This window comes from Natrinema pallidum DSM 3751 (genome assembly GCF_000337615.1).
In the GTDB taxonomy this organism is placed as follows: domain Archaea; phylum Halobacteriota; class Halobacteria; order Halobacteriales; family Natrialbaceae; genus Natrinema; species Natrinema pallidum.
The window spans coordinates 55,234-112,904 of sequence record NZ_AOII01000071.1 but is presented as its reverse complement, the minus strand read 5'-3'; the positions used below and the strand labels follow the sequence as shown (position 1 = coordinate 112,904).

Sequence of the window (57,671 nt, the reverse complement as noted above, 5' to 3'; positions counted from 1 at the left end):
TCGGTACCGCAGTCGAGTCCGGCAGTGGTCACCGGACACGACAGTCATCCTCGTCGTCACAGCGGTTTTTACGCGGTGGCGGTGTACGACGCCCGATGTCGACGATAGCCGATCTCCGGCTTCCGGCCGCGGACACAGCCCTGGCGGCCACCTTCGAGCGCGCGCCGGAGGCCACGTTCGAACTCGAGTCCTCGGTGTCGAAGACGCGGCCGTCGCTGTGGGTGTCCGGTGTCGATCCCGAGACGGTCGCCGCGGCCTTCGAGGCCGATCCCTCGGTCGAGACGGCCGAACTCCTCGTCGAAACCGGATCGCGACTACTGTACGACGTGACGTTCGGCCAGGGGGCGGGCACGGGCCGGCTCTGGGACGATCTGCTTGCCGACGGCGGCTCCCTGCTCGAGGCGCGGGCGAGCGACGGCTGGTGGCAGGTCACCGTCCGCTACCGTGACCGTGATACGCTCTGTGATGCCTACGACCGACTGCTCGAGCGCGGCGTCAACGCCGACCTCCGGCGCGTGACCGACGTGACCGACGCGCTCGACGCCGAGGACCACCAGACGCGACTGACGCCCGAACAGCGGGAAGCGCTCGAGGCCGCGCTCGAGTACGGCTACTTCGAGATCCCCCGCGGGGTCTCGATGGAGGAATTGGCCGAAGAACTGGGGATCTCCCATCAAGCACTCTCCGAACGGTTTCGGCGGGCCTACGAGACCCTGGTCGACGCCGAACTCCAGCCGGCTGGCGAGGAGTCGCGGCTCGACTGATCGCCGGCCACCTCCCACCGAGCGCCCGCGACGGGTTGGGAGCGCGGCACAATCGTTATTTGATTGGCTTGCGTTCGGCCTGACATGGCTGACCTACTTTCCGATGCGGAGATCGAAGCTGAACTCCCTGCCGAGTGGGACCGGGAGGACGACGAGATCGTTCGCGTCTACGAGTTCGATGACTACCTTCGAGGCGTCAACTTCGCCCAGATGGTCGGCGAGATCGCCGAAGCGCAGTTTCATCACCCCGAGATCGTCATCCGATATTCCGGCGTCGAGATCCGGCTCACCTCCCACGAGGAGGGCGGCATCACCGACGCCGACATCGAAATGGCGGAACTGATCGAGTCCGAGCGCGACGCCTGAACCCCGACCCCGAAACAGCGACCGATTGCACGATGGACGCCGCCTACGTCTTCCACGTCCGGTTCCGTCTCGAGCCCGCACGGCCGTTCGTCTCCCTCGAGCCGACGTCCGCGGAGACGACGGTCACGCTCTCTCGCGAGGCACCGGAACCGGGGACGGAAGGGTGGCTGTTCTTCCGGAACACGTTGTGGCGCGGCGAGGTCGCCGACCGGAAATACGGCCGCCGACTCGCCGCGGAGTGGCTCGGCATCCCCGAACGAACCGTCGAGTCCGTCGACTTCCGCGAACTCCGGACCGACGCGGAGTACTTCGACGCACTGAAAACGGCGATCGCGGCTGAGCTAGAGACGTTCAAGGCCGACGATGTCTCGGACGCTCTCTCGAAGTATCTGGGCTCGAGCGTACGCGTGACCGACTCGTCCGAGCGGAGCCACTGAGAGGACGAGACCGGCGGCGCGGACGACTCGACCGGTCGACAGGCATTTAATCGCGACCTCCCTACGTTTGGTTCCGCATGGCTCTCGAGCGCGAGTACGATTTCTGGCTGCTCGACCTCGACGGCACGCTCGTCGACGTCGAGTGGTCGTATACCCGTGAGGTGTTCGATCAGGTCGGCGACCGACTCGGCCGCGAGTTCACCGATCAGGAAGCGGACATCCTTTGGAACGGGCTGACCGGCTCCCGGGATCGCCAACTCGAGGAGTGGGGAGTCGATCCGACGGCGTTCTGGGAGGCATTCCACGAGGAGGAAGACCCGCTGGTCCGGGCCGAGCAGACGTACCTCCACGAGGACGCCGCCTTCGTCGCCGATCTCGAGGTGCCGGTCGGGCTGGTGACCCACTGTCAGGAGTTCCTCTGTGAGCCGGTCCTCGACGCCGTGGGAATCCGCGACTGGTTCGATGCGCGACTGTGCTGTACCGAGGAGACGGGCTGGAAGCCCGACCCGGGACCGGTGCAGTCAGTCATGGCCGACCTCGGGGTCGCCCACAACGGCCATCAAGGCGTGCTCGCGGGCGACGGTGCGAACGATGTCGGTGCGGCCTGGAACGCCGGGATCGACGCCATTCACGTCGAACGCGTCGGCCACGAGCGCCGGGGGCAGTGCGTGCTCGGCGATTATCGCGTCCGCTCGTTCGACGAACTGTCCTGATCCGCCACCGACGCTCGACGGCTGGGACCCGCTTACGGTCCGATTATGTAAGGTGACTGTCAACTTCGGAGAGCGTCGAGAGCGATGGCCGGGGCCACACTCGTCCCCTCGGACCGAAAGGGCTTCAGGAAGACAGCGGGAGACGGAGACGATGAAGTACTGTCTCGACTGCGACTGGAGCGCGTCCGCCGTCGACGACCCGTCCCAGCAAAGCCGCTCGCGGGCGGCGATCCACCACCACGTCGAAACGGGCCACGCGATCGACTCGAGCGACGGGCCCGTCCGTCCGACCGTTCCCGCTGTCTCCGGTGCACTTCTCGTTCGCGACCTGGTTCCCTCGAGCGACTGAGTCGCGGTGACCGCCGCGACGCTCTATCACCGCAGAGCACTGACTGCGGGGTCCGGACTCGAGAACGAAGCGTCAGCCGGTCCCACGTACCGGTCGGCGGGATCGAATCGGACCTACTCGAGAAACTATAATTGATACTGACCGATTGTTACACTAATACGTCAGCCCGTACGATCTCTCGATGGGCCGGCAACGGGGGATCGCTCACGATTGCCGCTCCGCCCGCTTGTGGCAACTGCGCCCGCATTCATGCCTTCTTACTAATTCTTCGACAGGAACGCTTCTGCCGGGATGCTGGGCACATCGAAGCCTCAGTACCCGATGACAGTACACTGGCAGCGCTCGAGACTGCCTCGAGTGGAACCGACCTGCAACGAAAACCGAGTCGTCGGGCGATGCTCGCTCAATCGTCGTCCGTCGCACCGAGCCCCGGATCGGCGTTCGCGGTGACGACTGACGGCGGCGCGAGCGGGCCGTCGTCCCCGTCGAACTCCGGATTAAACAGTTGGAGTGCGGTATGGATCGTGCTCCAGTCGTCTTCGGCCGCCGCCTCGCGGAGGCTCTTGGTCGGCGGCGCGAGCAATTGGTTGACCAGCGCGTCGGCCATCGATTCGACGACCTCTCGTTGCCCCTCGGTGACCTCGCCCTCGAGATGGGAGAGCGCGGTCTCGACCTCCCGATCTTTGATCCGCTCGGCGGATTCGTACATCGCGGCGATCGCCTCGTCGGCGCGTGCCCGTTTGTACTGTTCCGTGAGCAGGTCGTACTCGCGGTCGATCATCGCCTCGACCTCCCGGGCCGCGTCGGCCCGCTGTTCGCGCGTCTCCGCGGTGACCGACTCGAGGTCGTCCAGATCGAACACCTGAACCGCCGGCAGTGTGCCGGCCGCCGGCGCGACGTCCCGCGGCTGGCCGAGATCGACGATCACCTGTTCGGTCTCGCCTTCCCCTGCGTCGCGATCGGACTCGGCATCGAGATGCCGCGGTCCGAGTACCGGCTCATCGCTGCCGGTCGCCGTGACGACGACTTCGGCACTGGTCACGACGGTCTCGAGCGCCTCGAGCGGTACGACCCTCGTGTCGACTTCGACTTCCAGATCGCCGACGAGGTGGTCGGCGTGGGCGACGGTTCGGTTGGCGACGACGAGTTCGTCGATCCCGCTCGCCGCAAGGTTGCGAGCCGCGAGCCGTCCCATCTCGCCGGCTCCGACGACCAGTGCGGTCGCACCGTCGAGGGGGAGTTCCGCGGCGGCCCGCCGCGTCGCGGCCGACCCCAGTGAGACGACCCCTTCGTTGATCGCCGTCTCGGTCCGTGCACGTTCACCGACGTGAATCGCTTTCGTGACGGCGGCCTCGAGCATCGAGCCGATCCCGCCGGCTGCGCGGGCGTCCTCGTAGGCGGTCCGGACCTGACCGATGATCTGGTCCTCGCCGAGAATAACCGACTCGAGGCCGGTCGCGACCCGCAACAGGTGTCGCAGGCTCTCGTCGTGGCCGGTTATCACGACGGCCTCGTCGTCGGTCGCGGCGAAGAATTCCTCGAGTGCGGCCCGGCCGACGGCGTGGTCAGCACCGACGACGTACGCCTCGACCCGATTACACGTTGAGAGGACGTACGCCTCCTCGATATCGGGAACGGTCAGCAGTTCCGTCACGGCGGTCTCCTGACTGTCAGGGCTGGCTGTGGCCAACTGGTCGACGGTCCCGCTCTCGTGGGTCACTCGCGCGGCAGTCACGACGCCGGTCGACATCACGGCCGTTCACCCCCGGTTGACAGTTCATCGCCGAGCACGTCCTCAATCACTTGCGGACAGTTGGAAGTACCCGTACGTAAAGCTGTCCAAAGGTCCGGAGAATTGACGACGTCCGTGACGATCTCCCGTCGGCGGTCCGCCGAAATGTCACGTGACTGTAGCTCCTCGCGCAATCCCGCACAGACCCGCGCCATCTCGCCGGCCCCGTCGAGCGTCTCCTCGAGTTCCTCCCGGAGATACTTGCTCACCGCGGGCGCGGTTCCGCCCGTCGCAACCGCGACGGTCACCGGCTCCTCGCGGACCGTCGCGGGCACGACGACGCTGCCGACCTCGCGTTCCCCCGACCGGTCCGCTCGGTTGACGAGGAGTCCCCGCTCGCGGGCCGCGTCGACGACGGCGTCGTTGATCGTCGCGTCGTCGGTCGCCGCGACGACCAGTGCGGGCGCGGTTCGCTCGAGCCAGCCCGGAACGTCCTCGGGGGCGGGCGCTGCCCGGATCAGTTCGGCATCGCCGAACTCTCGGTCGGCGAAGGACGGGCTGACGACGAGTACCTGCGCCTCCCGGGCGAACCGCCGGGCCTTCCGGGCACCGACCGGACCGCCGCCGAGGACGAGCACCGTCTCGTTCGTGAAATCGTGCAAAAGCGGAATCATTCTGGATGAGAGAGGGCGGACGTAACGTCCTACTGGTCTCTTGTATTCGCTTCGGCGCGTTCTGCCATCCGAATCCCGGTCTTCTTCAGTATCTGCGTCGAAAACAGGGAGGCCCAGTCGTCGTCGGACACGTCCCAATGCTCGTTCATGACCTCGCGTACCCGTTCGATGCGCCGTTGGCTCTCGGTCTCGCTGCGACCGTGGGTCATCGCGAAGAAGTTGTACGGCCAGACACCCTCGTGGCGCGGGCGTCGGTAACAGTGAGTAACAAACGGGAGCGCGGCGACTTTCGGGCCCACCTCGGGAACGACCTCGTCGGGCACGTTCCAGACCGTCATCCCGTTTTCCGTGTAGCCCAGCGCGTAGTGGTTCGGCACCACGCCGATCCGTCGGATTTTCCCCTCGCGTTCGAACCGTTTGACCGTCTCGAGGACCCAGTCGATGTCCTGTCCGATCGCATCGGCGATATCCCCGTACGGCGTCTCGGTCAGCGGGAAGCCGTCCTGTATCTCGAGGACGAGGTCCCGTTCGGCGGGCGAGAGCGTGGCTTCGTCGGTCGGCGTGACGTCGGGACCGAGCGTCGAACAGTCGAGTCCGGCGGCGGCGTCGTCGCCGTTGCCGTCGAGCGGGCCGTCGACGTAGAACTTGGCTTCGACGCGGAACTCCCGTTGTTTCGGCAGGTTGTACGTTTCCTGTCCCGTTTCGTCTTCGATGTCGGCGAGCACGGCCTCGACGCGGTCCTCGTCGGCGACGCTCACGACGAACCAGACGTTCAAGTGGGGATGGTCGCGCTCGTAGTTGTGGGCGACTTCGCGGTGGTCGTTGACCAGATCGACGACCTCGTCGAACCGGTCTTGGGGGGCGTGCATGGCGACCAGCGTCGCCGCGCCGCCGATCTCCTGGGCGTTGACGAGGGCCCCGAACCGCGAGAGAACGCCCCGCTGGTCGAGGTCGCGAATCGTTGCGAGCAGTCCCGCTGCATCGATGTCGACCCCGTGGTCGCGCATGGCGGCCGCGGCGTCCTCGAACGGCCGCTCCACGACGGGGAACCCACCCTGAAAGGCGTTGACGACCGCCCGCTCGCCGTCCGTGAGGTCGACGTCCGTTGTCATATGCGTTACTCACGGCTGGCAGTGCATAAGCGGATTGGAACGGCGACTCGAGTCGATCGACGGCGCGCCTGCGGACCGGCTGCCGGACGTGGTGTGCGTCGCACGTCGTGACAGGCACCACGGCCGTTCGACTCCGCCTGCAAGCGCGGGGTCCGTTATCGCCCGGTCCCTGGTGTCCGTCCTTACTCCCCTTCGACGCCGGTCACGTCGAAGCCGAGGGCCTCGATGTCGTCGAGGATCGCCTCGTGGTCGGCGCTCGCCTCGTAGTAAATGACGATGTCGAAACTCCCCTCGCGAAGCAGTTGCTGGCACTCCCAGACGAAGTCCTCGTCCTCGAGCGTCAGGCCTTGGTGCTGGTTCGAGGAGAAGTCCGGATCGTCGTTGCCCGAGTAGACGTAGCAGTCGCTCGGATCGTAGCCCGAGTGCTCGGCGATGATGTCGCCGACATCGATCGTCGCCTGCATCATTTTGACGTCCGCTTGCCCGTCGTAGTCGGTGTGGACGATCGCCCCGTTGAGATCGACCTCGCCGGGCTCGAGCAGTGCCTTGGTCCGCTGATAGAGGTCCTCGTCGAGCGCGTCGGAGTTGGTGGCTGTCATTGTTCGAATCGAACGGGGCCGGACTGATAGCCGTCACGATTCCGACGGAGCGACTGACCCGTCGAACGACGGGATTTCATGGAGTACCGACGCGACAGCGGGACGCCTACCGCCCAGTCATAGTGACACCCCCTCACACACAAGACACATAGTCGTCGCTGACTTTTACTCCGGTGATGAAGCGGTGGCTCCGTCGGCGCGTCGACGCGGCATACGAGCGGTTGCTTTCCAGGGAAGTCTCCGGCGCACCGACCCATGTCGCGGTGATTCAGGACGGGAACCGACGGTACGCCCGCAGTCAGGGCGACGACGCTCCCGAGGGCCACCGCGCGGGTGCCGAGACGACCGAGCGCGTCCTCGAGTGGTGTCAGGATATCGGCGTCGAAGAGCTGACGCTGTACACGTTCTCGACGGAGAACTTCGAGCGTCCCGCGGCCGAAAACGAGGCGTTGTTCGATCTCCTCTGTGAGAAACTCCGGGAGTTCGCGGAGGCCGACCGCGTCCACGAGAACGAGGTCTGTATCCGTGCGATCGGCGAGACCGAACTGCTCCCCGATCGGGTCCGAGACGCCGTCGACTACGCCGAACGACGTACACGCGAGTACGACGCGTTCGTCCTCAACATCGCACTCGCCTACGGCGGCCGGTCGCGACTGCTCAACGCGACCCGCGGGGTCGCCGAATGCGTCGCAGCGGACGAGTTATCTCCCGACGAGATCGGCGTCGAAGACATCGAACGGCGACTGTACGATCAGCCGGTCCGGGATGTCGATCTCATTATTCGGCCCGGCGGCGAAGAGCGCACGTCGAACTTCCTACCCTGGCACGCCAACGGCAACGAGGCCGCGGTCTTCTTCTGTACGCCCTACTGGCCGGAGTTCTCGAAAGCCGACTTCCTGCGTGGCATCCGAACGTACGAACACCGGGCGGAATCCTGGCGACGGACGCGCGCACGCCGCGCACTGGCACTGCTCGGAGCCGTCAGCGAACCCGAGCTCGCCGAAGCCCGCTCGATCGTCGACCGGTTCCGCGACTCGCTCCCCTCGAGCGAACAGCCCGACGCGGAGACGCTCGAGACGGGCGACTCGAACGGCCGGGCCGCCGACTGAGTGTGCCCGAAACGCGACGCCTGCTGTCGACGGCCGTCGCCCTCCGAGGACGACCGCCGTCCGGGGGACGACAGCCCGCCGTGTGACCCCGCTCGGCTTGCCGCGGTCACGACTGCGAGGCTCGGCGTTCGCGTCGGGCGATAGCCGTTCGCCGTCCGTTCTCACCCACCCAAAGACCTTTATTTATAATTATTCCAACCATAGGTACGATGTCGGTACCGAACAGCGCTCCTGTCGTCGACGTCGAGCGGTTCGTTCGTCTCACGGACGTCCCGCTCGACGACGCGTACGCGCTCCTCGCGAACCCCCGAACACGTCTCACGCTCCACGTCCTCTCGACGTGTGAATCGTCGCTCTCGCTTGCAGGCCTGACCGATGCTGTCGCCACGCGAGACGACGCCGACGAACATGCCATCCGGGCCGCATTGAGCCACGTCGTCCTTCCGAAACTCGAGGCTCACGACGTTCTCGAGTACGACCGCGATGTCGGCAGGGTCCGGTTAGATCGGCCGGTCGTCGGCGGCGACGACCCGGTGGCGGCGCTCGTCGATTCCCCCGACTCGACGGGCTCGAGCCCCTCGCCGCCGCGCGACTCGGCGGGTTAACGACCGAAGCGTCGCGACCGATTGCAGTACTCGCGGACCGCCCGCAGGAAATCCCGTTTGCGGAAGTCCCGCCAGTTGATGTCCGTGAAGTACAGTTCGGAGTAGACCGACTGCCAGATCATGAAATCCGAGAGCCGCTCCGCACCGGTCTTGATCACCAGGTCCGGCTCCGACGGGAAGACGAGGTGGTCCTCGACGTGTTCGTCGTCGATCTCGTCGGGGTCGAGATCGCCCGCGTCGACGCGCTCCGCGAGGGTCCGGACCGCACTGGTGAACTCGTGTTTCCCGCCGAGACCGATCCCGATTCGGATCGGGGCGTCGGCCCGTGCCCTGTCCTCCGGGCCCCGCACTGCGACCGGGCGCGGTGCATCGATCGTCTCGAGTTCGCGCTGTAAGGCCGGTACCGCCGCGGCGTCGAGGACGCTCACGTAGACCGTTATCTGCGAGGCGTACTCGATGGCCCATTCGAAGAAGTCGGTCAGCGTGTCGTACGCACCCCGCTCTAACAGGTCGCGTTCGGTGATCACGAGCGCGACGTGATCGGGCGGCTCGGCCTCGTGGCGACGGATGCGAAGCGCCAGATACCGTTCGTACAGTCCCACGGTCGCGACTTTCACGGCCGGTGGCATACGGGTTACGGGTCGCGCTCGCCCCGCTCAGTCTGAGATCCGTAATTCCGTTGCTGGCAGCTGAGGGCGGTGAAAACCGTCTCGAGGCGGGTTCACGAACCTTCAAGTGAACGCCACAGAAAGGGACCGATATCGTGACAGCACCCGTCCGGCGAGCCGGCGCGTTCGCAGCCCTCTGTACGCTCTCGCTCGTCGTTCCGCTCTTCGGCCCGCGGGTGGGGGCTGCCGTCGCCGGCAGCGTTCTGCTGGGGGCCTACGTCGTCACCGGCGGGCCGCTCTTCGACCTGCTCGCCTATCCGGGCGATTACGAGGACGCGCGTCTCTACGGTCTCATCACCTTCGTCCTCGCCGGCGTCGCGCTCGGACTCATGGCGACCGCGGCGTCGATGCCACGGACCGTCTTCGTCGGCACGCTCCTGCTCGTCGGCTACGGCAACCTCGGCGAGCAACTCGTCAGGCTGCGCACTGACGATGGTGTCGTCCGCGTCACCGGGTTCTGTCTGATGGGGATCGTGGCCGCCGTCGCCGGTCAGGCGGTGACCCACGCCCTTACCGACACCACAGCCCCGTCTGCGATCCCGATACTGATCTTCCTGGCCGCCAGCGGTGCCCTTCTCGCGGCTCTCCTCCGCGACGTGTTGCTGCGCTCGGACGATCCCATCGTCGTCCTCGCCGTCGGACTCCTCCTCTGGCTGCTCGCCGAACTCGGTCCGGCCGTCGCGACCGGCGAAATCGCCATCGCACTCGCCGTTACGGTCGCGTTCGGCTACGCTTCCTACGCTCTCGAGACGGCCTCCATCGCGGGGATGCTCACGGGCGTGTTGCTGGGACTGGTGACGATCGTCCTCGGTGGCTACAGCTGGTTCGCCGTCCTCATCTCCTTTTTCGCCATCGGCGGGCTGTCGACGAAGTTTCGGTACGACCGCAAACGGACCCTTGGCGTCGCCGAGGACAACAACGGTGCACGCGGCAGCGGCAACGTCCTCGGCAACGCCGCCGTCGCGCTCGTCGCGGTGCTCGGCTACGCCGCCAGCGACGCCGGGTTCCTCCCCCACGAGCCCGAACTGTTTCTCTTCGCCTTCGCCGGCTCCATCGCGACCGCAATGAGCGACACCCTCTCGAGCGAGATCGGGAGCGTCTTCGAGCGCCCGCGGCTGATCACGACCCTCGAGCCGGTCGACCCCGGCACTGACGGCGGCGTCACCTGGCAGGGGGAACTCGCCGGTATCGTCGGCGCGACCGTCGTCGCGGGCATCGCCTACGGGCTCTTTCCCGCAGTCGAACTCGTCGGCGCAGCCGTCATCGTCGCCGCCGGTGTCGTCGGGATGACCGTCGATAGTCTGCTCGGCGCGACGCTCGAGGGGACCGTGCTGGGCAATCAGGGGGTCAACTTCCTGGCGACGCTGTCGGGGGCGCTCGTCTGTGCGTTGCTGGTCCTGTCGTTCGCGGTTCTCGGCTAACGGGTCATCGTGCGGAGCGGATCGCCGCCGCGTTCGATTCGAGTCCGCGAGCATGGCAGCCGTACAATCGTCGTACTCACTGCCGCAGCTACCGGTGACTCGAAACTGGCCGATTGGACATCGTGGATCGATCCGTCGCTGGTCGCGGACGACGGTCAGTCGTCGGCGTCGGAGACGGACCGTCCCGACCGGCCGTCGTCGGCCGCCCGATCGGATTGCTCGCCGCGCGCGTCGGTGGCGCTCGTCTCGTAGTGATACTGATACTCGAGTTCCGATCCGGGCGTTCTGACCGTCGCCGTCGCCCAGACCATCATGAAAATGGTGCCGCCGAGCAGTGCGAGCGCGGCCGCCGGTGGCGGTGTCATTGCGAGTGGGTCACCGCCGTCGATATATGAACGGCACGGATGACGCCGTCAAGATTCGGGTGTCGGTCAGTCCCGCTTCGGCGGCCGCTCTGCGATATCGTCGACTGCGTGGATACGGACGCCGGTCGGGCGTTTGGTGAACTGTCCGAGCGATCGCGCAACGATCCGCTCGACGCCACGGTCGGCCGCCAGATCCAGCAGTCGCTGGCTGAGAATCCCATCGAACACGACCGTCGTCGGCACCGTCTCGAGTTCCTGAATGGCGCTGTCGGCGTCGCCCGCGTCGACGTCGGCGATCGTCTCGCCGTCGGCATCGAGGAACCGAACGCGGTCGGTTTCCGCACGGATGACCGCGGTCGCGTGGTCGTAGACTGTTTCGGGACCGTTCGTTTCGTCGGCCGCCGCCGCGGCGTCGGTTTCCCCGCCGGCCGATCCGCGCTCGCCGTCGTCGGGTCGTGCCGGGGACTGGGACTCGCCCGGCGTCGGTTCCGCGTCCGTCCGTTCGGTCTTCGCCCTCGCTGCCGGTCCCGCCTCCGACTCCGTCCTCGCCCCGGGAGCGCTCGAGTCGCCGTCGGGGCTGGTCGGCTCCGCGTCGACGCGCTGTGGCGACGTGGTCGCGGAGTCGGACGGCTGCGGCGCGGGCGACGTACTCCCGTCGGTTGCGGCGACGGCCTCCCGTGGTTCGTTCAGTTCCGAGACGGTCTCGTACGGGACCTTGTTCCGCAACGCGGCGAACAGTTCGTGGTGATCGAGGTCCTCGACGGAGTTGTCGGCGGGAGCGAAGGCGACGTAATCGATGTCGCCGACCTGAGCGAGTTCCTCGAGGATCAGATCGCCGCCGCGATCGCCGTCGAGGAAGGCCGTGACGGTCCGGTGGCGGGTGAGTTCGGCCACCGCGTCGGGAACGTTCGTCCCTTCGACGGCGATCGCGTTCTTGATGCCGTACTTGAGCATGGTGAGCACGTCGGCACGGCCCTCGACGACGATGATGGCGTCGCTGTCCGTGACGCGCGGGCCGGCCGGCAGCCCCTCGTACTCGGTGATGTCCTCGACGCGGACGTGCTGGCGGACCTCCGCGAGGATCTCTTCGGAGGACATGATCGTGTCATCGAACCCCGTCCGGAGCAGTTCCTTCGCGCGGTCGACGACCTCCTTTCGCTTTGCCGCCCGGACGTCTTCGATCTCGCGCACCTCGAGCTCGGCGCGACAGGGGCCGACCCGTGAGATCGTCTCGAGGGAGGCGGCGAGGGTGGCGGTTTCGACTTTGTCGAGGCTGGTGGCGATCGTTACCTGTCCGTGGGACTGACCCGCGGTACTCGCGATTTCGACGTCGATACGGCCGACTTTTCCGGACTGGCGGAGGTCGCGCAGATCGAGATCGTCGCCGAGCAGGCCTTCGGTCTGCCCGAAGATCGCGCCGACGACGTCGCTGCGCTCGACGACCCCGTCAGCCGTGACGTCCGCGTGAATGAGGTATTTCGAAGTGTCTTCCATTGGAGATCTGACCCCGTGAGGGGTACGCTGACGCGGAACCCGCGTCGGAGACCGGTTTATATAGGATTTCGTTCGTGAGAGGCAAATAGCTGTTGACCTCCGAAGGCGGCGGTGAGCCGCGCGCTCCATCGATCGCCGTCTCGGGGACCAGCCGATTGCCGTGTCCCTTCGAACCGGGCCTGCAAACGGCGGCAAAAGGGACGCTACACCTGCATATCAGGTCGGGTCGTACACCGACCCTCAATACGTCGGTCGGTACCAGTACCAGTAGATCGTGATCGCGAGGAGAACGACCAGTCCGCCGAGGAAAAAGAGCAACCCCGGCGGAACGGCTCCGAACACCGTCTCGATTGCCTCCGCCCCGCCGTCGGTGACGTTCTGGAGCGTCTCGTTGTCGGGATCGAGCCCCGAGTCCACCGCTCCCGAATCGTTGGCCGCGTCCACCGCTCCCGAATCATTGGCCGCATCCACCGCTCCCGAGTCATCGGCCGCGTCCATCGCCGCCGAATCGTCCGCCGACTCCGTCGTTCCCGACCCTCCATCGGCAGTGCTGTCGGTAGCGGCGTCGTTCGCCGGTTCGGCGTCCGCAGTATCGATATCGTCGCTCTCGCGCTGTTCGACCGCCCCATCGCTCGAGCCGGCGTCCCCTGCGTCGTCGGTGCTCTGAAACGTTCCGTTGTCGCGTCCGCCGTCCGATCCCGCCGGCTGTGCGCCGCCGTTCGCCGTCGGACCCGTTTCGGCCGGCGCGAGCCACCGCGTCATCGCGTACTGGACGAACAGACTGCCGCCGGCCAGCGCGCCGATCCCGCCGACTAACCGCGAGAGCGCGTCCTTCAACCGGGATGCTCGCGACTCGTCGCTCGTCACGATCAGCGGCCCATCGGTCGTCGCGTAGACGCTCATCTCGTTGCCGCGCGAGGAGTACCAGGTGTCGACGACCTCGACGAGTCCGGCATCCTCGAGTTTCTCCAGGTGATAGCGGACGTTCTGGATCGACGAGTCGATCGCGTCGGCGATGTCGCTGGGCGTGCCGGGTTCGTCGTCGAGCCGCGAGTAGATCTCCCGGGCCGTCGTCGAGGAGAGCGCGCCGAAGACCGCGTCGGCGTCCTCACCCTCGAGGTCGACGACGCGGGGCTGGCCCTCTTCGGTGGCCGTGTCGGAACGAAGGGGAAAGAGACGGGCCATGTAGGGTTCGGTTCGTATTCGATGTCAAACACATATACCCTTTTTCCTCGGTGAAAGAGCGATTTCAGTTAGCGGAAACCGCCCGATGGCGACGCCGCCTCGTATCGATGAATAAATCTCTTCGATGTCGGGCTTCGAACAGTAAGAATTACCCATATCGGGACCAAGGGTCGGACATGCGTCGCAACGAAGTGTGGGGCTGGCTCGTCGTCGGACTCGTCCTGGCAGGACTCGCGATTCCGTGGTTCCTGTGGGGGTCGGCCACCGTCGTCGCCGGGCTCCCGGTCTGGCTCTGGTGGTACGTCGGCTGGATGGGGCTTGCATCGCTCGTCTTCTGGCTGTTCGCACAGCGTGCCTGGGGTATCGGTATCGAGTCTGCGGGAAGCGACGGCGACTCGAGCGGCAGTCGCGGAGTCGGACCCGAGTCCGCTCACGAGACGGGACCCGGTGGTGATACGCCGTGAGCGCGGTCACGCTTCAGCTCTCGATCATCGTCGGCTATCTGCTAATCGCCCTCGCGGTCGGGCTGGTCGCCTACCGACTAACCGACCGCACGGCCGAGGACTTCTATCTCGCGAGTCGAACGCTCGGCACGGTGGTGCTGTTGTTTACCACCTTCGCGACGCTGCTGTCGGCGTTTACTTTCTTTGCCGGGCCGAACATCGCCTACGCGCAGGGTCCCGAGTGGATCCTCGTCATGGGGCTGATGGACGGTATCATCTTCGCCGTCCTCTGGTACGTCATCGGCTACAAGCAGTGGCTGCTCGGCCGACAGTACGGCTACGTCACCCTCGGGGAGATGCTGGGCGACCGCTTCGGCTCCTGGTGGCTCCGCGGGCTCGTGGCAGTCGTGAGCCTCCTCTGGCTCTTCCCCTACGTTATGCTCCAGCAGGTCGGAGCCGGCACCGCCCTCGAGGCCCTGACTGAGGGAGCTGTTCCGTACGCCGCCGGTGCCGGGCTGATCACCGCGTTCATGATCCTCTACGTCGTCGTCGCCGGGATGCGCGGGATCGCTTGGACCGACACGTTACAGGGCGCGTTCATGCTCGTCACGACCTGGGTCGCCGTGCTGTGGGTGCTCGCGGCCGTCGGCGGGCCCAGTGCCGCGACGGAGGCCCTCGCGTCGAACCCCGATACCGGCGGCTTCCTCTCGCTGGGCGGCGACTACTACACGGTCCAGTGGATGCTCTCCACGGCGATTACGATCGGGTTCGGCGTCGCGATGTTTCCGCAGGTCAACCAGCGCTTCTTCGCCGCGGGTTCGAAAACCGTGCTCAAGCGATCGTTCGCCCTCTGGCCGCTCCTCTGTGTCCTGCTGTTCGTCCCCTCGTTCATGCTCGGCGCGTGGGCCGCCGGCCTCGAGGTCGCGGTTCCCGAGGGTGCGAACGTCCTGCCGTTGATCCTCGCGGAGTACACGCCGACCTGGTTCGCCGCGCTCGTCATCGCCGGCGCGATGGCCGCGATGATGTCGTCGTCGGACTCGATGTTACTGTCCGGGTCGTCGTACTTCACGCGGGACCTCTTTCGACCGCTCCTCGGGGTCCTCGGGATGGTTGTCTCCGAACGCCGCGAGGATCTGATCGCCCGCGTGGGTGTCGTCCTCTTTGCCACCGCTGCGTTCGTCGTCAGCCTGTTCCAGCCCGCGACCCTGTTCGAGATCGGCAACGCGGCCTTCAGCGGGTTCGCTCAGCTCGCGGTGCCGGTCCTGCTCGCGCTCTACTGGCGGCGGATTACGCGGGCCGGCATCACTGCCGGTATCCTCGTCAGTCAGGCGTTCTACATTTTGTCCCTTTTCCTCACCATCGTTCCGGATACGTACGCCGGCTGGTCCGCGGGCCTCGTCGGGATGGGACTCGGGCTCGTCGTCACCGTCGCCGTCTCGCTGGCGACCTCGCCGGCCGCCGCCGAACGGCGTGCGATCTACTTCGACCGGTTCGGTGCCGATTGATGGCGTTCGAATCGCCACGCTGAACGGCCCCGGTCGCATACGCGCTGACGAATGCCTATCGACCTGCCGCCCGCGGTCGCCGACGACTGGCGTCGTCTCGGGAGCCGAACCGACGAACGCAGCCTCTCGCTGGCGACGGTCACCGCCGAGACGGCCGTCTTCGAACACCGGCCGACCGCCGACGCGCTCGAGCGCCTCCGCGGAGGCCGGGACGTTCCGGTGCGGTCGCTGTTCACCGTCGCGCTCGATATCAGTCCCTCCCTGTCGACGATCGGTCTGTCAGCGGCCGACGCGCTCGACGTGGCGGCTCCGAAAGCGCGCGAGCAGTTCGTCGACACGGTTGCGGACGACGGCATCGAGGTCGGTGCGGAACGCGCGACCGAATACATCGACCGGCCCGACGGGGCCGTCGGCCACCTTTCCGTCCTCGAGGCCGCGTATCCGATCGAGGCGGCGGTCGACGGCGCTGACGGCGCTGCCGTCGGTGACGGAACCGCAACGATCGATGCCGAAGCCCACGTCGCCGTCTGGCCGACCGCCGACACGTACGTGATGGCCGGCGGGCTCCTCCCGCTCGAGGGGCCTGCCGACGCGGCGCTGCTGGCGGCCGCCCTCGATGTCGATCCGGCCCGCGACCGCGAGGCGATCGTCGACCTGTTCCGGGGGCTGGAACTCGAGGACGCGACCGACGGCTGAGTCGGCCGCCGTCGAAATAGTTAATTGATCGACTATCGATCTCCAACTATGGCACACTATAATGGTCGCAGCTATTCGGAGCTGACGAAAGGGGGCTTTTTTCTCGGGCTCGCCCTCTTCGTCGTCGGTGCGGGCAGCGAACTGGTCGGACACGCGGTTTTCGGATCGCTTCCCCAGTGGGAGAACACCCTGTTGTTCGCGTTGACGCTGCTCGGCTTCGCCATCGGATTCGCGTCGCCGTTCGTGTTCGGGATCGTCATGCCGCTGCTCGAATAGCGTGGTCGAGCGTTGCCTTACGTCGCCCTGAGACGGCTCGGTGATCGTTTTGAGCGCGTTCGTCCGCTGTATTGGTCCGTCCCCGGCCTCGAGCCGATCCGGGTCGCGTTTCGATACCGGTACTGAAACTGGTGTTTTTTATAAGCACCCACCCACGTACCACGTATGCAAACCCACATCGTCCCGGTCGGCTTCGATTACGACCGGCTGATCGCGCCGCTGGTCCGCGATCAGATCGATGTCGACAGCGTCATCCTCCTCGAGGGCGCGGTCGGCAGCGAGGCCAACGTCGAGTACTCGCGGCACCTCTCGAAGAAACTCGAGACGGATTTCAAGAACCTGCTCGGAGCCGAGACCGAGCGGTTCGTTCTGGAAGACGTCTACGACTACGACGACGCCTTCGAGCAGGCCTACGAACTCATCACCGCGGAACTCGACTCGGGCAACGAGGTCTGGGTCAACGTCGCCGCGATGCCCCGGACCGTGAGCTTCGCCTTCGCCAACGCCGCCCACTCGCTGATGGTCGAACGCCAGGAGGACCGCGAGGGCATCCACACCTACTACACCGCCCCGGAGAAGTACCTGGAGACCGAACTCGCGGAGGAACTGCGCGAACAGATCGCCCTGCTCGAGGACCTCCAGCGGGACGACGACGGACTCGCGGACGACCGGATCGTGAGCCGCCTCGAGAGCGCCCGCGACCTCTTAGCCGAGTTCGACGAGCGCGGGACGACCATCGGCGCGAAGGAGATCGACGGTAAACACATCGTCGAGTTGCCTGTCGCCTCCTTCTCGAACGTCAAACCCTTCGAGGAACTCATTCTCTACAAACTCGGCGAGGACGGCGAGTTCGACTCCGTCTCGGAACTCGCCGAGTCGCTGGCCCGCGAGTTGAACGAGGAGTACACCGATAGCTTCCGGTCGAAGGTGATCTACAACGTCGATCGGCTGGGCCCCGGCGGTAAGGGCTACATCGAACGTGAGGAACACGGCAAGTCCTATCGGACCCGGCTCTCGCGGATCGGCGAGCTGTGGGTGCGCGCCCACTCGGACGATGGGACCGGCGACTAGTCGATTCGACGTGGCGGCACCGATACCGACCAGCACCGCGACGAGGACGACGAGACATCGGCCGCTTGGGACGATCGCCTCCGTGTCTCGGGCGGCACGACGAAACACCTAACACCGGTCGCCGGGCAAGCAGTACGTATGTCTCAGTGCGTCGCGGCGGCGGTTCGGCCGTTCGACGGCCCGCGAGACGCCGTTTTCGTAGGGGCTCCGTAGCCCCTCATTCCCCACCCCGTTTCGACGGATGTATTGTCGCCGACCAGTATTCACCGAGCAACGACCCCTCTATGGACGACAGTCAACTGCACAGCCGGACGACGTACCGACGACGCCCGCGACGGGCGGTGAGAGCATGAGCATGGATTCACGGGAGCAAGCGGACGACGAACCCACCCTCGAGGGGGGCTACGATCCCGAAGCGGTCGAGTCGCGCTGGCAACAGCGCTGGATCGACGCGGACGTCTACGCCTACGACGGCGACGAGAAACGGGACCCCAACACCGTCTACTCGATCGATACGCCGCCGCCGACGGTGTCGGGCAGCCTGCACATGGGCCACCTCTACGGCTCGACGCTGCAGGACTTCGCGGCCCGGTTCCAGCGGATGCACGACGGCGACGTGCTCTTTCCCTTTGGCTACGACGACAACGGGATCGCAAGCGAGCGCTTGACCGAGTCCGAACTCGACATCCGCCATCAGGACTACGAGCGCCGCGAGTTCCAGGAACGCTGCCGCGAGGTCTGTGCGGAATACGAGGCCGAGTTTACCGAAAAGATGCAGAACCTCGGGACCTCGATCGACTGGAACAACACCTACAAGACGATCGAACCCCGCGTGCAGCGGGTCTCCCAGCTGTCCTTCCTCGACCTCCACGAGAAGGGACGCGAGTATCGGAAGAAGGCACCGGCGATCTGGTGTCCCGACTGCGAGACGGCCATCTCGCAGGTCGAGATGGAGGACGACGAGCGCGGCTCGCACTTCAACGACATCGCGTTCGAACTCGTCGGCGAGGACGCACCCCGCGACGAGTTCGTCATCTCGACGACGCGACCCGAACTCATCCCGGCCTGCGTCTCCGTCTTCGTCCACCCCGACGACGAGGAGAACCAGGACCTCGTTGGCGAGACCGCTCGGATTCCGATCTTCGGCCACGAGGTGCCGATCATCGAGGACGAGCGCGTCGACATGGAGAAGGGCAGCGGCGTCGTGATGTGCTGTACCTTCGGCGATCAGAACGACATCGAGTGGTATCAGGCCCACGACCTGCCGCTGCGCGTGGCCATCGACGAGTCCGCGACGATGACCGAGCTGGCCGGCGACTACGAGGGGATGTCCACCGAGGAAGCCCGCGAGGCCATCGTCGAGGATCTCGACGACGAGGGCTCCCTGCGCGACCGCTGGGAGATCACCCACGCCGTCCAGGTCCACGAACGCTGCGACACCGCCGTCGAGTACCGCGTCTCCAAGCAGTGGTACGTCGAAATCTTGGATCACAAGGCTGAGTACCTCGAGGCCGGCCGGGAGATGGACTGGTACCCCGAGAAGATGTTTGCGCGCTACCAACACTGGATCGAGGGCCTCGAGTGGGACTGGCTGATCTCACGCCAGCGCGACTCGGGGATTCCGTTCCCGGTCTGGTACTGTGCGGACTGCGACCAGCCGATCATGGCGGAGCGGGAGTCTCTGCCGGTCGATCCACTGAGCGACGACCCTCCAGTCGATACCTGTCCCGACTGTGGCCACGACGAGTTCGAGGCCGAGGAGGACGTCTTCGACACGTGGGCGACCTCCTCGCTGACGCCGCTGATCAACGCGGGCTGGGACTGGGACGCCGACGCCGAGCAGTTCACGATGGACAGCCCCGAACTCTACCCGTTCGATCTCCGCCCGCAGGGCCACGACATCATCTCGTTCTGGCTGTTCCACACCATCGTCAAGTGCTACGAACACACCGGCGAGGTGCCCTTCGACGCGACGATGATCAACGGCCACGTGTTAGACGAGAACCGCGAAAAGATGTCCAAATCGCGGGGCAACGTCGTCGAACCCGACGAGGTGCTCGCGGACTACCCCGTCGACGCCGTCCGCTTCTGGGCCGCCAGCGCCGCCGTCGGGGACGACTTCCCGTATCAGGAGAAAGACCTCACCGCCGGCGAGAAGCTCCTGCGCAAGCTCTGGAACGCCTCGAAGCTCGTCGACACGCTCGCGCCCGCCGATCCCGACGCGCCCGCGGAGCTCGAGGCGATCGACCGCTGGCTGCTGGCGGAACTCGACGACGCCGTCGCGGACCTCACGGCCCACCTCGAGAACTACGAGTTCGCGAAGGCCCGCGACCGCCTGCGAACCTTCTTCTGGAACACCTTCTGTGACGACTACCTCGAGATCGCCAAGACGCGCGAAGACAATCCGTCGACGCAGTACGCGCTGCGGACGGCCCACCGGACCTTCCTCGAACTGTGGGCCCCGTTCCTGCCTCACGTGACCGAGGAGATCTGGCAGGCGGTGTACGTAGACGAGACTGCGGCCCTCGAGGACAGCAGCATCCACGTCCGGGACTGGCCCGCCCCACAGGGGTACGAGGCCGATCTCGAGGCCGGCGAGACCGCCATGGAGGTCATCTCCGCGCTGCGCCGCTACAAGAGCGAGAACCAGCTCCCGCTGAACGCCGACCTCGAGTCGGTGGCCGTCTACGGCCCCATCGAGGGCTTCGAGGACGCGATCCGGAACGTGATGCACGTCGAGGACCTCACCGTGCTCGCGGACCAGCCCGAGATCACGACCGCAGTCGCCGCGATCGATCTCGACTACTCGACGCTCGGCCCCGAGTACGGGTCGAAAGTCGGCGACATCGACGCCGGAATCGAGACCGGCGACTACGAGATCGACGAGGATGCGGGTGTGCTTCGCGTCGCCGGCGAGGAACTCGGCGCGGACCTCTTCGAGGTCGAGTACGAGCGCACCTACTCGGGCACGGGCGAGATGCTCGAGACCGAGTCGGCGGTCGTCATCCTCGAGTAGCGTCGCCGTCCCGTCTGCGAGTACGGTGCCCGCCGAAACGCGGTGTGTTCCTGGTCCCGGCACGCGGGAGCAAGCGCCCTCGCTGATCGGCGCGCCGCTCGGCGTCACGCGGCTTCGCACTTTTTCGCCCGGATCGCGAGCGCGAGGAACAGCGCCAGGAGGACGAACGTCACTTCGCCCGCGGCGATTACGCCGAGCGCGTCGGCTTCGAGGAACATGGGCGTTTCCCGCCCGACCGGGATGATCGTGTGGTGGGGGTCGCCGACGACGGGGACGAAGTAGTCGACGATGAGATTGCTCCAGTACCAGACGGCGGCGACGGCGACGGCCCACACCGGGAAGTCGCTGATCCGGTGGAGGACCAGCGCCTGGACCACCATCGCGAGGTGGCTCCAGAAGAGGAAGTGGTACATCAGCGGGGGGAGGTACGCGTAGGCGTCCGCAAACGCGAGGAGCGTATACGGCGTCCAGAGACCGAGTACGACGTTCCCGACGAATGCGAGTGCCGTGAGCCACGGCTGTTCGCGACCCAGCTTCCACGCGGCGATCGCGAGCGCGATGAACAGCGTCGCGAGCGGGCTGTCGGGGACCCAGGGCCAGAGCGCGGCCGTCGTCTCGGTGAACTGTCCGGAGTAGTACCAGAACCCGAAGGCCGTTCCCGCGAGGTTGATCGCCACGACGAGCCACGCGAACCGCAGCCCCAGGTCCTCGAGCGTCGTCGGAACCGGGGCGAGGGACGATGGGAGCGACTCGTCGTCGGCACGATCGTGATCCGCCATCCGAGTCGACGCGGTCATCGTCCGGCGCGACGGCCGGAACCCGCAAAACAGTAGCGGTTATCGCACCGCCCGCGACCCGTACTACTACGAGCACGCCCGCAGTACTACCCGACTGTGACATCCTCGCCCGCCGTAAACGGCGGGGCTTCCTACAAGGGAAGCCTCGCGTCGATGGGGTTTCAGGACTGAAACGCCGCAAGCGTCGTCTGTCGGGATTGCCGACTCGGCGTGCGGTGTCCTGTGGCCGTGTCACAACGGCTCCCATCCCGAGGCGAGTCATCGCGTTCCGATTTCCAAGGAACACTCTCTCCCCACGGGTCAAAGCGACCGGCGATGTTCGCGGCCGCGTTGATATCTGCTTGATACTCCGTGACCCAACACTCCGCGTTCGTACACTTGAACTCGGCTTGCGACCCACGACTTCCGATGTGCCCGCACTCGTGGCAGGTCTGGCTCGTGTAGCGTGGGTTCACGAACTCGACCGGAATACCGGCTTCAAGAGCCTTGTCCTTGATGCGGTCGGTGAGGCGAGCGAACGCCCACGAGTGCAAGCGTCGGTTCATGTACTTCCCGTAGTCCAAGTTCTCGCGGATGTACGACAAGTCCTCGAGCACGATTACCGGGTCCTCGAAAGACTCGGCGTACTCGACGGCTTCGCGAGACGCCTTCTCGACGATATCAGTCAGCGCGTTCTGGTAGTGGCCGAAGCGTTCGTCGATTCGCCACTGTGCGGCATCGCGCTCTTGGAGGCGCTTCAGCGTGGTGTACATCTCCTTGCGGAGTGCTCGCGCACGGCCGCCGTCGTAGATGTATGGTTGGGTCGGAGTGCCGTTCTGACGGGCACAGCCCGTCAGAAGCTTAGACTCGCCAATATCGAAACCGATTCGAGTCGGATCGTCCGGCGTCTCTGGTTCAGCTATGTCGTACTCGATGGCGACGTGCAGCACCCAGTTCGTTCGGTGCTGTTGCAGTCGGAACTCACCGACCGACACATCGCCGTTAAGCAGGTCGAACCACAGCGATTCCTGCTCGGGGTTAATTCNAGCACCCAGTTCGTTCGGTGCTGTTGCAGTCGGAACTCACCGACCGACACATCGCCGTTAAGCAGGTCGAACCACAGCGATTCCTGCTCGGGGTTAATTCGAAGCGGAATCCAGAAGGCGTTGCCACGTCCGGCCTGTGGAACGCGCCAGCAGAACTCGTACGCACGCTCGTCGGAGTGATCGATCTGGAAGCCACGGTTCGTGAATCGAACCGGGTGATCGTCCTCGAGTTCCGAGGCGTTGTACGTCTGGCGGAGTTGCGGGACGTAGTTCTTGAGGGCGTCTTTAGCGTAGGACGTGAGCGTGTACGGCGTGACGATATCGTTGACTGCGTTCTGCGTATCCGCGCCACTCTCGAAGGCATCCTCGAGGGCGCGGCGGTAAGTCGCCACAGTACGCTCGAGACGTTGCTCTTTGCCCGTAGTGGGTGGCGCGAGCGTAGCTTCGAGCGTTTTCGTGGCGGTAGTTTTAGCGACCATTCGACAGTACAGGCTACGACCGCAACCCACGTAAACCACACGGATAGTACACGTATGTATGGGTACGGAAATCAGATTCGAGGTAGACGACGAACAGTACGAGCGACTGAAAGCGATCAAAGACAAGCGCGGCTACACTTGGAAGGGGCTGATGCTCGAAGGNGATTCGAGGTAGACGACGAACAGTACGAGCGACTGAAAGCGATCAAAGACAAGCGCGGCTACACTTGGAAGGGGCTGATGCTCGAAGGTGTCGAAGCGTTGGACACCGGGAAGCCGTAACAGGGCGAATTGAGGAACGAACGAACGCGATTCCTCCCCGCCCCAAGGGGCGGGGTTTCCTCGCTACAGCAAGATGACGACGGCCGACGAACGATCACGTTCGCGACTCTCGACCGGCCACGAGGTGTCCCTCCCGCTCGAGTTGTCGTTCGCGATGGGCGGCACGACCGTCCCCGCGCGTCGCGGCCGGCTCGAGACAGCGCTTCCGGATGGACTCTCCGCGCTCGCGATCGCACCTGGCGTCGGCTGTGTCACCCTCGTCGGGATCCAGTACCACCGGGTCGGCGGCGATCGAGACGGGACGGAACTCGATCCCTACGACGAGTTCGCGGTCATCGTTCCGGCGGTCCGTGGGAGTCGAACGACCCGCCCGCTCGCACAGCTCGCGGGCAGCGAACTCGGCGGCTACGTCCACTGGCTCCCGGTGACGACCGCGCCGTCGGTCGCGCTCGGGCGCGAGATCTGGGGGTATCCCAAGGAACTGGCCGCCATCACGGTGACTGACGGCCCGGACGGGATCCGTACTGTCGTCGACGGCGGCCGCTATGGGGACGACTCCATCCGGCTCGAGGTCGCTCGTCCCCGGCTCGAGCCGCGAGCGCGCGACTGGACGCTGACCAGTTACACCACGACAGATGGGGCTCTCGTGCGGACGACGGCTCGGATTCGGGGCGACGTCGCGATCGGGTCGGGCGTCGGGACGCGGCTCTCGATTCCCCCGGCGCTGGCCCGCGAACTCGGGCTGTGGCGACGGCCGCTCGCACGGTTGTACGGCGCGGACGTCCGCGCCCGCCTGTTCGAGGGCGAGCGGCTGGTCGAGTGAGCGGTCGGTCCGACGCCGGTTCCGTGGGCCCGCGGAACCGTTGGCTCCGGCGGCCGCATCGGGCCCAAAGAAACGCGTAAGTGGCGGGGCTCCTAACCGGTCAGTATGGCCGAAAACACCGATCTCGAGGAACTGCGGCGCGGGACTGATCTCGTCAAACGCGGCTTCGCGCGGATGCAGAAAGGCGGCGTCATCATGGACGTCGTCGACCCCGAGCAGGCCCGTATCGCCGAGGAGGCCGGCGCGGTTGCAGTGATGGCGCTCAAAGCCGTGCCCGCCGATATCCGCAAGCGCGGCGGCGTCGCTCGGATGGCCGATCCCGCCGACGTCGCCGAGATCGTCGAGTCGGTTTCGATCCCGGTCATGGGTAAATCCCGTATCGGGCACACGAAGGAGGCCCAGATCCTCGAAGCCGTCGGCGTGGACATGATCGACGAGAGCGAGGTGCTTACTCCCGCCGACGACGCCTACCACATCGACAAGCGCGACTTTACCGCCCCGTTCGTCTGTGGGGCGCGCAACCTCGGCGAGGCCCTGCGCCGGATCGACGAGGGTGCGGCGATGATCCGGACGAAAGGCGAGGCCGGTACCGGCGACGTGAATCAGGCCGTCCACCACCAGCGCACGATCAAGGGCGCGATCCGGAAACTCGAGGGCATGAGCCACGAGGAACGGGAGGCCTTCGCTCGCGAGATCGAAGCGCCCGCGGAGCTGGTCCACGAGACCGCCGAGATGGGGCGACTCCCGGTCGTCAACTTCGCCGCGGGCGGCATCGCGACGCCGGCCGACGCCGCGCTCATGATGCACCACGAGTGCGACGGTATCTTCGTCGGCAGCGGCATCTTCGGCGCGGAGAACCCGCCCGAGATGGCCGAGGCGATCGTCGAGGCGACGAACAACTGGGACGACCCCGAGACGCTCGCGGAGATCTCGAAGAACCTCGGCAAGAGCATGAAAGGCGACGCGAACGTCGACCTCCCCGAGGACGAAAAGATGCAGGGCCGTGGCGTCTAACTGACGACGCCGATTTCGACCCGGCGCTTTGACCGCCGACCGCTCGGCAACCACGCTTGTTCTCTCCCGCTCCGACGGTCCTCACTCCGCCCTCGCTGGCAGCCGGCCGCGCGCTCGAGCCGAGCCCCTGCTACCACCACGTCTGCGGCCGCGGGACGATGCCCGTTCGGCGGAGCGCGAGAACGACCAGGTAGGTTATCGTCGCACCACAGCACAGCGACAGTACCAGCACCGGCGCGACTCGAGTGCCGACGGCGGCACCGCTGATCGCCGCCGCGAGGGACGTGAGTTGGACGCTCCGCCGCTCCCAATACTGCCGGACGGTCTCGTACGCTCGAGCGACGAGGAGTTCGAAGGAGACCGTCGCAGCACCGCCGACGATCAGGAAAATCAGTGACGGCGTTACGTCGGCGTGGACCGCGAAACTCGCGACCGCAGCGAGCACGAGCAGCGCGAGCGCGGCGTCGGTTCGCGTCCCCATCCGGCTACGAGCCGTCCCGGTACAGCGTCGCGCCCTCGCCAATCGCGGTCTGATAGGCGCGGCTCTCGACGCCGGCCGCGTCGAAGGCGTCGACCATCGCCGAGGCGATCGCCCGCTGGTCGCGGCGGTGACAGACCGCGAGCATTCCCGGGCCGGCCCCGCTGACCGTGACGCCGGTCGCACCCGCCTCGAGAGCGGCCTCGCGAACGCTCTCGTAGCCGTCGATCAGTGTGCTGCGTTCGGGCGTGACGATCTCGTCTTCCATACCCTTGCCGACGAGAACTGGATCGTCCCGCGTCATCCCGACGGTCAGCGTGGCGGCGTTGCCGACGGTGTCGACGACCTCGTCCATCGAGGCTGCATCGGGAACGACGCCGCGCGCATCGCGCGTGGAAACGGAGATATCCGGCAGGCAGGCGACGACGGGAACCGACGCGTCGACGTGCGTGACACCGCCGTCGGTGGCGACGGTAAAGCCACCGAGCAGCGAGGGCGCGACGTTATCCGCGTGTGCTGCTCCGGAGACGAGCGCTTCGCCTTCGGCGGCGACGGGGACGAGCTCCGCACGAGAGCGGCCCCGATCGTAGAGTTCGTTCAGTGCAACGGCGGCGGCGGCGGCACTCGCGGCCGACGATCCCAACCCCGAGGACGGCCGAACGCCCTTGTCGATCCGGATTCGTGCGGGGGCGTCGAGCGCCTCCGCGACTGCGCCGACCGTGTTCTTGGCGGGGTCTTCCGGGATGTACTGGCTTCCGGCCCCGGTCACCGTAATCGTCGTTCGCGAGGCTCGTTCGACCCGAACCACGTCGGCGGGCGTTCCGAGAGCGACGCCGAACACGTCGAAGCCGCTCCCGAGATTCGCGCTCGTTGCGGGTGCCCGCACTGTAAGCATGCCGATTCCTTTCTAGACGGCAGTCAAAAAGGTAGCGAACGATACCGACGACGGCTGTTGACGATCACCTCGAGAATCGAACCGGATCGACGGCCTCCCCGAGTCCGATCGGACGATTACTCCTCGTCGGTCGCGCCGAACGTGAACACGTCGTCGTCTTCGTCGTCCTCGTCGGCCCCGTCGCTTTCGTCAGTCTCGTCGCTCTCGAGGTCGTCGGCCGCAGGAGTCTCGTCGGCGGCCGATTCGTCGTCGGTCTCCGCATGGCCACCGTCGTCGACCGATCCGAGCGGTTGGGCGTCCGGTTCGTCGCCGGCCGACTCGGCGATGTCTGCCGTGTCGTCCCCGCCGGATTTGGGGGTGTCGTCGGCAAGCGGGTCGGTCGGGCCGGTCGACTCGGTCGTATCCGTCGTCTCGTCACCGTCGGTTCCGAAGGCGTCGTCGGCGAGTGGATCGGTCGCGTCCGTCGTCTCGTCACCGTCGGTTCCGAAGGCGTCATCGGCGAGTGGATCGGTCGCGTCCGTTGTCTCGTCACCGTCGGTTCCGAAGGCGTCATCGGCGAGTGGATCGGTCGCGTCCGTTGTCTCGTCACCGTCGGCTCCGAAGGCGTCGTCGGCGAGTGGATCGGTCGTATCCGTCGTCCCGTCGCTATCGGCTCCGACGGTGTCATCGGCGAGCGGATCGGTCGCGTCGGTCGACTCGATCGCGTCGGACTCCTCGTCTTCGCTCCCCTCGATTCCGAGGATCTCTTCGGCACCGAGTTCCTCGGTCGCGTCGCCATCGGCTCCACTGCCGGTCGCCGAATCGTCACCGGCGTGATCGATCGGATCGTCGACCGACGCCTCGGAATCGAACGCGGTCTCCGTCGATCGGTCGGCATCGGCAGTGTCCGCGTCTGCGTCCTCCTCGAGTTCGTGGGCGTCCCCGTCCGCGTCGTCGAACGTGAGGGTCTCGTCGGAGTCGTCCTGCTCGCTTGCGGCGTCGAACGTGATGCCCTGACCCTCTTCGGCCGACTCGCCGTCGGCCGCAGCGTCGTCAATCGCCGCGGGCGCATCCAGTTCCGCGTCCACGTCGAACGTCGATTCGAAGTCGAGGTCGACGTGGTCGACATCAGTGTCGAACCGGTCGAGCGCTTCGGAAAGCTGCGAGGCCTGTTCGGAGAGGCTCGAGGCGGACTTCGTGACTTCGGTCAGTGCGGTGGTCTGTTCTTCGGCCGCGGCGGCGACGTTCTCGGCTTCCGCCGTCGTCTCCTCGGAGATCGTTGCGGCGTCGTCGACCATCGCGACGACCTCCTGCGTGGAGGCGGCCTGCTCTTCGGTCGCTGCGGAGATCTCCTGTACACCGATGTTGGTCTCCTGAGCGAGGTCGGCGATCTCCTCGAGCGCCTTGACCGCCTCCTCGACCCGATCGCTGGCGGTTTCGATGTCGCTACTCGTACCTTCGACTTCGGCAGCGGAGGTTTCCGTCCGCTTGCGGATCGCCTCGAGTCGGTCCTCGGCTTCGTCGGCCGCTTCGGCGACGTCCTCGGAGAGCGCCTTGACTTCCTTTGCGACGACGGAGAACCCTTCGTCGTCGCTGCCGCCCGCGGAGCGGGAGGCTTCGATGTTGGCGTTCAGCGCCAGCATGTTCGTCTGGTGGGCGATCTCGGAAATCGTGTTGATCAGTTCGTCGATCTGCTGGACCTCTTCCTCGAGACGACGGATCTCGGCGACGGCGTCGCCGGCCTCGGTCTCGATCTCGTCCATGGCAGTGATCGCCGCCTGAGCGGCTTCCTGCCCTTCCCGACCGGTGTCGACGGTCCGCTCCGCGATGTCGGCCACCTCATTCGAGGACGCGGCGATCTCCTCGGTCGTCGTCGAGAGGCCGCTCATCTCCTGGTCGACCGACTGGAGGGAGTCGTTCTGTCGGTCCGCACCGTCGGAAATCTCCTGAATCGACTCGGTGACCTGCTGGGAGGCGGACCGAACCTCCTCGCTCGAGGCGGTCACCTGCTCGGAGGCGGTCGCGACGTCGGTCGCGAACCGGTTGAGTTCGGCGATGGTCTGCTCGATCTCGTCGAGCATCTCGTTGAAGTCCTCGCCGATCTGTTGCATCTGTTCGTTGTCGCTTTCGACGTCCGCACGGGCGGTGAGGTTCCCATCGGCGGCCTCACCCATGACCGCGCAGTATTCCGCGGCCTTGTCCTCGAGGTGATCGTTGATCTCCAAGACGCGTTCACGTTCGCGTTCGGCCTCCATGCGGGCGGCTTCGGCCTCTTCGATCTGTTCGCGCAAGGCATCACGCATCGAGCCGAACCCGTCGTAGAGCCGGCCGATGTTGTCGATCCGTTTGGTCTCGAAGTCGACGTTGAGGTTGCCGTCCTCCATCTCGCTGGCCTTGTCGGTGAGCCGATCGATCGAGACGGCAGTGTTTCGGCCCAGGACTGCACCGACCGCGCCGATCATGACGACCCCGAGAATCGTCGCCACGAGTCCCCACTGGTTGACGCTGTTGACGAACCCGAGTGCCTGGTCGGCGGGTTCGACGGTCAGGACGACCCAGTCGGTCCCGAACACGCGGGCGGAACTGGCGACGTACTCGTCGCTGTCCTCACCGAGGTCGTAATCGCCCAGCGAGAGCGACGAGCCGGCGACCTGCTGCGTGGTTGCGCCCTCGGTCCGTGCGCTCTTGGCGAGGCCGTTGCCGTCGTTGTAGGTGTAGCCGAACAGTTGGTGGTTCTCACCGTAGTCGGCGTTGTCAAGCATGACGTCGTTCTCACCGTCGAGGATCACCGTCGTGACACCCTCATCGTCCTGTAGTTGGCTCGCGTACGCCTCGAGATCAGCAGTGTAGACGACCGCTCGGTTCTCGTTGTCGGCAGAGCGCTGGACGTACGTGAGGACGGTCGTGTTCTGGCCGAACTCCCCTTCGGCGATATAGGCGTCCGAGACCCACGGAACGGTTTTCGAGGCGTCCTCGTAGGCTTCGTTCGGGATGTTATCGATATCGGCCGCCGGTGTCCCGCGATAGGCCTCGTTCGTACTCGCGGTCACGGTTCGGTTGTCCAGATTGACGTAGGAGATATCGAACGTATCGGCGTCTAAGTGTTCTTGCCAGTCGAGGAAACGCCGTTCGATCGCAGCCGGGTCGTCGCTGGCGACGACGTCGGATCGGGCGATCATCCCGACCGTGTGCTCGTTTTGCTCGTTCCACATCTGCATGCTCTGGGCTTCCTGTCCGGCGGCGGAAGCGTGATCGCTTTGCACCCGATTCTCCACCTGATCGGCGATTGCCCCTGTCGCAACGAATCCGATCAGCCCGACAGACAATCCGAGAATGAGCAGCGCGATCCCGAACTTGACCGCGTATCTGCGTCGGATAGCTGTCGGTACCAACCGTCGAGCGAAATCCATGGATACGAAACGCCTGTTCTCGCCACTACATAAATTGTCAGCCGCGGTTATCGGTGCTGATAATTGGAGATTGTTCCGGACTCTGAGGGTATCTGCTGCCTTTCGTTTCTGGTGCTGTTGTATATTCGCCTCCTGTCTGAAATAAATCCCATAGGTCGAGACCAACTCCCGACGAATTTGAAATTTTCTTTTCCGGGCCTATCAGCGCGTCATACCGTCCCCAACAAGTGTTATTCTTCACAACCGTTAAGAAACAGAGGTCGAAACCATCGGCCAATGAACGACGGAGACCACGACCGGGCGAACGCGACGGGCCCCGCTCGTAGCGGACTGCGACGGAACCTCGACCGCCGTCGAGTGTTGCAAACGACTGCGGGTGGCGCGGCCGGCCTCTCCCTCGCCGGCTGTCTCGAGACGCCCGGATCGTTCGTCGGAAGCGACGAAACCGATCCGGTCACGGTCGGCGTCCTCGCACCCAACCCGGAGAGCGACGCGACGGGGCGCTCGATCGTTCGGGGTGCGCGGCTCGCCGTCAAGCAACTCAACGACGGCGACGGAATCCTCGGCCGTGATGTCGAGATGGTCGTCGGCGATACCAACGGCAGCCCACAGGAGGCGCGCCGTCAGTATCAGCGGCTCATTCTCCAGGAGGACGCCGACGTTACCGTCGGTGTTTCCACCAGTGAAGTCCTCGTGCCGTTGCTCGAGGAGATCGCCGAGCAAGAGACGGTGCACCTCACCGCCGGCTCCGCGACGACGGTGGCCAGCGATCGGGTCAAATCGTCGTACGACGACTACAAGTATCACTTCCGTGTCGGTCCGATTAACGGGACCAACCTCGCAGAGGCGCAACTCGACTTCCTGACCGAGAAGGGCAGTGATATCGGGTGGGACTCTATCGCGGTCCTCGCGGAGGACTACGCCTGGACCGATGGGTTGTGGGACTTCTATCGGAGTCGCCTCCCCGAGACCGATATCGAGGTGACGGCGTGGGAACGGTATCCGCCGGCGACCGACGACTTCTCGGAAATCTACACGCGAGTCGAGGAGTCGAACGCCGATGCGGCGTTCATTTCGACCGCACACACCGGCACCGCCGCACTGGCGGATTGGCGGCCCGAGGAACGGGACTTCGAGTTCGGCGGCATTCACGTTCCGATGCAACTCCCGTCGTACTACCGGCTGACCGGCGGCGACTGCGAGTACGCCGCGGGTTACGCCAGCGCGACCGATACCGCTGATCTCACGGACCGGACATCGGATTTCGTCGAGGCGTATCAAGGCGCAAACGACGGCAAAAGCCCGGTTTATACCGGCTATATCGCCTTCGACGCGGTCGAGGTGTTCGCCGACGCGGCCAAGCGAACCGACTCCCTCGAGTCGGAGGCCTTGGTCGGGTCGCTCGAGGAGACCGAGTTCAAGGGCACCACCGGTACGATCCAGTTCCACGGTCGCGACGACGAATACCCACACGACGTTATCTACGGCAAGGGCAACGTTCACCCGGTGTACTTCCAGTGGCAGGAAATCGACGGTGAAGGTCAGCAGACGGTCATCTGGCCCGACGAGTACGTGGCCGACGGTGCCGAGTACATGACGCCGGACTGGCTCTAGACCGGGTACGGGCCGTCAACGGCTCCTCCGTGTGAATCACGACCCAGTCGTCGGCGAGTCCTTGCCTTCCCGACGGGTCACACTCCCCGCCGGCCACTCACGGTGCCGCCTTTTCCCCTCCGTTCGTCCGTCAGTAGTAACGCGACCACGAGCAAACCCGAAGCCGCGTCGTTGCGGCAGGGCCGCGACCAACCCGCGAACTGGCTCCCCGCTCGAGTCCGTCGACTTCCGGCGGGTGCCCGAAACGATCAGGTGCGACGGTCGCAACACGATCGCAGTCGCTGAACGGCACTACACACCTAATCGGACGACTCTCGTTCCAACTATCCCGGACCGACCCATGCTATTGGTACACTACCACAAACACTAAGCGAATTAAGACGAAACGAGTGTCAAGATGTCTGATGACACTGCGACGGGACTCGGTTCACGGGCCACGGCGAGTCCGGGCTCTCGAGGCGTGAACCGACGACGATTCCTGCAAACGACGGGTGGAGTCGCGGCGGGGACGGCGGGTGCCGGCTGTCTCGAGACGGCCGGCTCGGTCGTCGGGGAGAGCGACGGCACGACGCCGGTCAGAATCGGGCTGTTGGCACCGAACCCGGACAGCGACATGATCGGTCGGTCGATGTACCGGGCCGCAACGCTCGCGGTCAGCCATCTCAACGACGGCGACGGGATCCTCGGCCGTGATGTCGAACTCGTTTTGGGGGATACGAACTCGAGTCCGCTGGAGGCGCGCCGCCAGTACCAGCGGCTCATTCTCGAGGAAGACGTCGACGTAACGACCGGCGTGTTCGCGAGCGAGGCGTTGCTGGGTATCATCGACGACATCGCGGAACAGGAGACGATCCACCTGACCTCCGGCGCGGCGACGACCGAAGTCAGTCGGCTGGTCCACGAGCAGTACGACGAGTACAAGTACCATTTCCGCGCCGGACCGAACAGCGATATCGACTACGGCCGCATGCAGATCGACTTCCTGACCGACATGGCCGACGAACTCGGCTGGGACTCGATCGCGCTCCTCGCCGAGGACTACGAGTGGACGGAAAAACCGTGGCGCGTCTATCAGGACCGGATCGGGGAGACCGGCGTCGACGTCGCGCTCGAGGAGCGGTATCCGCCGTCGATAGACAGCTTCGAGAGCCGGTACGACGAGGTCGAAGCGGCGGATGCCGACGCGGTCTTCATCACGACCGCCCACACCGGAACCAGCGCCCTGATGGACTGGGGGGTTCCCGAACGCGAGTTCGACTTCGGCGGAATCCACGTCCCGATGCAGCTCCCGGCGTACTACGACCTGGTCGGCGGGGAGTGTCAGTACGCCATCGGTCAAAGCAGCGCCACGGCGAACAGCACGATAACCGACGCTACTCAACCCTTCGTCGAGTCATATCGGAACACGTTCGCGGGCTCGAACCCCGTGTATACCGGCTACCACACGTACGATGCGATCACGTTGTTCGCAGCGGCGGTCGAAGACGAGGAAACGTTCGGTCACGAGGAACTGGTCCCCGCGCTCGAGGACGTGTCCTTTACCGGGACCGCCGGCACGGTCGAGTTCTACGATCGGGAGGCCGAAGTCGCGGGCACTCCGGTCGCCCACGACCTCGTCTACAACAAGGCGGAGACGGTTTATTTCCAGTGGCAGGAGGGCGATGACGGCGATGGAAGACAAGAGGTCATCTGGCCGCCGGAACAGGCGACCGGCTCGGGCTACGTCACGCCGTCGTGGCTCGCTTGATAGCTTTCTCCGCCTGAAAGCGGAGACTCCCGAGCGGTGGGCGTTTCAGGTCTGCACCCATGGACGCCGCCACTTCACGGGCGTTCGCGTCTCCCCCAGCCGTCGTTCGAGTGCCAGTCGAGTCGCCGTCTCGAGTCGCTGGGAATCGGTTCGTACGGCCGTGTCGTCAGCCGTCCGCGTTCGCGTCGGCGGGGTGGCCTGCGTCGACGAACCGGTCGCGGCCGACGAGCAGCGCGACCGAGAGGAGGGCCCCGGCGAGCGCGAAGGTCGCGATCAGGGCGAAAAACGCCGTCAGCGAGGCCTCGCCGAGGACGACGCCGCCGACGGCGATACTCGCCGAGCCGAGTCCGAACTCCCCGAGATAGGTGTAGCCGTAGGAGAGCCCGCGCGTGTCCGGCGGCGTGTACACCGCGACCGCGTTCTGATAGAACGGTTGGATCGCAAAGAGGAAGAACCCGAAGGTGCCACAGAGGACGGTGATCCCGACCAGTCCCAGTTCGGTCCCGGGAACGAACGCGAGCGCGAGGACCGCGAGAACGGCGAAGAGTCCGATCAGCCCGCGTGCCGGCGGCACGCGATCGGTCAGCTTCCCGCCGACGTACTGTCCGCCCATCCCGACGACCAGTAGCCCGACGTAGATGTAATCGGCCGGCTCGATTCCCTCGAGACCGGCGGGAACGGCGAGTCCGCCGATCGCGTCGAGGCCGTGGAGGATCTCGGGGAGGTAGGTGAGCATGCCGCGGTAGTACAGCCCCTCGACGGCGACGACGGCGAAGATGATCGCGAAGGCGCTCGCGAACAGCGCCCGGGAATCCGAGACGAGCGCCGATAGCGACAGCGCCTCGTCGGGGCCGGCGTCGACGCCGTCGTCGACGGCGGCGGTCGGATCGAACTCCGCACCGAGCCCGTAGAGAACGGCGAGGATGCCGGGCACGGCGAGGATCGCCGCGACGAGCGACCACTCGAGGAAGATCAGCAGCGTCGCGGCGACGAAGGGGCCGAGCGCGATACCGGCGTTGCCGGCGATGCCGTGCCAGGCGAAGACGGTCCCGCGCTCCGAGACGCCGGTACTGATGAGCGCGAGGCCGGCGGGGTGGTAAACGCTGGCCGCGACGCCCCAGAGGACGAGGCCGACGGCGATCGTGTATATCGACGCGGCCAACGAGAGCACGAGGAACGCGGCACTCATCCCCGCGAGACAGGTCACGACGAGCCGTTTCGGGCCGTATCGATCCGCGAGGATACCGCCGGGAAGCGCCCCCAGTCCGAAGGGCGCGTACCCGAGCGCGACCACGATTCCGAACGTCGCGACGCCCACGTCGAACTCGGTCAGCCAGACGACCAGAAAGATCGGGATCGAGGTCTCGAACCAGTGGACGAGCGCGTGGCCCGTCATGGTAAAGCCCGCGATCGCGCGATCGTTCGCGTTCAGCCCCATATCCGTTACCCGATTCCGGGCCCGCCGTGCACTTAGCCGCTTGGGAACCGGCGTCGTCCGCACCCGGGCCCGCTACGAATCGAACCGGAGCGGGCCCTCGAGATCCGCCGGCAGGATCACGTCGAGCTTGCCGGCGGAGTGGTATTCGTGAACCGTCTCGACCGCCGTCTCGAAGGCGGCGAGGGTATCGCCCTCGAGTCGATGGAAAAACAGCGCGGTAATCCCGCGCATCGACGCCGTGCGCTCGATCGCCGTCCGGGCGCGCTCGGCGGTGGGTTCGCCGATCCGGGACGTCTGTTGCGGGTTCACGGCGTAGCCCTGCACCGGGCGGCCGCCCGCAAAGCCGAGGTCGTGATGCCGCTCGACGAGGGCGAGCGTCCGTTCGTCGTAGTCGCCGTGCGGATAGGCGAAGTACCGTGCCCCGTCCTCGAACCCTTCCGCCTCGAGCCAGTCCTTTCCCCTCTTGATTTCCGACTCCTGTGTTTTCGTCTCGAGGGTCGACAGGTGCGGGTGGGTGTAACAGTGGTTACCGATGACCCAACCGGCGTCGTGGAGTTCGTGAAGGTGATCGGCCGTGAGCCGAGGGAAGCCACCGGGGTCGTCGGCACCGCGCATCTCCGCTTCGATCCGACCCGGGTTGACGAACGAGACGGCGGGATAGCCGTACTCCTCGAGTGTCGGGAGCGCTTTCGTGTAGTCGGTGACGTGGGCGTCGTCGAACTGGAACATCACTTTCCCGGTGTCGGGCCGTGGCACGAGATGGAGGTCGTCGAGCCAGACGGTTTCCGCCGCTCCCTCGTTCGTCCTGACGAGGACGGAGAGTTTGCGGACCGCGGTCGGATCGAAATCCGCCGCGATCGCGTCGATCCCGAAGTTGTATCGGACGAGCGGAAGACCGCCCTTGATCCCGCGACGGTAGTCGATCTCGCGGCCGTCATCGTCGGTCAAACGGAGCCACGGGACGACGAGCCCCTTCGACGCGACGGCGAGACCTGGAACGACGTCGGCGAGGTCGCGGGGCTCGTCGAACGTCGCCGTGATTCCGCCGGTCCGCTCGGTCGCCGGAATCTCGAGGCGGGCGCTCCGGGTCCCGACGACTGACCGGGACGGGTCGGGCGAGAGCGTCGCGCCGAAAACCTCCCAGGAGTCGAGCGTCTCGAAGTCGTCGATCGTCCCGACCGGTCCCGGATCACTCGCCGGTGGCGGATCGCCGGTTTCGGGCCGTGGTGACGGATCGATGTCGCTCGCGTTCGAATCAGCCTCTGCCGGTGCCGAATCGACCCATCTCGAGGTGAGACAGCCGGCCAGACAAAGCGACGCCGTCGCTGCGAGATAGTGCCGCCGTTGCATTTACGACGACCCAGGTCGACAGCAGCTATTGTTACGAACTCGTTACTCTCGTCGGTTCCGAAGGTATGAGGCGGATACCCGGGGTGCCGTTCGGCTGCCGCTATCGTAGCAACTGACAGTCAGTGCGCACCTGATCGCACGAGGGCGTTACGATCAGTGTGTCAATCGGTTCGGTTGCTATTCGAGGCTCGCGACCCGTCGGTCGCCGCATCACGACCGCCGACGACGAGTTCCCCGTCGTCGGTTTCGACGTAGACATCGTCGGCGAATCCGCCTTCGGCGTGGGGATGGTCGGGATTCTCGAGGCGTTCGGGCGTCGAGGGCGCTTCGGGGAGGCCCGCCGGCGGCGCGAACTGGCCCAGCGGCTCGGCGATCGTCACGTCCCAGCGGTCGAAAAAGTCGCCGTAGCGGTCGTAGTGGGCCTCGAGTTCGTCGGCGGGGAACTCCATCATCTCGGTCCAGCCGTGGTTGTAGAAGTCGAAGTTGGCCTGGATGTGCGTGATCTCGCGCGCCTCGGCTTCGGAGTAGCCCTCCTGTAGCGCACGCAGGTAGGCGTCCATCGTCGCGTCGAAGAGTCCATCGAGGTGGGCCGTGCGCTCCTCGGCGTGGGCGGGGTCGGCCTTCCCGGCGAAGATCTTGGTATGGAGCCTGACGAGACCCGAGTTGGCCACCGATCGGATGCCCGGCGTCTCGAGGGCCTTCCGATAGGCGAAGTGTTTCGCGTTCTGACGGAGTTTCATGTCTTCGCCTTGGGACGGAGTCCTAAAGAGCCGTTCGGACAACATTGTTAGGCCCGACGCCGGTTCGTCGACGCTCGAGCCCCGTTGCTACTCCGGGCGGGCAGGTCGATCGGCGGTGACGGACCGGCGTCGGAGATGGCGGCAACCCGTGCTCGCCCGAGAATTGGTATCGGAACCGTTGGGCCGGAGCTACTCTGGTGAATATATTCGGGGTTCAGTTTACGATCGTAGTGTCAACGCCCCCCGTACGGTAAAATGGACGAGATAGCAACCCACTTTAACCCGCATTACGAACGTTCCCGATATGACTCAGTACGTCATCATCGGTGACGGGATCTCGGGTAGTTCGGCCGCCGAGACCCTCCGGGAGGAAGACCCGGACGCGAAGATTACCGTCATCACCGATGAGGGGGAGCCACTGTACAACCGGATTCTCATCAAGGAACACGCGAAAGGCAAGCTCCCCGAAGCCCCCATTTCGATTCACGACGAGGACTGGTATCAGGAACGCGAGATCGATCTCTCGTTGAACACCCACGTCACGAGCGTCGATACCGACGCGAAGGTCGTCAACACCCACGATAGCGGCGAGATTCCGTACGATAAGCTGCTCGTCGCGACCGGCGGGACGCCGACACAACTGCCCGTCGAAAACAGCGATGCAGACGGGATTCACCACTTCTGGACCTTCGAGGACGCCCGCGGCATCCGCGAGCACGCGGAAAACGCGGACAAGGGCGTCATCGTCGGTGCCGGACTCCTCGGGATCGACTTCGCCGCGGTCTGTGGTGCACAGGGAATCGAGGCCGAGTACCTGATGCGCGGCGACCGCTGGTGGCGATACGCCCTCTCCGGCGACGGTGCGGAGATCATGCACGAGGGCATGCGAGAGGTCGGCGTCGAACCGGTCTTCGATAGCGGCGTTGATCATTTCGAGACCGACGACGACGGACACGTTACCGCCGCCGTCGATCCGAACGGCGACCGCTACGAATGTGACTTCGTCGGGGCCGCTATCGGGTTGAACTTCAACACCGAGTTCCTCCGCGGGTCCGGCATCGAACGGGACAACGGGATCGTCGTCGACGAACACATGCAGACCAACGTCGACGACGTCTACGCCGCCGGCGATCTCACTCGGTTCTACGACGTCCTGCTCGGCGAGCAGGCCCAGAACGGCTCGTGGGGCTCGGCGAAGGAACAGGGCCGCGTCGCCGCGGTCAACATGGCCGCCGACGAGGAAGCCGAGGGGTTCCAGTGGGTCTCCTCGTACTCCATTACCCACTTCGACTTCCCGTTCCTCTCGTTCGGTCACCCGACGCTGGGCGACGAACACGCCGAACGGCGCTACAGCGACACCGAGTGGCGTCGCATCGCCTTCAAGGACGGCCGGATCGTCGGCGGCGTCCTCATCGGCGACCTCTCGCCCCAGAGCAAGTTCAAACAGCTCATGCGCGAACAGCGCGTCGTCGCCGACCAGGCCGACGTGCTCCTGGAACAGTCCGTCGATCTGGACGACCTCGCAGCGCCCCAGGAACAGTAGTCCGGTTCGCCCAACGGAGTCCGTTTTTTCGCGTTCTCGAGTCGCCGAGCGCGCCGGCTCGGTGGCAGTCCGTTCGATCCCCGCCGCGTAGCAACTGGGACACGCAGTGTCGCCCGTGCCGTGACCAGTCGCTCCCCGCGCCGGAACTATTAAGTCAGTATCGGACATTTGGTAGCAATGAACATGGCTGCCAGTGAACGCCGCCGTCGATCGGTACGGATCGAACACGCCGATGCTCGACTCGAGCAGGTCGAATCAGTCGCGGCGAGCGCAACAGTTCGCCACGTCGATCAGCTCGACACGGAGACGCTGGCGGCCGTCTATCGCGCCGTTTCGGAGGACCGACCGGTCTCGACCGCCGCGACGGACCTCGAACCGGGCGAGATACTGGTCTTCACGGACTACTACCGCGTCGCACGCGTTTGAGCCGACCCCGGTGCGTCGCGGCTCGGCCCGCTCGCCGGTGGGTGGTATCGAAGTCGTTTTCCCGCGTGCGCGCCTTCGGTGAGGCATGAACGGCGACAGCGATATGACACTGGCGTTCGAGCTCGAGGCGCTCAAGGAACTCGCCTCGCCCGAGCGCGTGTTCGAAGACGCCAGAGGGTGGACCGAGTACATCGGCGTCGTCTCGGAGAAACCGACCTACGTCGTGACGAACTTCACGCGGAAGAACCGCATCCGACAGGACTTCTTCTCCGGCCCCCGCGGGAAAGCGGAGAGCCTCGAGGGCGTCAAAGACCAGTTCGACACCGAACGCTACGTCTACGTCGGTGCAAACGACGACGACGAGCGACTGGCCGACGAGGTCGGCTGGGAGTATCTCGACGTCGAGGACGCGGCGGAGGCGGCCGACTGGATCGTGGCGAGCCACGCCGAAGACGAGGACGACGACGCGGAACAGGTCCGCGACGACTGGCCGTAGGCCACGCCGTTGGATCGACCGGGCGCTCCCACCGGTCCTGAAACCGTTTTGAAGTCACGAGGAGCGTGTCGTACTGAGGGTTCTCTGCTCCCTGCCCCCACAGTTGCGCGTCGACCGCGCGAGTCGGCACGTCCACTCCGCAGTCGTCGACCGCGATTCCCTCGTCGCGGGTCGTCTCTCTCGAGTCGGCCTCGAACGCCGTCCGTGCGGGTATCCGTCGCCACCACAGCGGGGACGAAGACGGTCTACTGCGGCGCGCTCGAGTCACCGTCTGAAGCGTCCCGCTGGACGCTCCGCCATCCCTTTCGACGACTCGGTCGCAAAAGCCGGGCCGCCGCCCGTTCTCCGCGAGTCGTCGCGCTTATGTCCGCGCCCGCCGAAGCGCTCACAATGGCAGATTCCGGCGCTCCGGGTTCCGACAGCGGTGATCGCCTCGAGCTCCCCTGCGGGGAGCGTGTCGATCCCCACGAGATCGATCTGGGCATGCGCGAGTACGCCTGTCCCTGCGGCGACGCTCACGCCGTCGTGACCGACGTACATCCGCCCTCGCGTTTCTTCCCGGAGTCGCTCGTCGCCGTCCTTCAGGAGACGATCGACACGGACGACGAGTTCGAGGAGTTCGGGACGCCACACCTGCTGGGCGTGGTTCTCGAGGAGTTCCCCGAGGAGGTCGTCGTCTACGACGCAAGCGACGACGGTGCCGTCGGCTACACGCTGTTGTGGCTAACCGACTTCGATGCCCGCCGCCTCCACGAGGTCGTCGTCGAACTCGTCGTCGAACTCATGGAGCACGCGATCAGTCACGCCGAGAACGACGACGCCGTGACCGAGTTCGAGTCCCAGATGCTCGAGTTCGACGTCGCGGAGTTCGTCGACCAGTACCGCCGCCAGCGCGAGTTCGAAAGCGAGCACGACCAGCCGCTCTGAGAGGCGGCCGCGGACATCTACAGCCCGGCGGAGTCGGTATCAGTTACTCCCCGAACGAAACGGCCAACCGAAGCCCGCCAGCCTCGCTCTCGTCGACGGAGATCGACCAGCCGTGGGCCTCGACGACCTCGGAGACGATCGCCAGCCCGAAACCGGTGCCGTCCGCGGCAGTACTGTAGCCGAACTCGAGGACGTCCTCGCGCTCGTGCGGCGGGATACCGGGGCCGTCGTCGCCGATCGCGAACCCGTCTTCGGTTGCCGTGACGGTAATCGTTACGTCTGGTCCGACGTGTTCACGCGCGTTTCGGAAGACGTTCTCGAAGAGCACGAGCAGTCGCTCCTCGTCCCCCTCGACCGTGGGTAACGTCCCCTCCCGAACGACGGTTACGTCGGCGTCGACCGTTCGATGCGCTCGCTCGACGACGGCATCGAGAGCGACCGGCTCCGTTTCCGTCAGTCGCTGTCCGCTTCGGGCCAGCGCGAGGACGTTCTCGATGAGGACGTCCATCCGTTCGAGCGCCCACTCGATCTCCGCGCGGTAGTGCTCGCCCTCGGCGTCGATGTGGGGTTCGAGGTTCTCGAGGTGGCCCGCCGCGAGCGTCAGTGGGGTCCGCAGGTCGTGGGAAACGGTGCTCGCGAAGGCATCCAGCCGGTCGTTCTGGCGCTCGAGTTCCGCGGTCCGCGCGGCGAGTTCGTCCTCGCGGCGGGCCCGCTCGAGGGCGGCTTCGACGTTGGCCGCGAGGATGCGTGCCAGCGTAACGGTCTCCGGTTCGAAGTCGTTCGTCGCCGTCGAACTAGCGATGAAGATTCCCTCATCGCCGAGCGGGATATGGATCTCGCTCCGGACCGGGGTCTCGGGGTTTCGGAGGTTCTCGGCGTAGCGAACGTCGCCGTGGACGATGGTCTCGCCGGCCTCGAAGGCGTCCCAGGCGATGCCGTTGCCCGCCTCGATCGTCGGGACCGTCCCGAGCAGCGCTTTCGTCTCGTCGGTCATCGCGACCGGAACGAGCATGCCGCGGTCCCCGTCGGCGTCGTCGCTCGTATCGGTGGCGGCGGATCTGTCGTCATCCCGTGGGGAGCCGTCCGCCCGTTCTTCGTACAGATGAATCGAATTCATCTCGAGCGACAGCGCGTCGTGGGCGATTTCGGTGGCGACGCGAGCGACCTCCTCGGTGCGCTCCGCGGCCATCAGTCGACGGGTCCCCTCGTGGAGACGGTGTATCCGTCGCTCCCGCTCCTTGTAGTCGCTGATATCTCGGATGACGCCGACGCTGCCGGTAAACGAGCCGCTGTCGTCGACCAGCGGCGCGACGTTGTTCTCGACGAGCACGGGGTCGCCGTCGACGGGTTCGAACTGCATCTCGTAGGTATCCCACGTCCGATCGTCGTCGGACAGGATTTCGCGGAGGGTCCGTTTCGCCCGCTCGACGTCCTCGTCGGGCATATAGTCGCCGGGATACTCGCCGACGAGTTCGGCACGCGACTTGCCGAGCACGTCCGCCATCGCGTCGTTGACCATCTCGATCCGTCCCTCGGCGTCGAGGACGAACATCGGATCGCCGACCGTATCGACGAGGGTCCGGTACTGCTCGAGTTCCCGTTCGCGACGCTTCCGCTCGCTGATGTCGGTATAGATCGCGTACTCGTAGATGTCGCCGTCGATCTCGGCCGCGAACCCGCGGAGGGAGAAGTGTTTGGGGCCGTCGACCGTCAGACGCTCGACGACCGTGGTGACTACGTCACCGAGCCCAACCGTTCCCGCGATGCAGACTGGCTCGTCGTCGTCGGGGACGAGGACATCGTCGAGCGAGTCCCCCGAGACAGCATCGCGATCGTAGCCGAAAATCTCCTCGAACGCGGGGTTGACGTCGACGATTCGATTCGGATCGGCACGGCGCGTCACGATGATCGCGTCGGGGCTGTACTCGAAAAGCGTCGTGAAGTGATCCCAGTCGATATCTGGCGTTCGGGCCGACGGGGGCGGATCGACGGCCCGTGCGTCGCCCGACCGGCCCCGTCCGTCGACGACCGTCCGGAGTTGTGCGAGGAGTCGCTCCGTCGAATCCGCGACATCTCTCGGGACGTAGCCGGACAGGCCGGCCGTAATGGCGTCGCTCGCGAGCCGTTCGTCGCTATCGGCGGTGTAGAGTACGAACGGAATCTCGGCGGCCCCATCCCCCCGGATGCGGTCGTACAGCGACAGCGCGTCCGTTTCGGCGAACCGATATTCGGTGACGACACACGTCCGCTCGTCCGCGTCCACGAGCGCGCCGCGGAGCTCGGCCGGCGTCGCGACGGGATCGATCGCGAGTTCGTCCGCGGCCGACTCGAGTTCGTCGACGGTTCGACGGCGAGCCGCGGAGTCCGGGTCGGCGTAGATAACGGTAATCGGGTGCTGGAAGCGGGGAGTGCCGGACGCAGCCATCTAATTGATACGAAGAACGGAACGCGTCGTGATAAGGCGTGTGGCCGGGATTTTCGATTATAGCCGGCCGTACCACCACTCGGAGTACCCGCGACGGGAGCGGAAGACAGTCACACCCAACCACCGAACCCGCCGCGACCGTTGCGAACGCGGTCCGGGTTGAGGTGCCATCGCCGATCGAATTCGAATTTCGAAAAGCCGTTTCGAGATTCGTATTGTATCGTGGGGCTTATTACGATGTGCGAACTCCGTTTCGACAAGACAAATGAGTACGGACACCGCCGCAGACGGCGAGACGGGGGACGGACGCACGATCCTGTTGATCGGGAGCGGCCCGATCCAGATCGGACAGGCCGCCGAGTTCGACTACTCGGGCGCACAGGCCTGTCGGGCGCTTCAGGAGGAAGGCGCTCGCGTCGTCCTCGTAAACTCGAACCCGGCGACGATCATGACCGATCCGGAGATGGCCGACGAGGTCTACATCGAACCGATCACGACCGACGCCATCGCCGAGATCATCCGGGCGGAAAACCCCGACGGCGTCATCGCCGGCCTGGGCGGGCAGACCGGCCTGAACGTCACCGCCGAACTCGCTGAGGAGGGCGTCTTAGAGGAGTACGATGTCGAGATCATGGGGACGCCGCTGGACACGATTTACGCCACCGAAGACCGCGATCTCTTCCGCCAGCGCATGGAGAAGATCGGGCAGCCGGTTCCCGCCTCGACGACCATCTCGCTCGACGAGGGCGAGACGGTCTCGGAACTGACCGAAGACGACCTCCACGAACGCGTCCAGGCCGCCGTCGACGAAGTCGGCGGCCTGCCGGTCATCGCCCGCACTACCTACACCCTCGGCGGGTCCGGGTCCGGCGTCGTCCACGAGATGGACGAACTCCTCCGCCGTGTCCGCAAGGGACTGCGCCTCTCCCGCAACAGCGAGGTCCTCATCACCGAGTCGATCGCCGGCTGGGTCGAGTACGAGTACGAAGTCATGCGCGACGCCGACGACTCCTGTATCATCATCTGTAACATGGAGAACATCGACCCGATGGGCATCCACACCGGGGAGTCGACGGTCGTCACGCCCTCCCAGATCGTCCCCGACGAGGGCCACCAGGAGATGCGTACCGCCGCGCTCGAGGTCATCCGCGAACTCGGCATTCAGGGCGGCTGTAACATCCAGTTCGCCTGGCACGACGACGGCACCCCCGGCGGCGAGTATCGCGTCGTCGAAGTCAACCCCCGCGTCTCCCGGTCCTCGGCGCTCGCGTCGAAGGCGACCGGCTACCCGATCGCCCGCGTCACCGCGAAGGTCGCCTTGGGTAAACGCCTCCACGAAATCGACAACGAGATCACGGGCGAGACCACCGCCGCCTTCGAGCCCGCGATCGACTACGTCGTCACCAAGGTCCCCCGGTGGCCCAAAGACAAGTTCGACGACGTCGACTTCGAACTGACGACGGCCATGAAGTCGACCGGCGAGGCGATGGCCATCGGCCGCACGTTCGAGGAGTCGCTGCTCAAAGCCTTACGCTCGAGCGAGTACGAACCAGACGTCGACTGGACTGCGGTCAGCGATGACGAACTCGAGGAGCGCTACCTCGAGCGCCCGTCGCCGGATCGCCCCTACGCGATGTTCGAGGCGTTCGAACGCGGTTACACCGTCGCGGAGGTCCAGGAGCTGACGGGTATCTTCGAGTGGTACACCGAGCGCCTCAAGCGTATCGCAGACTCGACGCTGGCGGCCCAGGAGGGTGACTTCACCGAGGCCGCGATCGCTGGCCACACCAACGCGACGATCGCGTCCGCCGCCGGTGCGGACGTCGATACCGTCGAAACCGAGGTCCCGGGTCGCACCTACAAGCAGGTCGATACCTGCGCCGGCGAGTTCGAGGCCGAGACGCCGTACTACTACTCCGCCCGCAAGTCGGAGTTCGAATCGGGACCGCTGCTGGGCGACGCCGCGGCCGGCGAACTCGAGGTCGACCGCGACCTCGAGAGCGTGATCGTCGTCGGCGGCGGCCCGATCCGTATCGGCCAGGGCGTCGAGTTCGACTACTGTTCGGTCCACGCGGTCCGCGCCCTGCGCGAACTGGGGATCGACGCCTACGTCGTGAACAACAACCCCGAAACGGTGTCGACGGACTACGACACCTCCGACGGGCTGTTCTTCGAACCCATCACCGCGGAGGAGGTCGCCGACGTCGCCGAGGCGACCGGTGCCGACGGCGTGATGGTCCAGTTCGGCGGTCAGACCTCCGTCAACATCGGCGAACCGCTCGAGGACGAACTGCAGCGCCGCGGGCTGGACTGTGAGGTCATGGGGACCTCCGTCGAGGCGATGGACCTCGCGGAGGACCGCGACCGATTCAACGCCCTGATGGCCGAACTGGGCATCTCGCAGCCGGACGGCGGGACCGCCTTCTCCGAGGAGGAAGCCCTCGAACTGGCCCACGATATCGGCTATCCCGTCCTCGTGCGCCCCTCCTACGTGCTGGGCGGGCGCGCGATGGAGGTCGTCTACGACGACGAGGAACTCCGGACCTACATCGAGGAAGCCGTCCGCGTCGCCCCCGACAAGCCGATCCTCGTCGACGACTTCCTCGAGGACGCGATCGAACTCGACGTCGATGCCGTCTCGGACGGCCGCAACGTCATCATCGGCGGCATCATGGAACACGTCGAAACGGCGGGTGTCCACTCCGGCGACTCCGCGTGTATGATCCCGCCCCGGTCGCTCGAGGCGGACACCCTCGAACGCGTCCGCGAGGTCACCGAGGACATCGCCGAGGCGCTCAAGACCAAGGGCCTGCTGAACGTCCAGCTCGCGGTTCGTGACGGCGAGGTGTACGTGCTGGAGGCCAACCCGCGCTCCTCGCGGACCGTGCCCTTCGTCTCGAAGGCGACCGGCGTTCCGATCGCCAAACTCGCCGCGAAGGTCATGGCCGGCGAGACGCTGGCCAGTCTCGAGGCCGACGAGCGGATTCCCGACCACACCTCGATCAAGGAGGTCGTGTTGCCGTTCGACCGCCTGCCGGGCTCGGACCCGCGTCTCGGCCCGGAGATGAAGTCTACCGGCGAGGTCATGGGCACCGCAAGCGACTTCGGCACGGCGTACTGGAAGGCCCAGCAGGCCGCCGGCAACGCCGTCAGCGAGGGGACCGCCGTGGTCGACCTCGATGTCGACGGCTTCGAGAATCACTTCGACGTGGCCGAGTTCGACGACGTGCCGGCAGCCATCCGCGAGGGAGCAGTCGACTTCGTCGTCAGCCGCGACCGCGACTCGCTGGAGATGGCCGTCGAGGAGGAAATCCCCTACCTGTCGACCGAAGCGAGCGCCGAGGCCTACGTCGAAGCGCTCGAGAGCTTCGAGGGCGACCTCGAAGTCGCGTCGGTAACCGACCGCCCGACGCATGTCGCCGAGTGGGGTGCCGCGGAGTAACGACGCCTGCCTCGGCCGACTCCCGACACCATCTCCGGCGTGACACTGCCGTCGGACGGTGTCGACTCCGTCATGAGACAGTGTGTCGCCGCCCGTGCCGATCGATCGACGCCACGTTCGATTCCGTTAGCAATGCCTGTCTGCCATAGTTATAGGAAGATATATGCTTTTTAGTGGTGTGACGAACTACACTCGTAGTAAGATGCCGAAGCTAGCTGATGACTGTATGGAACACCTCGAGAAAGCATTACAGAGCGACGACCCGTCGGAGAAGAACTTCCATATTCGTCAAGTAATACAGGCATACGGCGTAGATCATCTGCCGGACGAGATCGATTCGCAGTAACGCGTTCGATTCGGACCCGTCGCCGAAACGATTAGTAGTCTCAGTCGTCGTCTTCGCCGTCACGGAGCCTGTCCTGTCGCGTCAGTAGCCGCTGTCGATCGATGAAATCGTCGCCCGTTCGGCGTTCTCGAGCGCGGTTCGGGGCGAAACCGCGTGTACTGCCGCCCGGCGGGGATTGCTGCTCCGGTCACCGAGTCACTCGAGGTCGTACCAGTCGAACCGCTCGACCGCGTAGCGATAGGAGATCGGCGGGGCGAGTAAGCCGGCGATCAGGACGATCCACGCACCGGTCGTGATCGTGCGGGCGGATAGCGAGACCGCGGGGAGCGGCGTCCACGCGGTGACCGACCTGAGCAGGCCGGCGATCGCTTCGGGGGCCTCGAGGGACAACACGACGGCGGCGACCGCGGGGAGCGCGATCGCGAGCGTGTAGACGAGGAAGGCGGTCTTGCTCGGCATCACGGCCTCGCGGTTGGACGTGATGTTGACGCTTCCGAAGCGAGGGAACGCCGAGCCGATCCCGGCCGCCAGTGCCGGCGTCGCGATCGTCCCGACGACGGTGCCCCCGACCAGCGCGGCGGTGCGCTCGAGCGAGAGCGGGCTGACGATGCCCGTAACGACCGAGACGAGGAGCGCGAGCGGAACGCCGACGAGCGCGCCGGCGACGATTCGCCCGCGAATCGCCTGTCGGCCGGTGAGCGTCGACGTGACGACGGCGGGCAGCGCCGGCCCGAGATCGCCGAGGGGGTTGAGCGTGAACAGCGCGCCGGCGGCCCAGACGACGTACAGACAGAGCAGGACGGCCACGAATCGTGGCACGGTCCCGGCATCGATGATCTGTTGGGCGAACGCGACGCTGCCGAGCAGGGGGTACCCGGCGTACGTGAGTCGGATCGGGGAGCGCTTCGTACGCCGGATCGCGGTTACCGCGACCGTCCGAACCGGCCGCGAGAGCGTCCCGGAAAGGAGTTCGTCGAGCCGATCGTCGGACGTTTCCGAGCTGGGTTCCTCGTCGTCGGTTCGGGCCGGGTCCGCGAACCAGTGTGTCCGCGCGCCGGCGGTTCCGACCACGAAGGCGAGCCCGAGGACGACCACTGCGCCGACGGCTGCGCCGCCGAGTACGGGAGCCGACGGATCGACGCCGGGGACGCCGATCAGAAGGAGGTGACCGGGCCAGCCGAGCGGACTGCTCCGGAGTCGAATGAACAGCGTTTCCGCGATCACGTCGAATCTGCCGGTCGTGACCGCCCCGAGGTAGAGGACCCAGAACGCGGCGAACAGCAGGGTCCGGTATCGGGCGATCGGTTCGTAGGCGGTGATCAGGTGCCGTATCCAGATGCCCACGGCGAACCCGACGGGGAACGCGGTGAGCAGGCAACCTCCGACCCACAGCGGTGCCGCGAGTACCGGGAGCGGTGTTCCCGCTCCAGTGGCGAACGCCGCCGCGAGGAGCACCGTCGACGGCAGCAGCCAGACCGCAAAGCGGGCCGTTTCCGCGGCGACGACGCCGACGACGGTGTTCCGGACCGGGGTCGATAGCAGGAGAAAGGATGGCTGATCGATGTCGGCGACGGTCGTGATCGTCCGCATGACCGCTATGACGACCAGAAACACCCACGCGACCGCCGTGGCACCGGTGGCGTAGTCGGCCACCGTCGCCGCGTCGGCCGCGGAGACCGTTCCGTCGGCGGCGTGTTCTCCCAACTCCGGAAGCAAGAGGACGCCGACAGCCGTGATCGGACCGAGTGCGAACAGCGCGACCGCCGCCATCAGGATCAGTCTGGTCCGGTTACCGGTGACCGATCGAGTGGTCCGTCGGAACTCGGCCTTGGTGATCGACAGCGAGGCGGCGGCGAGCTCCATCAGCGAACACCTCGTTTCGGGGATGTGGCGAGCGAGCGATCGAGTCTCATAGTCGGAATCGTGTCGCGCTCCCAGTAAACCGTTTGGATTGCTGTCATTCTCGTCCGCTGTGCCATCGCATCTCGATCAGTGTCGTGAGCACCGGTCCGAGTCCCGGTCAGTGCGCAGGCCAGCGACGGGACTCCTGTACGTTGTGATACACATTTAATTACACCGAGACTGAAGGACTCGTATGAACGCCGCCGACGCCCCCGCGATCGAAACCGAGGGACTGACCAAACGCTACGGCGAGACGGTCGCCGTCTCGGACCTGACGATGGCCGTCGAGCGCGGCACTGTCTATGGCTTTCTCGGTCCCAACGGCGCGGGGAAGACGACCACGATGCGGATGCTGACGACGCTGACGAAACCGACCGCCGGGACGGCAAGGGTTGCGGGCCACTCCATCGCCGATCGCGAATCGGTGACCCCCCACATCGGCTACCTGCCCGAGGAGCCGCCGATCTACGACGAACTCACCGGCCGGGAACAGCTCGAGTACGCCGCCGGTCTTCGTGACATGCCCGCGGACACGGCCGACGAGCGCATCGCGTCGCTGCTCGAGCGGTTCGACCTGCGCGCGGATGCGAACAAGCGAATCGAGGACTACTCGAAGGGAATGCGCCAGAAGGTCGGCGTCATTCAGGCGGTCCTCCACGAACCGGCGGTGGCCTTCCTCGACGAGCCGACGAGCGGACTCGATCCCCGCGCCGCCCGGACGATGCGGGACACGATCGCCGAACTCGCCGATCGGGAGATGACGGTCTTCCTCTCGACGCACATCCTGCCCGTCGTCGACGAACTGGCCGACGAGATCGGCGTGCTCCACGACGGCGAACTCGTCGCCGAGGGCGAACCCGAGCGGCTCAAGTCCCGTGCCGAGACCGGCGACGCCCGCAGTCTTGAGGACGCCTTCCTCGAGATCACCCGCGAACACGGCGAGGGCGGGCTGGGCAAGGAGCGGGCCGCGGAGTGACGCACCCGCCAAGCCGCCGTGGTCACCCCGGACGGGTCGATCGAGGCGGACGACCCACCGATCGAGACCGGCAACCGACTCGAGTCGTTGTGGCTACCTGAGATCGACGGATGGCGGTGGAACTCTATTCTGCGCCAGTCGTTTCCATATGTTTTTAGTGAGGGGAGATCGTACGCCTCATCGAGAGGTGTGATCCGATGGGATGGAGAGACATCACCGGAGTCGATACGGGGTCGCGACTCGCCGAATACGCCTCGACGATCACCCGATACGATCTCCTGTTGGGGCTGATTCCGACGGCCTTCGCGGTCGCCGGTCTCGTCGGCCACTTCCTCGATCTCTCGGCTGAGACGACGCTTCTTGCCGGTGTTTCCATCGCCGGCATCGCCGTGCTCGACGGCCTGTTTTTCCGCCCGCCGACGAGACCGCGCGGAACGTGACCGCGTCCGACCCGCCGCTCGAGTCGATAATCGGACCGCTAGGCACTCGAGTCTCGAGGCGGCCCGAACCGGACGGAACCTCAGTGCAGTTCGGTCCGGTCCACGGGCGTGAACGCTTCGATCGTGATCGCGATCGCATCGTCGCTCGGGACGTCGCGGACGGTGTAGGCCGTCGGATACGCGCCGGCCGTCGGATATAGCGTCGGCTGTGGGATCTCGTACCGATCGGTGCCGGTCACGGTCTCGAGATAGCGCTTCGTCACCATCGGTTCGACGAACGTGAGCTCACCGCACCCGTCACCGGTCGTCTCGTATGCCCCCCAGATGAGCGTAGCGGTGAACTCGCCGCCGGGACCCGCCGGCGATTCGGAGTCGACCAGATGCTCGCCCATGTCCGTGACGACTGCGAACTCACCTCCAAGACTCGGCTCGGGAACGCGGGTGTACCCCTCCGGAAGCCGCGGCTCCGGAATGGTGTACGATGCTGCGTTCAGCCCCGTAATGGCGTCTACTGTGGCCGCCTCGAGCATGTGGAAGTGAACGTCGATATGCGGAACGTCGTAGGTTCCCGGCGGCGGGTGGCCCTCCGGGTTCCAGGTCAGGCCGAGGACGGTAAACGGCGTCGCCGCCGCCTCGGGAAACGGAACGAAGAACTCCTGTGACCACGCGTGATGGATCTCGAGGGCCGCGCCGGTCGGCCCGTATTTGTCCCCGGACTCGCCGCGTTCCGCCCGGGTTCGCAACGCCGCGGCCGACGGGAGACCGGTAAGCGCGTCGCGATCAAGGACGACGCCGTGGTACGTCGGGTCGCCCGACGGTGCGACCGTGGTAAACGTCCGCAACTCGCCGTTGCCAAGCGAGACCGGTTCGCTCCACTCGGTGCGCTTTGGCGGCGGGAACTCCCGGCCCGTCACGCTCCCGGCGACAGTACCGGTCGCTGTGAGCGCCGTTCCGACGCACGGTACGGCGCGGAGGAACGTCCGTCGATGAGCGGTCCGTCGGTCGGTCGCGCGGTGGCCTCGCGGTGTCTCATCCATAGCCTGTCCCGGGACCTCCAGTTATCGACTTGCTGTCCACGTCCACCATCATATGCCCCTCTGTGACCGTTCGTGACCGTCTCGAAGCCGTATCTATCGGTCACTCGAACGGGTCGGAGTCGACGAACGGATGAACAGGAATCGTCTCAGGGATCGAAGACGCCGCGTTCGAGCCCCTCGCGAACGGGCGCGTGCTCGGCGTCGGTCGGCGGCGGACTCGTCGTGAGCAGCGCCTCGAGCCGTTCGTCGTCGTCGGCTCGGATCCCCCGCTCGACGTCGGCCTCGACGACGACCACGTCGTCGGGACCGACCGCGTGCTCGGTCTCGCCCTCTCGGACGACGCCGGTTCCAGAGCGGATGCAGATCGCGACGTCACTGCCGGGCGCGTGAACCGGAATGAACTGTCCCGGCTCGAAGTAGCCGAGCACGACCTTCATCCGGTCGCTCCGGAACACGGGTCGCGTGCTGAATCGATCCTCGTCGTACGTCCGTTCGCTGTCGAAGTCGGTTGCTGGCATGGGTGATTTCCGCCGGGCGATTCGGGCTCGCCGAAGACGTGCTCGAACCGATGTCCCTCGCCGGGGTCGGTCTTCTCCCGAACATATTGGCGAGCGGTAATCGACGCCCGATCCGTCAGCAGTCGCCGCCCCTGCCAGGAGAGCGACTCGAGCGAGTCCCGGAACGGAATACTCTAAAATGACCGGGCTCTCTGGATTCGTATGGAGTATCACGAGGCGGCGGATTTCCTCTTCGATCTGCGACGGTTCCGCCCGAAGCCGGGCACCGAGTCGACAGCCCGGCTGTTGGCCCACCTCGAGAACCCACACGAAACCGTCGACTTCGTTCAGATCGCCGGCTCCAACGGGAAAGGGAGCACGGCCCGAATGCTCGAGCGGACGCTGCGGGAGGCGGGCTACTCCGTCGGCCTCTACACCTCGCCACACCTCGAGGACCTCCGCGAGCGGGTCCGCGTCGACGGCCGGAAGATGTCGCGGACGGCCGTCTGTGACTACGTCGACGCCGTTCGCGAGTACGTCACCGAGCGCGGCGCTGACGGTGAGTCCCCGACCTTCTTCGAGACGATGACCGCCATGGCGATCTGGCAGTTCGGCCGCGAGGACGTCGATATCGCCGTTCTCGAGGTCGGTATCGGTGGCAAGTACGACGCCACGAGCGTCGTCGATCCGGTCGCCAGCGCGGTCACGAGCGTGACCCTCGAGCACACGGGCATCCTCGGCGACACCATCGCGGAGATCGCCCGCGACAAGGCTCACGTCGCCCCGGCCGACGCGCCGCTGGTCACGGGCGTCACCGGGAGCCCGCTCGACCCCATCCGCGATGTCGCCGACGCGGTCGTCACCGTCGGGTCGGCGACGGCGGCCGACGACGGCGACGACACCGCTTCGAACCCCGACGTTCGGGTCACATACGGCGGGCGAACGAACCACACCGAAGCCGCCGTTTCGATCGCCGGCGACGACTGGGACCTCGAGACGCGGATTCCGTTGCTGGGCGAGCACCAGGCCGAAAACGCCGGTATCGCCGCCACCCTCGCCAGACAGGTCGGCGACGTTTCGGCGGCGGAGATCGCACGTGGACTGCGAAGCGCTCACTGGCCGGGCCGGTTCGAGGTGCTCGATACGGAGCCGCTGACCGTCCTCGACGGCGCGCACAACCCGGGTGCCTGCGAGGGGCTCGCCCAGACGCTCGATACCTACGACTACGACGATCTCTACCTCGTTTTCGGCGCGATGCACGACAAGGACCACCGCGAGATGGCCGCCGCCTTGCCGACGCCTGACGCCGTCGTAACGACCGAACCGACCCTCGACCGGGCCGAGGATCGGGCCGTCCTCGCCGACGTCTTCGCCGACGCTGGCGTCGGGACCGTCCGTACCGAGACCGCCGTCCCGGACGCGCTCGCGACCGCCCTCGGCGACGCCGGGAGCGACGATTGCGTGCTCGTCACCGGCTCGCTGTACGCGGTCGCGGAGGCCCGGTCGCGGTGGACCCGAACCGATGTTCCGAAGCATATCCGTGACCTCTCGGACGCCCGCGACGCGCTCGCCGAGGCGAACGTCGCCGCGGGCGATGCCGAGCGACTGAACGGCGATGCCGTCCACCGGGTCGTCAGGACGGCGCTTCGGGACCGACAGGCGACCGTCCTCAAGGAGGAGCTGCTGCGGCTGGGCGGTGAATGCGCACTCTCGAGCCTCGAACGCGACGATGAACCCGTCGACGCCGTGTTGATGGGCACGCTTGCCCAGTTCGAAGCGCTCGTCGAGGCCCTCGAGACGCGCTCGCGACCCCACGGTCTGACCGACGTCGCCCGAGAGCTGCGGGACACGCTCGAGGTCGACGCCGGACCCGATACCAGCGTCGCCGATGACACGGACCTCGACGGCGACGCGACGGTGCCGACTCGGGCCGCCGGCCGGCCTCGAACGCCCGATCGGCCGGCCGACGGCTCGACCGGTCCGGACTACCCCTGGACCGATCGAACGGCCGTGATGGGGATTCTGAACGTCACCCCGGACAGCTTCCACGACGGCGGCGAGTACGACGCCCTCGACGACGCCGTGGCCCGCGCCGAGGAGATGGCCGCGGCCGACGCCGACGTGATCGATATCGGCGGGGAGTCGACCCGGCCGGGCGCTGCTCCCGTGTCGGTCGAGGAGGAACTCGACCGGGTCGTGCCCGTGGTCGAACGGATCGCCGACCTCGATACCCTGCTCTCGGTCGACACCCGCAGAGCCGCCGTCGCCGACGCCGTGCTCGAGGCCGGTGCCGACATCATCAACGACGTGTCGGGGCTCGAGGACCCCGAGATGCGGTTCGTCGCCGCCAAACACGACGCGGGGCTGGTCGTGATGCACAGCATCGACGCGCCGGTCGTCCCCGACCGCGATATCGAGTACGACGACGTCGTCGCGGACGTGATCGATCAACTCTCCGAACGCATTTTGCTGGCCGAGAAGGCGGGGCTGGACCGGAACCAAATCATCGTCGACCCCGGGATCGGCTTCGGGAAATCGGCCAGCGAGAACTTCGAGTTGCTCGACCGGATCGACGAGTTCCGCGCGCTCGGCTGCCCCGTCCTCTTCGGCCATTCGCACAAGTCCATGTTCGGCCAGGTCGGCCGCGAGGCCGGCGACCGACTCGAGGCGACCGTCGCGGCCAGTGCCCTCGCGGCCGACCGCGGAGCCGACCTCGTGCGCGTCCACGACGTGCCCGAGAACGTCGCCGCGGTTCGGACGGCCCTTGCCGCGCGTGATCCGGATCGCTTCGACTGGGAGTCGTAACCTCCCTCTGATCGGGGCGCGTTTCGAAGACACCGGTCAAGAGGACGGCACTCCCGGGCGAGGACTCATACCGCTCGACAGCCACGTCTGTTCACATGAGCGACCGAGCGGCAGCCTCGAAAACGCCGGCGATTCCGTGACGTTCCGACGCTGCTCAGTCGCCGCCCACGCCGTCGTTGTCGGGCGTGTATGCCGCTGGCCCACAGCCTAACGACCGATGTGGACAGTGTCGGCAGTGGTCGCCCGGCGTCGTCTCCGCGAACGACGGGTCGTCGACTGCCGCGAGCGTCTCGAGGACCGACTCCCACGCCGGGAGGTCGTCGCGTTCCATGAGGGCGACGCGATGGCCGTCGATATCGCCGACGTAGACGTAGCCGACGGCCGAGATCGGTTCGTCGAACCGGTCCTCGCAGGCCCGCAGATACAGCGCTAACTGGACGGCTTTCTCGGGCGCGATCCGCTCCGCGGTGGCCTTGTAGTCCAGCACCGCGAGCCCGCCGTCGGGATGTCGCCGGACCGAGTCCACGTAGCCGACGACGTCCCCCGTCACGCCGGCCACGTCCTCGAGCGAAAAGGGGAGTTCCGCGGCCAGGGGCTCCCAGTCGGCGATCGGCCGGTCGAAGGCCGGCGCGGTCGCGTCGAAGTAGCGGTCGATGCAGGCGAGGACCGCCTCGCGGTGTGCGAGCAGACCGCGGGCGGTGAGGTGTCGAACGGCGGCCTCGCGCCACGCCTCGCGGGTGCGGTACTCGCGATGGAACGCCTCCTCGGCGACGTCGTGGAAAACGGTGCCGACGAGTCGCGATGCGGGCTCGTCGGTCACTGCGGGCGACCCGCCGTTCGCCGCGGCCGCCTGCTCGTCCACCGTGGCCGCCGCGTGCGGGTCGTCGATCGCCCGGACGACGTGATCGAGGTAATGTTTCCGGGCGCAGGTCTCGTGGGTATCCATCGCCGAGTAGCTGTGTCGCATCGCGACCGGAAGCGCCGTCGCTGTCGCGAGCGTTTCGACCGGGAACCGGACCGTCTCGGTCGTCAGCGCCGAGAGCCGCCGACCGCTCGGGACTCGCGGCGATGCATCCGTCGCCGCTCGGTCACCGCTGTCCGTCCCGATCGAGCCGTGGCTCGCTGCGTCGGCCGCCGACAACAGCGTCCCGTCGCGAAGCAGTCGACCCAGCCGGTGGACGGTCTCGATCGCCGCGCGGGTCTCGAGGGGTTCGACGGGGCGCTCACCGGAGTCGGCGTCGTAGGTGATCGTGCCCGGACTCTCGCCGGCCGAGGCGGCGATCTCGTCGGTGCGATCGACCACGGTCTCGGGATAGATCTCCTGTACCCGCTCGAAGCTCTCGGTCAGCGACGCCCAGAGGTCCATCCGCTGGCCGGTCACGGACCACTCGATGTCGCTCGCCAGGCAGGCTTCGGCCGTCGATGCCGCCAGTTCGTCGTCGTCGCCGTCGTACTCGTAGTCGGAGCCGAACACGAACAGGTGTTCCGCGGCGCGAGTGAGCGCGACGTGGAGCACGCGCCACTCCTCGGCGACCCGCTCGGTTGCGAGATCGGCGAGCAGGGGCGAGTCGACCGCGTCGTCGAGGGTTGCGGCCAGCAGCCGGTAGCGGGCCCGCTCGACGTAGTCGCCGTCGACACACCATTCCTCGTCCGAGAGGTAGGGGACGAGGACGGTATCGAACTCGAGGCCCTTGGCCTGGTGGACCGTCATCACGTCGACGCAGTCCTCGGAGTGAGTGCCCCGCGTTCGGTCGCTCCCGCCGCTTTGGAGGGTCCGTGTCAGCGCGTCCACGAACGAGACCGACAGCGACTGGACGACGCCATCGGACTCGTAGGCCTCGACGAACCGCTCGAGGCGATCGAGCCCGGCTCGCTCCTCGCTCGCACAGAACCACTCGATTCGGGTTAGTTCCCGGAACCGTCGAACGAACCCCGACAGCGGATAGACGTCCCGGAACCGCTCGAGTCGCTCGAGGTGGGCCCGGACCGTCTCGAGGCGGTCGGGCTGTTCGAGCGCGAGCGCCGACGGGTCGGCGTCCATCACGGCGTCGTACAGCGACCCGTCCCATCGCTGCAGCGTCGCGAGGTCGTCGGCAGTGACGCGGTAGCGATAGAGCAGCACACGACGGAGGTGGGCGTCCGCGTCCGGCTCGACGAGCACTCTGAGATACGACAGAACGGTCCGCATCCCGGGCGAGATGTCGCCGCGCGGCGAGCCGGAAATCTCGTAGGGGATCTGCAACTCCTGTAGCTCGTCGGCGACCGCCTGCGCGTGGCGGTTGGTTCGGACGATGACCGCGATATCGCCGAGCGACCGTCGTGGGACGGTCGCCGCCTCGCCGTTGAGCAGCCGTGAGACCGTCGTCGCGACCTGCTCGGGCGTCGACTGGGACACGTCGTCGCTCTCGACTTTGACGACGCGGTCCGGCGGCTCGTCCTCGTCGTAGCTGCCGGCCGTTCGGCCGTTTTCCCGCAGCGTCTTCGAGGACTGCGGGCCGTAATCGCAGGCGTTGGTCAGGGCCAGGATCTCCTGTCGTGAGCGGAAGTTGAGTTCGAGTTCGATCGCCTCGTGGTCGTCGTAGGCGGCGGCCAGTCGATCGAGTCCCTCGCGGTCGGTCCCGCGCCAGCCGTAGATCGCCTGGTCCTTGTCCCCGATCGCGAGCAGGTCCGGCCGGTCGGGGCCGTCCGTGAGCTCGGTCAGCAGGGCAAACTGGGTCGCGTCGGTGTCCTGGAACTCGTCGCAGTAGACCTGGGACCACTGCCCCGTGATCTCGCTGGCAATGGCAGCATCGTCGAGCAACCCGGTCGCCGTCCGCACCAGTTCGTCGAAGTCCATCGCCCGCTCGGCCTCGAGCGCGTCGTGGTAGTCCGCGTAGACGTCGGCGTAGTGGCGGGCCAGTCGGAGGAACTCGACGTAGTGTTTCAACCGGCCGAAGGGCGTCTGTTCGATCCGGCTCGTCGCTTGCCCCCAAATTCGGTTGCCGAACAACGCCCGCGGCAGGTGCTTCGTCGTCCGGTCGTCGAGCGAGAGCGTGTCGATCGTGTTGGTTACGCACTGCTGGAGCACCCGGAGATAGCGGTCGATGTCCCGTACCAGATCGTCCTCGCGGAACTCGTCCGGTGCCTCCGCGATCTTCTCCCGGCAGTAGGAGACGAGTTTGCCGTAGTCGATCAGCGACTCCCGGGCCGTCTCGAGGTGCGTGTCCCGATTGAAGTAGCGCAGCGCCTCGGACTCGAACGAGAGGTCCTCGCCGGCGGTCCGCTCGAGCCAGAGGACGAACTCGTTACACAGTTCGAGGGTCCGCACCGGCGGCAGTCCGGACTGCAGGTCGTCGGGCGTGATATCTTCCTGGCTCATCGTCCGAATGAACCGGTCGATAGCATCGACGAGATCGGCCGGCGAGCCGTCGTTGCGGGCCGCGGCCGCGAAATCGTAGTCGTTGTCCGCGAGCAGGCGGCCGATGAGCCGGCGGCGGGTCCGTTCGGTGACGACATCGAACTCCGGCGAGTAGCCCACATAGTAGGCGTACTCGCGGACCAGCCGATAACAGAAGGAGTGGTAGGTGTAGACGTCGATCGCCGCGGCGGCGTCGGGCTCGAGGCGGTCGCTGACCGCCGCCCGAATGCTCGCGGCCGCCTCGTTCGCGAACGTCAGTACGAGTACGTCGTCGGGATCGACGTCGCCCCGCGCGATAGCACGCTCGATCCGGAGCAGCATCGTCGTCGTCTTCCCGGTGC

46 protein-coding genes and 1 pseudogene (1 of these 47 running past the window's edge) are annotated in these 57,671 nt (G+C 66.1%); 26 read left to right on the top strand and 21 right to left on the bottom strand.

The window, feature by feature from the left end:
- Window positions 1–95: 95 nt before the first annotated feature.
- The 5 genes from C487_RS11465 (at window position 96) to C487_RS11445 (ending at window position 2,629) form a co-directional block, all read left to right on the top strand.
- A complete protein-coding gene (locus C487_RS11465; RefSeq protein WP_006185920.1) occupies window positions 96–764 on the top strand; it encodes a helix-turn-helix domain-containing protein in 669 nt (222 codons plus the stop codon).
- An 84-nt stretch (window positions 765–848) separates the two neighbouring features.
- Window positions 849–1,130: a 4a-hydroxytetrahydrobiopterin dehydratase gene (locus C487_RS11460; RefSeq protein ID WP_006185919.1), complete on the top strand. Its 282-nt coding sequence runs from the start codon at window positions 849–851 to the stop codon at window positions 1,128–1,130.
- Window positions 1,131–1,162: 32 nt separating this feature from the next.
- On the top strand, window positions 1,163–1,567 hold the full coding sequence (gene lwrS / locus C487_RS11455; RefSeq protein ID WP_006185918.1) for an LWR-salt protein: 405 nt from the start codon (window positions 1,163–1,165) through the stop codon (window positions 1,565–1,567).
- Window positions 1,568–1,644: 77 nt separating this feature from the next.
- On the top strand, window positions 1,645–2,280 hold the full coding sequence (locus C487_RS11450; RefSeq protein ID WP_006185917.1) for an HAD family hydrolase: 636 nt from the start codon (window positions 1,645–1,647) through the stop codon (window positions 2,278–2,280).
- A 151-nt stretch (window positions 2,281–2,431) separates the two neighbouring features.
- Window positions 2,432–2,629, top strand: coding sequence for a hypothetical protein (locus C487_RS11445; protein ID WP_006185916.1), 198 nt, complete (start codon window positions 2,432–2,434; stop codon window positions 2,627–2,629).
- Between the two features lie 403 nt (window positions 2,630–3,032).
- On the opposite strand, the gene hemA is transcribed toward C487_RS11445, so the two are convergent.
- The 4 genes from hemA to C487_RS11425 all read right to left on the bottom strand — a co-directional run bounded on the left by hemA (window position 3,033) and on the right by C487_RS11425 (window position 6,746).
- Window positions 3,033–4,379, bottom strand: coding sequence for a glutamyl-tRNA reductase (gene hemA / locus C487_RS11440; RefSeq protein WP_006185915.1), 1,347 nt, complete (start codon window positions 4,377–4,379; stop codon window positions 3,033–3,035).
- Window positions 4,379–5,035: a precorrin-2 dehydrogenase/sirohydrochlorin ferrochelatase family protein gene (locus C487_RS11435; protein ID WP_006185914.1), complete on the bottom strand. Its 657-nt coding sequence runs from the start codon at window positions 5,033–5,035 to the stop codon at window positions 4,379–4,381. Before C487_RS11435 ends, hemA begins: the two co-directional genes overlap by 1 nt.
- 29 nt (window positions 5,036–5,064) lie before the next feature.
- Window positions 5,065–6,147, bottom strand: a complete 1,083-nt coding sequence (ahbB, locus tag C487_RS11430; RefSeq protein WP_006185913.1) for a siroheme decarboxylase subunit beta — start codon at window positions 6,145–6,147, stop codon at window positions 5,065–5,067.
- A 182-nt stretch (window positions 6,148–6,329) separates the two neighbouring features.
- The gene (locus tag C487_RS11425; protein ID WP_006185912.1) at window positions 6,330–6,746 is read right to left on the bottom strand and encodes a DUF5778 family protein; all 417 of its coding nucleotides are present in this window, start codon (window positions 6,744–6,746) and stop codon (window positions 6,330–6,332) included.
- A gap of 176 nt (window positions 6,747–6,922) precedes the next feature.
- On the opposite strand from C487_RS11425, the gene uppS reads away from it, so the two are divergent.
- Together uppS and C487_RS11415 are read left to right on the top strand one after the other, a co-directional pair.
- On the top strand, window positions 6,923–7,855 hold the full coding sequence (gene uppS, locus C487_RS11420; RefSeq protein ID WP_006185911.1) for a polyprenyl diphosphate synthase: 933 nt from the start codon (window positions 6,923–6,925) through the stop codon (window positions 7,853–7,855).
- A gap of 209 nt (window positions 7,856–8,064) precedes the next feature.
- Window positions 8,065–8,460, top strand: coding sequence for a DUF7344 domain-containing protein (locus C487_RS11415; protein ID WP_006185910.1), 396 nt, complete (start codon window positions 8,065–8,067; stop codon window positions 8,458–8,460).
- On the opposite strand, the gene C487_RS11410 is transcribed toward C487_RS11415, so the two are convergent.
- Window positions 8,457–9,062 carry an undecaprenyl diphosphate synthase family protein gene (locus C487_RS11410; protein WP_006185909.1) on the bottom strand — a complete coding sequence of 202 codons (606 nt, stop codon included), beginning with the start codon at window positions 9,060–9,062 and terminating at the stop codon, window positions 8,457–8,459. The two genes, C487_RS11415 and C487_RS11410, sit on opposite strands and share 4 nt — an antisense overlap.
- A 161-nt stretch (window positions 9,063–9,223) precedes the next feature.
- Between C487_RS11410 and C487_RS11405 the strand changes: the two genes are divergently transcribed.
- Window positions 9,224–10,549 carry a DUF92 domain-containing protein gene (locus tag C487_RS11405; RefSeq protein ID WP_006185908.1) on the top strand — a complete coding sequence of 442 codons (1,326 nt, stop codon included), beginning with the start codon at window positions 9,224–9,226 and terminating at the stop codon, window positions 10,547–10,549.
- A gap of 155 nt (window positions 10,550–10,704) precedes the next feature.
- Here the strand turns inward: C487_RS11405 and C487_RS11400 are convergent, their stop codons facing one another.
- From C487_RS11400 to C487_RS11390, 3 genes are all read right to left on the bottom strand, one after another.
- A complete protein-coding gene (locus C487_RS11400; RefSeq protein ID WP_006185907.1) occupies window positions 10,705–10,914 on the bottom strand; it encodes a hypothetical protein in 210 nt (69 codons plus the stop codon).
- 66 nt (window positions 10,915–10,980) lie between these two features.
- Window positions 10,981–12,408, bottom strand: a complete 1,428-nt coding sequence (dnaG, locus tag C487_RS11395) for a DNA primase DnaG (RefSeq protein ID WP_006185906.1) — start codon at window positions 12,406–12,408, stop codon at window positions 10,981–10,983.
- 240 nt (window positions 12,409–12,648) lie between these two features.
- Window positions 12,649–13,593 carry an ArsR/SmtB family transcription factor gene (locus C487_RS11390; RefSeq protein ID WP_006185905.1) on the bottom strand — a complete coding sequence of 315 codons (945 nt, stop codon included), beginning with the start codon at window positions 13,591–13,593 and terminating at the stop codon, window positions 12,649–12,651.
- 176 nt (window positions 13,594–13,769) lie between these two features.
- On the opposite strand from C487_RS11390, the gene C487_RS11385 reads away from it, so the two are divergent.
- From C487_RS11385 to C487_RS11360, 6 genes are all read left to right on the top strand, one after another.
- Window positions 13,770–14,057, top strand: a complete 288-nt coding sequence (locus tag C487_RS11385; protein ID WP_006185904.1) for a DUF3311 domain-containing protein — start codon at window positions 13,770–13,772, stop codon at window positions 14,055–14,057.
- Window positions 14,054–15,541, top strand: coding sequence for a sodium:solute symporter family protein (locus C487_RS11380; protein WP_006185903.1), 1,488 nt, complete (start codon window positions 14,054–14,056; stop codon window positions 15,539–15,541). The genes C487_RS11385 and C487_RS11380 overlap by 4 nt, the downstream gene beginning before the upstream one ends.
- A 51-nt stretch (window positions 15,542–15,592) precedes the next feature.
- Entirely contained in the window at window positions 15,593–16,237 is a 645-nt protein-coding gene (locus tag C487_RS11375) for a hypothetical protein (protein ID WP_006185902.1), read from the top strand.
- A gap of 48 nt (window positions 16,238–16,285) precedes the next feature.
- The gene (locus tag C487_RS11370) at window positions 16,286–16,513 is read left to right on the top strand and encodes a DUF7860 family protein (protein WP_006185901.1); all 228 of its coding nucleotides are present in this window, start codon (window positions 16,286–16,288) and stop codon (window positions 16,511–16,513) included.
- Window positions 16,514–16,678: 165 nt separating this feature from the next.
- The gene (locus C487_RS11365) at window positions 16,679–17,584 is read left to right on the top strand and encodes an HFX_2341 family transcriptional regulator (RefSeq protein ID WP_006185900.1); all 906 of its coding nucleotides are present in this window, start codon (window positions 16,679–16,681) and stop codon (window positions 17,582–17,584) included.
- Window positions 17,585–17,939: 355 nt separating this feature from the next.
- A complete protein-coding gene (locus tag C487_RS11360) occupies window positions 17,940–20,600 on the top strand; it encodes a valine--tRNA ligase (protein WP_006185899.1) in 2,661 nt (886 codons plus the stop codon).
- Between the two features lie 104 nt (window positions 20,601–20,704).
- On the opposite strand, the gene C487_RS11355 is transcribed toward C487_RS11360, so the two are convergent.
- On the bottom strand, window positions 20,705–21,397 hold the full coding sequence (locus tag C487_RS11355) for a DUF1405 domain-containing protein (RefSeq protein WP_049908096.1): 693 nt from the start codon (window positions 21,395–21,397) through the stop codon (window positions 20,705–20,707).
- A gap of 161 nt (window positions 21,398–21,558) precedes the next feature.
- Window positions 21,559–22,901, bottom strand: a pseudogene (locus C487_RS19595) (RNA-guided endonuclease TnpB family protein).
- 355 nt (window positions 22,902–23,256) lie between these two features.
- Here C487_RS19595 and C487_RS11340 point away from each other — a divergent pair.
- Window positions 23,257–24,006, top strand: a complete 750-nt coding sequence (locus C487_RS11340; RefSeq protein WP_006185897.1) for an acetoacetate decarboxylase family protein — start codon at window positions 23,257–23,259, stop codon at window positions 24,004–24,006.
- Window positions 24,007–24,111: 105 nt separating this feature from the next.
- Window positions 24,112–25,020 (top strand): pyridoxal 5'-phosphate synthase lyase subunit PdxS, encoded by a 909-nt coding sequence (gene pdxS, locus C487_RS11335; RefSeq protein WP_006185896.1) that lies wholly within the window; start codon window positions 24,112–24,114, stop codon window positions 25,018–25,020.
- A 130-nt stretch (window positions 25,021–25,150) separates the two neighbouring features.
- On the opposite strand, the gene C487_RS11330 is transcribed toward pdxS, so the two are convergent.
- The 3 genes from C487_RS11330 to C487_RS11320 form a co-directional block, all read right to left on the bottom strand.
- Window positions 25,151–25,501 carry a hypothetical protein gene (locus tag C487_RS11330; RefSeq protein WP_006185895.1) on the bottom strand — a complete coding sequence of 117 codons (351 nt, stop codon included), beginning with the start codon at window positions 25,499–25,501 and terminating at the stop codon, window positions 25,151–25,153.
- Between the two features lie 4 nt (window positions 25,502–25,505).
- Window positions 25,506–26,393 (bottom strand): homoserine kinase, encoded by an 888-nt coding sequence (locus tag C487_RS11325; protein ID WP_006185894.1) that lies wholly within the window; start codon window positions 26,391–26,393, stop codon window positions 25,506–25,508.
- A gap of 116 nt (window positions 26,394–26,509) precedes the next feature.
- Entirely contained in the window at window positions 26,510–29,782 is a 3,273-nt protein-coding gene (locus tag C487_RS11320) for a methyl-accepting chemotaxis protein (RefSeq protein ID WP_006185893.1), read from the bottom strand.
- A gap of 276 nt (window positions 29,783–30,058) precedes the next feature.
- Here C487_RS11320 and C487_RS11315 point away from each other — a divergent pair, with 276 nt between their 5' ends.
- Both C487_RS11315 and C487_RS11310 read left to right on the top strand, forming a co-directional pair.
- Window positions 30,059–31,396, top strand: a complete 1,338-nt coding sequence (locus tag C487_RS11315; RefSeq protein ID WP_006185892.1) for an ABC transporter substrate-binding protein — start codon at window positions 30,059–30,061, stop codon at window positions 31,394–31,396.
- A 460-nt stretch (window positions 31,397–31,856) separates the two neighbouring features.
- On the top strand, window positions 31,857–33,143 hold the full coding sequence (locus tag C487_RS11310) for an ABC transporter substrate-binding protein (protein ID WP_006185891.1): 1,287 nt from the start codon (window positions 31,857–31,859) through the stop codon (window positions 33,141–33,143).
- A gap of 166 nt (window positions 33,144–33,309) precedes the next feature.
- Here the strand turns inward: C487_RS11310 and C487_RS11305 are convergent, their stop codons facing one another.
- From C487_RS11305 to C487_RS11295, 3 genes are all read right to left on the bottom strand, one after another.
- The gene (locus C487_RS11305) at window positions 33,310–34,581 is read right to left on the bottom strand and encodes an MFS transporter (RefSeq protein ID WP_006185890.1); all 1,272 of its coding nucleotides are present in this window, start codon (window positions 34,579–34,581) and stop codon (window positions 33,310–33,312) included.
- A 72-nt stretch (window positions 34,582–34,653) separates the two neighbouring features.
- Window positions 34,654–35,931: a polysaccharide deacetylase family protein gene (locus tag C487_RS11300; RefSeq protein ID WP_006185889.1), complete on the bottom strand. Its 1,278-nt coding sequence runs from the start codon at window positions 35,929–35,931 to the stop codon at window positions 34,654–34,656.
- A gap of 161 nt (window positions 35,932–36,092) precedes the next feature.
- Window positions 36,093–36,671: a DUF6149 family protein gene (locus C487_RS11295; protein ID WP_006185888.1), complete on the bottom strand. Its 579-nt coding sequence runs from the start codon at window positions 36,669–36,671 to the stop codon at window positions 36,093–36,095.
- 304 nt (window positions 36,672–36,975) lie between these two features.
- On the opposite strand from C487_RS11295, the gene C487_RS11290 reads away from it, so the two are divergent.
- The 4 genes from C487_RS11290 (at window position 36,976) to C487_RS11275 (ending at window position 40,063) form a co-directional block, all read left to right on the top strand.
- Window positions 36,976–38,214 (top strand): NAD(P)/FAD-dependent oxidoreductase, encoded by a 1,239-nt coding sequence (locus tag C487_RS11290; protein WP_006185887.1) that lies wholly within the window; start codon window positions 36,976–36,978, stop codon window positions 38,212–38,214.
- A gap of 177 nt (window positions 38,215–38,391) precedes the next feature.
- Window positions 38,392–38,640 (top strand): hypothetical protein, encoded by a 249-nt coding sequence (locus tag C487_RS11285; RefSeq protein ID WP_006185886.1) that lies wholly within the window; start codon window positions 38,392–38,394, stop codon window positions 38,638–38,640.
- 85 nt (window positions 38,641–38,725) lie between these two features.
- On the top strand, window positions 38,726–39,136 hold the full coding sequence (locus C487_RS11280; RefSeq protein WP_006185885.1) for a DUF7124 domain-containing protein: 411 nt from the start codon (window positions 38,726–38,728) through the stop codon (window positions 39,134–39,136).
- A gap of 390 nt (window positions 39,137–39,526) precedes the next feature.
- Window positions 39,527–40,063: a DUF5815 family protein gene (locus C487_RS11275; protein ID WP_006185884.1), complete on the top strand. Its 537-nt coding sequence runs from the start codon at window positions 39,527–39,529 to the stop codon at window positions 40,061–40,063.
- 43 nt (window positions 40,064–40,106) lie between these two features.
- Here the strand turns inward: C487_RS11275 and C487_RS11270 are convergent, their stop codons facing one another.
- Window positions 40,107–42,488, bottom strand: coding sequence for a PAS domain S-box protein (locus C487_RS11270; protein ID WP_006185883.1), 2,382 nt, complete (start codon window positions 42,486–42,488; stop codon window positions 40,107–40,109).
- A 265-nt stretch (window positions 42,489–42,753) separates the two neighbouring features.
- Between C487_RS11270 and carB the strand changes: the two genes are divergently transcribed.
- Window positions 42,754–45,930, top strand: a complete 3,177-nt coding sequence (carB, locus tag C487_RS11265) for a carbamoyl-phosphate synthase large subunit (protein WP_006185882.1) — start codon at window positions 42,754–42,756, stop codon at window positions 45,928–45,930.
- Between the two features lie 541 nt (window positions 45,931–46,471).
- Here the strand turns inward: carB and C487_RS11260 are convergent.
- Entirely contained in the window at window positions 46,472–48,139 is a 1,668-nt protein-coding gene (locus C487_RS11260) for a hypothetical protein (RefSeq protein ID WP_006185880.1), read from the bottom strand.
- 232 nt (window positions 48,140–48,371) lie between these two features.
- Here C487_RS11260 and C487_RS11255 point away from each other — a divergent pair, with 232 nt between their 5' ends.
- Window positions 48,372–49,154 (top strand): ABC transporter ATP-binding protein, encoded by a 783-nt coding sequence (locus tag C487_RS11255; RefSeq protein WP_006185879.1) that lies wholly within the window; start codon window positions 48,372–48,374, stop codon window positions 49,152–49,154.
- Between the two features lie 197 nt (window positions 49,155–49,351).
- A complete protein-coding gene (locus C487_RS11250) occupies window positions 49,352–49,594 on the top strand; it encodes a hypothetical protein (protein WP_006185878.1) in 243 nt (80 codons plus the stop codon).
- Window positions 49,595–49,674: 80 nt separating this feature from the next.
- Here the strand turns inward: C487_RS11250 and C487_RS11245 are convergent, their stop codons facing one another.
- Complete coding sequence (locus C487_RS11245) at window positions 49,675–50,631, bottom strand: hypothetical protein (protein WP_006185877.1); 957 nt, start codon at window positions 50,629–50,631, stop codon at window positions 49,675–49,677.
- Between the two features lie 146 nt (window positions 50,632–50,777).
- Window positions 50,778–51,149: a cupin domain-containing protein gene (locus tag C487_RS11240; protein WP_006185876.1), complete on the bottom strand. Its 372-nt coding sequence runs from the start codon at window positions 51,147–51,149 to the stop codon at window positions 50,778–50,780.
- A gap of 201 nt (window positions 51,150–51,350) precedes the next feature.
- Between C487_RS11240 and folP the strand changes: the two genes are divergently transcribed.
- A complete protein-coding gene (gene folP / locus C487_RS11235; RefSeq protein ID WP_006185875.1) occupies window positions 51,351–53,933 on the top strand; it encodes a dihydropteroate synthase in 2,583 nt (860 codons plus the stop codon).
- A 154-nt stretch (window positions 53,934–54,087) separates the two neighbouring features.
- Here the strand turns inward: folP and C487_RS11230 are convergent, their stop codons facing one another.
- Window positions 54,088–57,671 carry the 3' portion of a UvrD-helicase domain-containing protein gene (locus C487_RS11230; RefSeq protein WP_006185874.1) on the bottom strand. It continues 100 nt past the right edge of the window, so the window shows 3,584 of its 3,684 coding nt (coding positions 101–3,684); its start codon lies off the right edge, out of view; its stop codon occupies window positions 54,088–54,090.

What these genes read in the sequence shown, in the direction of transcription:
- C487_RS11465 (WP_006185920.1), top strand. Translation starts at nt 96, where the DNA reads ATGTCGACGATAGCCGATCTCCGGCTTCCGGCCGCGGACACAGCCCTG.
- C487_RS11460 (WP_006185919.1), top strand. Translation starts at nt 849, where the DNA reads ATGGCTGACCTACTTTCCGATGCGGAGATCGAAGCTGAACTCCCTGCC.
- lwrS (WP_006185918.1), top strand. Translation starts at nt 1,163, where the DNA reads ATGGACGCCGCCTACGTCTTCCACGTCCGGTTCCGTCTCGAGCCCGCA.
- C487_RS11450 (WP_006185917.1), top strand. Translation starts at nt 1,645, where the DNA reads ATGGCTCTCGAGCGCGAGTACGATTTCTGGCTGCTCGACCTCGACGGC.
- C487_RS11445 (WP_006185916.1), top strand. Translation starts at nt 2,432, where the DNA reads ATGAAGTACTGTCTCGACTGCGACTGGAGCGCGTCCGCCGTCGACGAC.
- hemA (WP_006185915.1), bottom strand. Translation starts at nt 4,379, where the DNA reads ATGTCGACCGGCGTCGTGACTGCCGCGCGAGTGACCCACGAGAGCGGG.
- C487_RS11435 (WP_006185914.1), bottom strand. Translation starts at nt 5,035, where the DNA reads ATGATTCCGCTTTTGCACGATTTCACGAACGAGACGGTGCTCGTCCTC.
- ahbB (WP_006185913.1), bottom strand. Translation starts at nt 6,147, where the DNA reads ATGACAACGGACGTCGACCTCACGGACGGCGAGCGGGCGGTCGTCAAC.
- C487_RS11425 (WP_006185912.1), bottom strand. Translation starts at nt 6,746, where the DNA reads ATGACAGCCACCAACTCCGACGCGCTCGACGAGGACCTCTATCAGCGG.
- uppS (WP_006185911.1), top strand. Translation starts at nt 6,923, where the DNA reads ATGAAGCGGTGGCTCCGTCGGCGCGTCGACGCGGCATACGAGCGGTTG.
- C487_RS11415 (WP_006185910.1), top strand. Translation starts at nt 8,065, where the DNA reads ATGTCGGTACCGAACAGCGCTCCTGTCGTCGACGTCGAGCGGTTCGTT.
- C487_RS11400 (WP_006185907.1), bottom strand. Translation starts at nt 10,914, where the DNA reads ATGACACCGCCACCGGCGGCCGCGCTCGCACTGCTCGGCGGCACCATT.
- dnaG (WP_006185906.1), bottom strand. Translation starts at nt 12,408, where the DNA reads ATGGAAGACACTTCGAAATACCTCATTCACGCGGACGTCACGGCTGAC.
- C487_RS11390 (WP_006185905.1), bottom strand. Translation starts at nt 13,593, where the DNA reads ATGGCCCGTCTCTTTCCCCTTCGTTCCGACACGGCCACCGAAGAGGGC.
- C487_RS11385 (WP_006185904.1), top strand. Translation starts at nt 13,770, where the DNA reads ATGCGTCGCAACGAAGTGTGGGGCTGGCTCGTCGTCGGACTCGTCCTG.
- C487_RS11375 (WP_006185902.1), top strand. Translation starts at nt 15,593, where the DNA reads ATGCCTATCGACCTGCCGCCCGCGGTCGCCGACGACTGGCGTCGTCTC.
- C487_RS11370 (WP_006185901.1), top strand. Translation starts at nt 16,286, where the DNA reads ATGGCACACTATAATGGTCGCAGCTATTCGGAGCTGACGAAAGGGGGC.
- C487_RS11365 (WP_006185900.1), top strand. Translation starts at nt 16,679, where the DNA reads ATGCAAACCCACATCGTCCCGGTCGGCTTCGATTACGACCGGCTGATC.
- C487_RS11360 (WP_006185899.1), top strand. Translation starts at nt 17,940, where the DNA reads ATGGATTCACGGGAGCAAGCGGACGACGAACCCACCCTCGAGGGGGGC.
- C487_RS11355 (WP_049908096.1), bottom strand. Translation starts at nt 21,397, where the DNA reads ATGACCGCGTCGACTCGGATGGCGGATCACGATCGTGCCGACGACGAG.
- C487_RS11340 (WP_006185897.1), top strand. Translation starts at nt 23,257, where the DNA reads ATGACGACGGCCGACGAACGATCACGTTCGCGACTCTCGACCGGCCAC.
- pdxS (WP_006185896.1), top strand. Translation starts at nt 24,112, where the DNA reads ATGGCCGAAAACACCGATCTCGAGGAACTGCGGCGCGGGACTGATCTC.
- C487_RS11330 (WP_006185895.1), bottom strand. Translation starts at nt 25,501, where the DNA reads ATGGGGACGCGAACCGACGCCGCGCTCGCGCTGCTCGTGCTCGCTGCG.
- C487_RS11325 (WP_006185894.1), bottom strand. Translation starts at nt 26,393, where the DNA reads ATGCTTACAGTGCGGGCACCCGCAACGAGCGCGAATCTCGGGAGCGGC.
- C487_RS11320 (WP_006185893.1), bottom strand. Translation starts at nt 29,782, where the DNA reads ATGGATTTCGCTCGACGGTTGGTACCGACAGCTATCCGACGCAGATAC.
- C487_RS11315 (WP_006185892.1), top strand. Translation starts at nt 30,059, where the DNA reads ATGAACGACGGAGACCACGACCGGGCGAACGCGACGGGCCCCGCTCGT.
- C487_RS11305 (WP_006185890.1), bottom strand. Translation starts at nt 34,581, where the DNA reads ATGGGGCTGAACGCGAACGATCGCGCGATCGCGGGCTTTACCATGACG.
- C487_RS11300 (WP_006185889.1), bottom strand. Translation starts at nt 35,931, where the DNA reads ATGCAACGGCGGCACTATCTCGCAGCGACGGCGTCGCTTTGTCTGGCC.
- C487_RS11295 (WP_006185888.1), bottom strand. Translation starts at nt 36,671, where the DNA reads ATGAAACTCCGTCAGAACGCGAAACACTTCGCCTATCGGAAGGCCCTC.
- C487_RS11290 (WP_006185887.1), top strand. Translation starts at nt 36,976, where the DNA reads ATGACTCAGTACGTCATCATCGGTGACGGGATCTCGGGTAGTTCGGCC.
- C487_RS11285 (WP_006185886.1), top strand. Translation starts at nt 38,392, where the DNA reads ATGAACATGGCTGCCAGTGAACGCCGCCGTCGATCGGTACGGATCGAA.
- C487_RS11280 (WP_006185885.1), top strand. Translation starts at nt 38,726, where the DNA reads ATGAACGGCGACAGCGATATGACACTGGCGTTCGAGCTCGAGGCGCTC.
- C487_RS11275 (WP_006185884.1), top strand. Translation starts at nt 39,527, where the DNA reads ATGGCAGATTCCGGCGCTCCGGGTTCCGACAGCGGTGATCGCCTCGAG.
- C487_RS11270 (WP_006185883.1), bottom strand. Translation starts at nt 42,488, where the DNA reads ATGGCTGCGTCCGGCACTCCCCGCTTCCAGCACCCGATTACCGTTATC.
- carB (WP_006185882.1), top strand. Translation starts at nt 42,754, where the DNA reads ATGAGTACGGACACCGCCGCAGACGGCGAGACGGGGGACGGACGCACG.
- C487_RS11260 (WP_006185880.1), bottom strand. Translation starts at nt 48,139, where the DNA reads ATGGAGCTCGCCGCCGCCTCGCTGTCGATCACCAAGGCCGAGTTCCGA.
- C487_RS11255 (WP_006185879.1), top strand. Translation starts at nt 48,372, where the DNA reads ATGAACGCCGCCGACGCCCCCGCGATCGAAACCGAGGGACTGACCAAA.
- C487_RS11250 (WP_006185878.1), top strand. Translation starts at nt 49,352, where the DNA reads ATGGGATGGAGAGACATCACCGGAGTCGATACGGGGTCGCGACTCGCC.
- C487_RS11245 (WP_006185877.1), bottom strand. Translation starts at nt 50,631, where the DNA reads ATGGATGAGACACCGCGAGGCCACCGCGCGACCGACCGACGGACCGCT.
- C487_RS11240 (WP_006185876.1), bottom strand. Translation starts at nt 51,149, where the DNA reads ATGCCAGCAACCGACTTCGACAGCGAACGGACGTACGACGAGGATCGA.
- folP (WP_006185875.1), top strand. Translation starts at nt 51,351, where the DNA reads ATGGAGTATCACGAGGCGGCGGATTTCCTCTTCGATCTGCGACGGTTC.